Origin of the sequence: Edaphobacter sp. HDX4 (genome assembly GCF_036877565.1) — a bacterium.
Lineage (GTDB): Bacteria > Acidobacteriota > Terriglobia > Terriglobales > Acidobacteriaceae > Edaphobacter.
Map to the genome: position 1 here is coordinate 1 of NZ_JAEDXW010000026.1, position 57,671 is coordinate 57,671.

The following is a 57,671-nucleotide window of genomic DNA, read 5'->3' on the forward strand; positions in this document are numbered from 1 at the left end:
AGTATTGTTGGTAATACTCTCTGGGAGGGTTGAGGGCCGCAAGCGTCGTCGCTAACTTTTGACCTTCATTGTTCGGTTGAGCTGCGACTGACTTGTTATCCGCAATGTTGAATGGAAATGCCGGCGGGCCGGGAAAAGGTGCACTCATCAGAACCACTGAGGGAAAGACATCAGGTCGGGCTAGCGAGCAGTAGGCCGCTACGGGTGAGCCGAGGTCGTGTCCAACGAGCACTGCCGTACGCCGGTATCCCAACGCCGAAACCAACGCAAGGGCGTCACGCGTCATGTTCATGATGCTGAAGGGCTCTAGTTGGGTGTTATAGTCATTCACCCAACCGGTGCTGCGGCCAAAGCCTCGCTGATCGGGGGCTACAACATGGTAGCCAGCGTCAGCCAGAATTGGCATAACGCGTCGCCAGCCGTAGGCCAAGTCCGGAAACCCATGTAGAAGCAGTACTAGCGGCCGACCGGGGCTTTCATAACCGGCCTCAAGGATATGAACATCGAGGCCATTGACTCCATGAATCATGCGCGACCGAATTGCTTTGGGAAGTGTTCCATTGCCATACGTTGAAGTGTTCAAAACCGTTTCTCCTATGGGGTTTGCGCGTGCCATTCGAAATGAAGCCCCAATGAGGCTGGCTGCACCCATTGACAGAACGGTTCGCCGGGTAAGCGCTGTGAAGAGGGGCATCGTTACTAGCTCCTTGTATGGCAGTCGCCATACTATCCTGATCGCCATAGTATGGTGATTGCCCTAGAAAAGTCAAAGGAAACTTGGTATGTTCACGGAATGGCACGTAGGACTGAAGCTCGGGCTCACGCGATAGCTACAGCCGAGAGACTATTTCGCATTCAGGGCTATACCGCGACTGGGTTGACCCAGATCCTTACGGAAAGCGGTGCGCCCAAAGGTTCGTTCTATTTTCACTTCCCACGCGGTAAGGCGCAGCTTGCGGAAGAAACAATCGACCAATACGTCACAAGAAGAATTGCTGTCTTGAGCGAGATCTCGGCGAATACGGCGGGGGATGCTCCCAGTTTTGTCGAAAAGGTCTTCGCCACGTTCGCTGCCGAAATGGTCGCTTCTAATTTTGAATATGGCTGTCTCATGCAAAATCTTGCGAATGAGCTGCCCGCGCTTGACGCTGAGTTGACAAGACGAGTGGCACGCGGCTTTGTCGATTCGACTGAGGTTATCGCCAATCACTTTCGGGGCTGCGGCTTTACTCCTGCGCGAGCATCCTCTACCGCAGCGGCGTTGGTAGCCGCTCTGGAAGGGGCGCGAACGGTCGCCCGTCTGGAACGCACGCCAGCTATATTCGAGGCGCTAGCGGAGGTTAGTCTCCACAGGTGTGCTGCCTCCGAGGGGTAGTCCGGAGGCCAACATTCACCCGATTTCTAAGGTGCGCTCGATCTTATGAGGACGAAGGCGGCGACGAGGATGGGTTGACGGCGCCGGTCACTGGATCCAACAGGAGCAGCCGGTTCGGCTTAGCTCGCCTTCATCAAAGAGGCGGATCACTCCGGCGCTTTTCCGCGCGAAGGTGTCCGTTTTCCCCGCTATTTACTTGAGCCATGGCAGAAGGATTAGCATGAGCAATACGACCCATGCCGCTGGCCATAGCGGCCCAGCGGTTCTCCAGGCTCGCTAACTCATCGCCGTGAACTGGGGATTAGAGACCACTGAAATAGACCTCCTAGAGGAAGCACGCCACTACTCTCATCGTCCTACCTAGAGCGATTCTTGGTAAGACCCAGGAACCGATATCTCGTAAGTTCTATGGCTAACTTGAAACCAACAGCGAAGTCCGACACAGCGCTTAAGGTGAAGGCTCTCCGCATACGAAGAGCCTTCGTGCGATTAGTCTTTCTTATTGCTCAGCGCCGTTGCCACTGCCACAGAAAGCGCTGTTGTAGGTCTCCCAATCAAACGGGACAGGTCGTGGCTCGAACTGTTTAATGCGCCATTTCTGGCCTTCAAGTCGGCATCAATAACGACGTCCACGATCATCCGGGGCAGGCCGAAGCTCAGCAGTGCCGCCCCATATTCGGCGGTCGGTAAGTTCCGGTAAACCACCTGAGTGCCTGTCTGCTTCGTCACCTCAGCAGCCAGAACGCCGAGGGTAAAGGAAGAATCGCCAACCAGCTCATAGATTTTGTTTTCATGGCTCGGCTGCGTCAACACAGCCGCAGCGGCGTCAGCATAGTCGGCACGCGATGCGGACGCGAACCGCCCATCGCCCGCGCTACCGATGATCGCTCCATTTTGAAGTGCAGCAGGGAGGGCAGCGGTGTGATTCTCGAGATACCAGCCATTCCGAAGAAAGATGAAGTTCATGCCCGAATTCCTCAGGTAGTCTTCTGTCGCCTTATGCTCCTCGGCGAGCGCAAGATCGGAGGTATCCGCGCGAAGCAGGCTGGTGTACGCGACGACTCTTACGCCTGCCTGTTTTGCCGCATCGATGACGGCGCGATGCTGACGAAGCCGCTCGCCTAGTATCACAGCTGAGATCAACAGAAGCTTCTCTACACCACGGAACGCTTCGGTCAGGGTTTCCGGCTTGTCGTAGTCTGCTTGCCGTATCTGTACACCAAGACTCTTGAGGGCCTGCGTCTTTTCCGGGTTTCTCACTGCAGCGACGATCTGGTCTGCCCGAGTATTCTTTATAAGCGCTTTGATAACCAACTCACCCAGCTGTCCGTTGGCGCCTGTAATCGCAATCATTGTGTCTCCTCTTCTTCGCAACGCAGGCCACCATGAGTGGTTGGAATTACCTGCGTTATAGCGGTGATCGTGATAACAACTATCAGGGCCTAAGTTCACCTTGACTCGGCTCTGACATCTTCCAGCAGTTTGATGAGGGATTGCAGACCTGTTTTGCCGAGGCCGCCCATCATCCCGCGCATGGCTTCTTGCATCGGAAGACGGCTTTCGTCGAGTAGCTTCTGCCCCGTGTCTGCGATTCGCGCCAGCACAACCCGGCGGTCCTTCGGTTGCCTTGCCCGACTTATCAGGGAGCGGCGCTCCATTCGGTCAAGCAGGCGTGTGATGTCCGGATCGCGAGCTATCATCCGCTGAGCGAGTTCGGAACAGATCAATCCTTGATCGCCGGCCCCGCGCAAAATCCGAAGCACGTTGTACTGCGTGAACGTGAGGTCGAACGGCTTCAAAACGGTATTCAGTCTCTCCAGAATGAACTCAGACGTTCTCAGAACATTCAACGCGGCCTCCCCCTCAACCGACGCGAAGGGTTTACTTTGTCGAATCTCTTTGGAGAGCAAGCCAGCCACAACACCACAATAGTCGTTACAACGATGTTTGTCAGCACTACGAGTGACGACTGGAAGCGAGGTTACGGCTTCGGCGCGCCTTAGCGTACACAAGATTCCGTTTTCGTGAGGTGTCCCCAGGCTTCGGACACGCCGTTGTGGCCCAGTCGCCCAGCTCGTCGCCGATCACCTTCCCGCTCTTCGAGAGTGGTCGCAGCAGACGGCCTTTCTCAATTTTGGCCGCTACCATCCAGACGTCGATTGCTTGCTTAACCCATAGCGGAATCGCCACGGTACGAACCCGGCCGCCTGCCGCGCAGATCGGCCATGACCCAGCGCCCCTCACGCATCTGGATGCTCACAATGTCCAGGTGGTGACCTCCTGCCGCCGCAGGGCGCAGCCCAACAGTAAGGCCAAGATCGCATAGTCTCGCTCGCCTTTGATCTTGGAGCGGTCGGGGACGGTAAGCAGTTCCTTGGCCTGGTCCCGCGTCAGCCAGTTCCCCAGCCTGGTTTCCTCCTGGGAAAGATTGGGAACGCCGGCGAGGTTTGCGGCCTCTTCAGCGTCGATAATTCCATTGCGCTGCGCCTCGCCGACGAGCTTGCGCACGGCGGACAAGCGAACGTTTACGGTCGATGCGCCCAATTTCTTCTCCAGCATGGCGGCACGATATTCCATAAGGAGAGCGCGAGAGAGCCCCTGTGAGCGATTCGCGCACAGGGTAATGAATCAGTTTCCCTCCGAAGATCCTCGCAGCTTAGTCCCCCGGAGGAGCGCCTGGGATGTATGAGGTGGTTTTCGTTTTAAAGAGACCAGGCTTTCCACTCGTTGGTGAACGACAATTATCGTTTGCAAATGGATTGTTGGGAGATTCTCATCTCGCCATCTGCCGACCAGCGTTCACTCCGCCCGGCGGCGCAGACGTTGATCGCAGTTCCGGATTGAGTCCTGCCAGGCGGTCATCATACAATGCATCGTCGATGCCATTCGCATCTACGCGAATGACTAGAATTCTCGCTTTGGGCATATCCGGCGGAGGAACTGCCCCGTGTCTGTCAGCTCGTGGGATGACAGGCTGTTATTAAGAATCGTGACTTCACACCCTATAGCTCAATGAACACTTGGTTATGAACAGTACGCCGCCATCGATCGTTACATGGTGTCAGTACCCTTAAGCATTGAACCTGGATCGTTGAGCGATTCATCATGGAAGCTTGGCGCTGACCTGCCGTTCGGATGGGAGCTGCGCGATGCTCCATCCCCCGCCCAAAGCTTCGATCAGTTGCACACTACTCGCCATCTGCTGTACGCGCAGTGTAATCACAGCTTGCTGGTTTGTAAGCAAGGTCGATTGAGCTGTAAATAAGTCCAGGTAAGGGTCGAGCCCAGTCTTATATCTGGCAGTTGCTACCTCCAAATACCGCTGCGCGGAATTGACTCCTTCCTGTTGCTGCTCGATCTGCACTTTAAGCAAGCGGAGCGACGCCAAATAGTCCTCGGTCTGTTGGAATGCTGCCAAGACGATCTGCCTGTAATTGGCAACATCCCGGTTATAGAGAGCCGTATACTGCGCCACGGTGGATTTCCGCAAACCTCCATCGAAGATGGTCTCGGAGGCCGTTGGACCGACCGACCAGTAACGGCTAGGCGAGGTCATCCATTTAGAGAACTTCGGGCTCTCGTATCCTGCCGTGCCAGAGATACTCACAGTGGGATAGTAGGCTGCCTTTTCCACGCCGATCAGTGCGTTTGCCTCCGCCATCGTTCGTTCCGCAGCGGCGATATCAGGACGTCTCTCGAGAAGTTCAGAGGGTACTCCCACCGGAATGGCTGGAACCGGAGTAGACAGGGATTTCACCTGGATCGAAAAGGATGAGGCAGGCTCTCCTACCAGCAATGCAATGGCATGCTCATATTGAGCACGAGCGATGCCGGCGTTTGTCGCGGCAGCTTCGGCCGTTTTGAGAGTGATCTCAGCCTGTGCCACGGCTTCATCGTTACCCATGCCTGTTTTGTATAAGACATGAGTCAATGCGAGAGATTGTTGGTCCACCTCTACTGTTTTTCGATAGAGTTCTTCCAGTGCGTCCTGCCCACGTAACTCAAAATAGTAGACCGCCAGGTTTGCCTGTTCGGCCAACCTCTGATTCTCGAGGTCGGCGGCACTCACCTGCGCTGCGTAGGAAGATTGGTGCACTGTGTTGCGGATACGACCCCAGAGATCGGGTTCCCAAGAGACGTCAAAAGGAAGGCTGAATAAATTACTGTTCGGATTGCGATTCGAAGAACCAGATGTTGTCGTTTGTATCTGAGAAGACCGGTTGCGCGCGTAGGAAGGCCCCACACTGAGTATTGGGTAATAGTTGGAACGCGCTTGGCGGACCTGGGCTCGTGCAGCCATGAAGTTGTCAAACGCCTGAGCGATGTTCTGGTTCGAGATATTCAGTTTCTCTTCGAGGGCGTTCAGTTCCGGCTCTTGATAGATCTCCCACCACTTCCCTCGAAGCGCGCTTTCCCGCGGCAGCGCAGCCTTCCAGGTGGTGCCATCCGGTGCCTGCTGTGGGCCCTCCTCCTTGAACGCTGGCGGAGCGGGCATCACCGGCGGCCTGTATTTGGGACCGACATTGCATCCCTGTAGACCGCATATGGCAGAGAGGAAGGATAAGGCAGTCGCCAGGCGACGACGCTTGTAGAACTTCAAATTTGATCGGTGCAGAAAAAGATGCTGCAGGGACACTTTCATTAGATAACGCCTCCATGGGCGACAGACTCGGGGATATTGCGGTTGCGCCGGAAGTGGAGTCGAAGCCGGTCGAGAAATAGATAGATCACAGGAGTCGTGTAAAGCGTGAGTATCTGGCTGAGCACGAGGCCACCTGCAACCGCAATTCCCAACGGACGCCTTAGTTCCGATCCCGTGCCGTGACCGAACGCTAGCGGAAGCGCTCCGAAGAGAGCAGCCATCGTGGTCATCATGATGGGACGGAAACGAAGCAGACATGCCTCCAAGATGGCGTCTTCCGGGTCCTTCCCTTCGACGCGTTCTGCGAGAAGAGCAAAGTCGATCATCATGATTGCGTTCTTCTTCCCGATCCCGATCAGCAGCACAATGCCGATGATGGAGATCACGTCCAGTTCGCTCTTGAAGAGAATGAGGGCCAATACTGCTCCGACGCTGGCCGGGGGCAACGTCGAGAGAATTGTGATCGGGTGCATTAGGCTCTCGTACAGGATCCCCAGGACGATATAAACCGCAAATACGGCCATTATGATCAGCACGATCTGGTCCATGTTCGACTGTTTGAGGCCCGCAGCAGTGCCAGCAAAGCCACCCCGCACAGTCCGCGGCATAGCAAGCCTCTGTTGCAACTGTTCGATGGCCGTACCGGCCTGTCCGAGAGACACGCCTGTGGCCAGGTTGAACGACACGGTCACAGAAGGGAAGAGACCGTCATGATTGACCGAGAGAGGAGAGGTGGACCTTGTCGCTTGAGAGAATGCGTCCAGTGGGACCGGGTTCCCGTTCGAAGCATGAACATAAATGGATTTGAGTCCCAACGGGCTCTGGGTATATTGCGGTGCTGCCTCCATGACGACGTGATACTGGTTGAGCGAGGTGTAGATTGTGGAGACTTGCGCCTGCCCGAATGCTCCGTAGAGCGATTGGTCGATGAGCTGTGGTGTGAGGCCGAAGCGAGCTGCGGTCGGGCGGTCATAGTTGATCAGTGCCTGCAGCCCTCTATTTTGCTGATCGATACTGACATCCTTGATCACGGGCAGCTTTTTCATCTCCTGATATAAGATCGGCCCCCATTTGTTCAGATCACTCACATTCTCGGATGAAAGCTCATATTGGTAGTTGGCGTTGCTGTTCTTGCCCACGGAGGGAATGTCTTGGAACGGCTTAAGCTGTGTTGTCGCTTCCGGAATTGCGTCGAGTTTGGGGCGCAAACGATCGAGCACCCCGGCAGCGCTCAAGTCTCTCTGCTCCAGGGGCTTGAGAGTGACGAAAAGAAAGCCGGAATTGCTCCCATTATCGCTCCCCGGACCGGAGCTGCTTCCCGTAAACCCGGTAACTACATCCACCGCAGGGTCGGCCTGGATGACCTTCTCGATTGCTTTCAAGGAGTTTTGCATCGCGAGGAAAGAAGCATCCTGCGGCCCTTGAATCCCGCCGAGCAGAGAGCCGGTGTCTTGTATTGGAAACATTCCCTTGGGAACGCGCCGCATCACAAAGACATTGAGCGCAAGTGTTCCGAAGAATATGAAGAGGACGAGTGTGGGATGCCCCAAGACCCAGGTCAGGCTACGGCGGTAACCGTTCAACACGCCGTCGAATGCGCTCTCGCTTAGTCGATAGAGCCGGCTATGTGCAACGTCCCTTTCTGATCGAAGCATATGAGCGCACATCATCGGGGTCAGCGTGAGCGATACCACCATCGAGATCGCAATTGCGACCACGAGGGTGAAGGCGAACTCATGGAAGAGCCGCCCGGGGATCCCCCCCCATAAACAGGATGGGAATGAACACTGCGATGAGCGATGAACTCATCGACAGCACCGTCGGCCCGGTCTCTTCTGAGCCACTAAGAGCCGCTTCCATCGGAAGTACGCCCAGTTCCATGAGTCGAACCGTGTTTTCCATGACCACGATGGCATCATCCACGACGAACCCCGTAGAGATTGCCAAGGCCATCAATGACAGATTATCCAGCGTGTAGCCGCAGAGGTACATCACAACAAATGTGCCCATGACCGAGACCGTTACTGCGACTCCTGGGATCAGAGTAGCCCGTCCGTTGCGTAGAAACAGGAAAACGACAAAGACAACCAAAATTATCGACAGAACCAGCGTCCCTTCCACATCCCTTACGGAAGCACGGATTGTAGTCGTAAGATCGCCCGTCACCAGGAGTTGCTGATTGGTAGGAATCGAAGCACGTATTGCGGGCAGCTCACTCTTAATTTGATCGACTGTACTGATGACGTTCGCTCCAGGAGCACAGTAGACGAGAAGACTGACCGATTCTTTGCCGTTGACGTAGGCCACGGAGCGAATGTTCTCAACCGAGTCAGTGATGGTTGCGACATCCTGAAGCCGTACAACAGCACCGTCCCTGGATCCGACAACAAGCGGCGCATAATCACGAGCCTTCCTTATCTGATCATTGGCCGTGACATCGGCGACCGTATCTCCATCACTGATTTGCCCCTTTGGGCGGTTCGCATTTTGCGAACTGATTACGCTTGCGATGTTCTGCATGCCAAGGCCATAGTGGCTTACCTGCTGCGGGTTGAGTTCGATCCGGACAGCAGGCAACGAGCCGCCGAGAATCGATACCTGTCCTACTCCGCTAATTTGGGAGATTTTTTGCTGGATGATGGAGGACGCGGTGTCATAGAGAGCGCCTGAGTCAGCCGTCTTTGACGCAAGATTGAGGACAAGGACAGGCGCCCGTGCAGAATCGAGCTTGCGATACGTTGGATTCGCAGGGAGATTTGTGGGGAGATAACTCCGGGCCGCGTTAATTGCCGCTTCTACATCGCGTGCTGCCCCATCTACATCTCTGCCCATATCAAAGGTCAACTTGATCGACGTCACTCCGAGGGTGCTCGTCGAGCTCATCGCCGTGATGCCGGCGATATGACTGAATTGCTTTTCCAGTGGAGTCGCGACGGAAGACGCCATATTCTCGGGACTCGCACCCGGAAGCGCGGCTGTTACCGTGATCGCGGAAAGATCAACCAACGGTAAAGAGGCCACGGGCAAAAACTTGAACGCTATCATGCCCGCGAGGGCAATGCCCACGGCGAGCAGAGTAGTGGCGACAGGTCTCTTGATGAAGGGCGAGGAGATATTCATAGCTGCTCCGCCGTTTCCAAGACCTGAGCAGGCTTTCTACGGGCATACCGCTGTCCGAGCCGGTCGAAGAAGATGTAGATCACGGGGGTGGTAAAGAGCGTCAGGATCTGGCTGAGCAGCAGGCCGCCAACCATGGCAATGCCTAGCGGGCGCCGGAGTTCTGAGCCGATACCCGATCCTAAGGCGAGCGGTATGCCTGCAAAGAGTGCCGCCAGGGTGGTCATCATGATTGGCCGGAACCGCAGAAGAGAGGCTTCGTAGATCGCCTGGGTGGATGAGAGGCCGCGCGTCCTTTCGGCCTCCAGCGCGAAGTCAACAATCATGATGCCATTCTTCTTTACGATACCGATCAGCAGAATGATGCCGATGATGGCTACAATGCCCAGGTCCTGTTTGAAGAGCATGAGTGCCAGCAATGCTCCGACTCCAGCCGAAGGAAGTGTCGAGAGGATGGTGACCGGATGAATGAAGCTTTCATAGAGGACTCCGAGCACGATGTAGACGGCGACCAGAGCCGCAAGTATCAACAGTGCTTCATTGGACCCGATAGATTCGTAAGCTTTGGCTGTACCCTCGAAGCTTCCCTGGACACTGGCAGGCATATTCAATTGCTGCTTTACTGCATCGATCACGGAAACGGCTTGACTCAAGGAGGTATTGGGTCCCAGGTTGAAGGAGATGGTCACGACTGGGAACTGGCCTTGATGAGCGATGGTAAGGGGGCTGGATGTCTTCTCGACATGAGTGAACGCGGAGAGCGGTATCGGAGAAGACGCTGAGGTTGAGCTTGAAGCAGCGTTGGTTCCAGAAGAAGACTGGCTTGACGTCGCCGATAAGCCTGCGAAGCCGGTGCCCGATAGCGACGCGCTTGAGGAAGAGGAAAGTGCATTGAGACTGCTTGAAGACAGCGCAGAGCTCTTGATGGAACTCGATAGACTCGATTGCCGTGCTGTTCCGACTCCACTTGTAGAAGAGGAGGTCAACGTAGGCACCGCGGTGGTGACGCTATTGGAAGACGTTCCTCCAGAGGTAGACGTGGAAGTGGAACTGCCGCTTGTTTGAGACGAGGAGCTCTGCAGATAGATGTCGTCCAGCTTCTGCGGACTTCTCTGAAACTCAGGTGATGCTTCGAGGATGACGTGGTATTGGTTCGACTGCGTGTAGAGGGTGTTGATCTGTCGTTGGCCGAATGCGTCATACAGCGTGGAGTCGATTTGGTCCGCGGTGATATTCAGGCGTGACGCCGTCGCCCGGTCGAAGACAAACTTTTCTGCGAGACCATGGGGCTGCTGGTCGGTAGAGACGTCTTTCAGCTCCGGATGTTTCCGCAGTTCCGTGACCATTTTTGCAGTCCACGCGTCGAGCTCCGATTGATCGGCGTCTTCAAGCGTGTATTGATACTGGCTGCGGCTGGCCCGGTCATCAACTGTCAGATCCTGCACCGGCTGCATGTAGAGATGAATTCCTTCCACCGTCTGCAGCCTGGACTGCAGACGTTCAATCACTGTAGTCGCGTCGATGTGGCGTGCTGAGAAGGGCTTCAGGTTGATTTGAATGCGTCCACTGTTGAGCGTTGCATTCGTGCCGTCCACTCCGATGAACGAAGACAGGCTGGCGACTGCAGGATCCCGAAGAATGACTTTCCCCAGTTCCTGTTGCTTGATCGCCATAGCCTGGAAGGATATGGATTCGGGCGCCTGCGAGATTCCCTGGATGATGCCTACATCTTGTGTGGGAAACAGGCCTTTGGGAATGACAACGTAGAGATAGATGGCCAGCACTAAAGTTGCGGTGGCAACTAGAAGTGTTGAGACTTCGTGGCGAAGGACCCATCGCAGCGCTCGGCCATATCGTTCTATTAGACTCTCAAACATGCGCTCGAACCAGTGATAAAAGCGGCCCTGCTCCGATGACAGCTTGTGACGTAGCAGACGAGCACTCATCATAGGGGTCAAAGTAAGTGAAACCACGGCGGAGATAAGAATCGTCACCGCGAGCGTAATCGCAAATTCGCGGAACAGCCTTCCCACAATGTCTCCCATAAGAAGGAGAGGAATCAGCACGGCGATGAGAGAGATGGTGAGGGAGATGATAGTGAAGCCTATTTGCTCGGCTCCCTTGAGTGCAGCTTCGAGAGGCCCATACCCTTCTTCGAGATAGCGGGATATGTTTTCGATCATCACAATCGCGTCGTCTACGACGAAGCCTGTGGAGATCGTCAGTGACATCAACGTCAGGCTGTATCCCAACAAGTACATCACCGCGAGTGTTCCAATGAGAGAGATGGGAATGGCGATGGCGGGAATGATGGTTGCGGCAAAATTGCGCAAAAAGACGAAGATGACCATGACGACCAGGCCGATCGTAAGAACGAGTTCTAATTCGACATCGTTCACTGATGCTTGGATTGTGGTGGTCCTGTCGGTGAGTACCGTCAGCTTCACTGCCGCCGGAAGGCTCGCCTGCAACTGAGGGAGTAGATCCTCAATGCTCTTGACGACGGCAATGGTGTTTGCTCCGGGCTGACGCTGGATATTCAGAATCACCGCGGGGGTCTGGTTCATCCATCCTGCAAGCCGGGTGTTTTCGACCCCGTCACTGATTTTGGCCACATCTGAAAGTATTACCGGGGCACCGTTTTTATAGGCAATCAGGACATCCCGATAGTCCTTGCTGGCAAGAAGCTGATCGTTTGAATTAATTTGGTAGTTCTGCGCTGCTCCATCGAATGTCCCTTTCGCAGCATTAACGCTTGTGCTGGCAAGTGCTGTCCGCAAATCCTCGAGATTGATCCCGTAGGCAGACAAGGCTGTTGGATTGACCTGAATACGTACAGCGGGTTTTTGTCCGCCGCTAATCGTGACCAATCCGACTCCACTGAGTTGGGAGATCTTCGGGGAGAGCCGTGAATCTGCCAGATCCTCTACCTTTGAGAGTGGGAGGATATTGGAAGTGAGTGCGAGGGTCAACACCGGAGCGTCAGCCGGATTCGACTTGCTATACACAGGAGGTACCGGAAGATCGGTCGGGAGATAGCTCTGCGCGGCATTGATGGCAGCCTGTACTTCCTGTTCGGCCACATCGATATTTAGACTCAACGCAAACTGCAGGACGATGGCAGAGCTACCGTCCGAGCTGGTGGACGTCATTTGCGTCAGGCCAGGAATCTCCCCGAATTGTCGCTCGAGAGGAGCCGTGACTGCGGACGACATAACGTCCGGGCTGGCGCCGGGATAGAAGGTCCGCACCTGGATCGTTGGATACTCGACCTCAGGCAATGCCGAGACTGGCAGCTTGAGATACGCGGCGGCTCCAACGACCAGGATCGCCACCATGAGCAGTGCGGTCGCTATAGGGCGAAGAATGAACGGGCGGGAGGGGCTCACAACGTAGCTCCCATCGTGGCAGCGCCCGGATTATCAGGTTGTCGGACGGCCGTGACCGGCGCTCCATCCTGCAGTTTATCGAAGCTTGAGAGCGCCACTGTCTCTCCTGCATGTAAACCATCCACCGCTGTCGAATTGCCATCAGTGCCTTGTTCGGTAACATTCCGGACGGATATCGTATCGTTGCTGGCAATGAACACATACGCCTGCGTTCCGTTACGCTGGATTGCGGCGCTTGGGATAAGGACTACATCCTTCAAGGTTCGAACTAACAACCGTGCGTTGACGAACTGGTTTGGGAATAATGCCAGGTCTCGATTGTCAAATTCGCCACGGAATCGAACCGTGCCAGTCGAGGTATCAATCTGGTTGTCGAACGTTAGGAGAGTTCCCGTTGCGATCTTACCCTGTGCCGCGCGATCATAAGCATCCACGACCAGGCGCGTGTGTTGACGTAGCCGCACCTGAACCTCTCTGAGATGGTCTTCCGCCACGTTGAACACCACAGTGATCGGCTGCAGTTCGGTGATCACGACGAGCGGGTTCGAACCTCCCGCAAACACGGTATTGCCTGAGTCAACGAGGCGCAGACCGGCCCTGCCTGAGATGGGAGACGTAATGTGACAATAGCCCAGTTGCACCTCTGCACTCTGAACCTGTCCCAGATCGTACTTGACGGTCCCTTGATATTGGGCTACAGCCTGTTCCTGATCGTCGAGAATCTGTTTGGCAATCGCGTGCTCAGCGAACGCCTCCTTGTAGCGGGCAAGATCAATCTGTGCCTGCTTGAGAACTCCACGATCGTGATCGAGTAAACCTTCGGCCTGCTGCAATTGGGCGCGATAAGGCCGCGGATCGATGTCGATGAGTGTGTCGCCCTTGCGCACCGTCTGCCCTTCGCTGTAATGGACCGCAAGCACTTGGCCGCTCACCTGGCTGTAGATGTTCACCGTAGCTATTGGTGTCACAGTGCCGAGCGCATCGATATAAATACCGATATCGCCTCGTCGCGCCACTCCGACGTGAACAATGACGGACTGGCTTGCTTCTTTGGCAGTTGCAGAAACTGTCTTGCGCTTCGTAGAATGCAGCGCGAATGCGATACCGGCTGCCAGGATGACAAGCAGTAGAAAGAAAAGTTTTGTTTTTGACTTTGAAACTCGTCCTTCCGTTACGGCTTGTTGCTGTAGAACATGAAACGTGTCGATCTTCTTGCTGCTCCCCGCGGGATGTTCTGTCACTTGCCCTCTCCTCTATAAATCCTCCGCCGAACCTGCAAGCGGACTCCCGCTATTCGAAACGGGAAGAGACACGGACAGGACTTATAGGACAACCATCGCTTGACCATGAGTCCTCCGAAGGCTCTATTGTGCGGATTGAAAGGGATGAGCGCGGTAAGGAACGGTCAGTTGAGTGTAAAGATTTGTATGGAGAGTGGTACTACGTAGACTTGGATCACTGAATTACAGACGAGGGAGTGGACAAGCCAGGACGGATGTCAAACGTGTGTCGACCTTCAGCCTCGCTTAGAGGTGATCCATGGTCCTGACACCTAAGGCAACCCAGCTGAACAGCATCAGCCCCGCCTCCCAGAAAGAAACCGGGCATGTGCACATTCGGATTATGGAAGTCGAAAATGTCTCTTCGTGAGCGCAACGGCATAGCTGACGCCAACAAAGCGGGGTTGACATCTTCACCGGAAAGTCCATCGCCGTATATGAACTCGACTTGCAACGTCTTACCTTAAGTGTCTAGCCCCACTTCTCTTCTCGGACCGACTATCCTCTCACTCTGCGTTTCCGTCTCCAATTGGCAACTGAAGCTTGACTTCAAGACCTGTGGTGTGAAGATTGACCGCGTGGAGTGTCCCGCCGTGCAAACGAACCGCTTCAAAAGCAATAGCAAGACCTAATCCGTTGCCACCGATTGAATTTGCATCGCCGGGTATTCGAAAAAACGGTTCAAAGATTGCCTGGAGAGATTCTTCCGGGACCCCAGGACCATGGTCCCGGACGGTGAGCAGCGCCTGAACGCCCGAAGTGTCCCGATCGAGACCCAAGACAATCTGAACCTCGCTCCCTGGTTTCGTGAAGCGGATCGAATTGCGGATGATGTTCTCGCAGGCGCTTCTCAGCGCGTGCGGATCGGCATGTCTGAGAATGATTGGATCTGGTGCACGAAGACTCACAGATTTGTTTACCATATGAGCTTCGAAGTTGCCATCGGCCACAACCTCCTCGACGAGTTGAACCAGGTCCACGTCTTGCCTCTGGGCAGACGACAACCCGGATTCGAGACGCGAAAGTGTCAAGAGCTGTTCCAACAGCAGGTCGATCCTGGCAACATCGCGGTCTAGACGCTGGAACGTACCTTCTTCGTCCGCCGACGAGCTCTTCTTCAAAAGAGCGAGACAGAGATTGATGCGAGTCAGAGGAGAACGCAATTCATGCGACACGGAATTCAGGAGGTTTTTTTGGGTTTGAATCAGTAAATCAAGACGACCTACCATGGAGTCGAAATCTTTTGCCAAGGCTGCCAGTTCATCATAGCGCTTCGAAACAGAAGCCGGGACCCTTGCCTTAAGATCTCCCTGTGCCACTTTTCTCGCCGTAGTTTGAATGCTGTTGATGGGGGAGACAATATGATACGCAAGCAAAAAGCAGAATATCGTTACCAGCAGGGACATGGATATAGCGAAAGGAAGACCATGACCTAATAGGAAGTGCTTTAGCTCCCCCAGTCCGGATCTTATGTACAGCACGAGGATGTAGGGGTGTCCGGCGGGCGAGATTAGCTTATAGGCTGCAATATGGCCGCGAAAGACGATGAGCTTCCCAATTTTTGCGGCTCTGGCAGTACGAAGGCCGTCGTCGCTCACGGAGCGCGAGAGCACATCCTTGTAGAACCCATCCAACAAGTAAAGCCGCCTCTCCGCGTGGTCATCCGATAAGAGGTGGTTCTCTGGGTTGTTCATGTTGCTCTGCGAAAAGCGAGCAAACTCCTGAGGACCTCCCGACTCATATGCGTGCACAGCCTCCGCAGCCAGAATAGGAGCGACCGTCGCATACATGTTTGGAGCTGTGATCTCCTTCAGGCCAGTAAAAAGAAAGCCGACCCAAATGAGCAGGAGCATGCCCAGAGCTGTCGACCAAAACCAAAGAAAGATCGTCAGGAAGAGCCGGTACATGGGCACCTTGGCCTTCAATTTGCGCAGGCTTGATTGAAGCTTGAGCATCACATTGTTGTCCTTTTTCCTTGCTGTCCTTTCCGGCGAGTGAGTGGCTTATTTGATGTATACGATACAACTGCCTTCTCAAGCAGCAGCTTCCTCGGAAATATACAAATCCTTACAAGAACCATACGTTTCCTGACAGGTAACTCGTCATCTAACCTGACATCGGCCAGCGCTTCGATGACCTTCGCCGAACTCCACCTCCGTTCCGGCCGGATCGCCAGGCACTCTCTGCTGTGTTCGTCGATCAGGTCCAGCATCCTCACCGTCCTTCCGTCGTGCGTCCTTGCGCTCACGAAGTCGTAAGACCATACATGTTGGCGTGCTCCGGCCGCAGCCGTACGCACGATCCGTCGTTGAACCACAGCCGCCCCCGCGGCTTCTGCTTCTGCGGAACCTTCGGCCCTTCGCGACGCCAGATACGCTCCACCCGGTCCTTGCCAACCTGCCAGCCATCCCGCCTGAGCAACGCCGTGATGCGGCGGTAGCCGTAGCGTCCATACTGGCTGGCCAACTCCACAATGGTTGCGGTGAGTCGATCCTCGCGCTGTGTCGGGGTGTAGGGCTGCGTGCCGCGTGGCTGGTTCACCAGTCGGCACGCCCGTCGCTCACTCATGCCTTGTTCCTGAGCCTGATCCACCGCACAGCGCCGTCGTTCAGGGCTTAGAAATTTCCCGAGGCGATGTCCTTCAGCACCAGGTTATCCAGACTCAGGTTCGCTACCAGACGCTTCAGCTTCGCGTTCTCCTGCTCCAGTTCCTTCAGTCGCCGCGCCTGGTCCACCTGCAAGCCACCGTACTCTTTCCACCAGCGATAGTACGTCTGCTCGGTGATCCCGTTTTCCTTCGACGCTTATGCCGTTGTATTCCCGTTCGCTATCGCCCACATCGATCTGCCGCAGCAGATTCAGCACCTGCTCAGGCGTATGCTTCTTCCCCTTCGCCATCTTCGCGCTCCTTTTCCTACAGTCTCTCTCACGAGAACTGGTACGAAAAAGACCAGGCACTCCAGAACACGGCACAAACTCTCACAAGCATTGTCCTGCACGAAGACCCTCGCTACCTGCGTTCAACCCGCACTAATGCGTTCGGCCGAACATTTCATGCGCTTGCCTTCACTGTTGTCGATAAGACGGAGTCCGGAAAAAACACCTTCGCCGCCGCGAGTAATTTCGCTGCCGCTGCCGCCGGTGGGTTCGTAGGCATGGGTATCCTTCCGGATGGCTATAACGATGTCACACACGCGGAACAACGTATGGCGAGTGAGTTCTTGGCAATAGGTATTGGGAACGTGATTACGGAGTTCGAACCCGAATGGGGACCGTGGGCCAAGAGATACACCTTCCGAAGATCCTTCCCGCGTGGTGGGTTCCGCAACATCGTCCATAGGACGATTCATTTCCAAGTGCCTGTGTCCCGTGCAAACCGCTCAACCTTGCATCCAAGCGTTACGGCGCGCCCGATCAACTGTACAAATCCTTACAAGCCGCTAACGTTTCCTGACGGTGTACCCGCGGTGGGTTCCTACACTGTCAATGGGAACCCCTTCCTAGCAGGAGCAAGATGAAACACAAGCGTATTGTTTACTGGCGTTCATATGGCATCGTAGCGGTCCTATCTGCCATCTTTGCCGGTTATCCGACATATTTTCATGCCCAGGATGTCCAAGCTGTGGCAGCGTCTGGCACCGTCGCACACGCAAGTTTTTCGAGCAGCACTGACACAGATACAGCGGCCCTTCCCGATACACCAATGCTGGCAGCAGTGAGCAGCAGCCTCCCGGAAGCGCCCGAACCCCAGTCAGATGCACAGGGTTCAAACGCCCAGACACTCCCGGCTGACGGGTCGGCCAGCATCTCCGGCGTCGTTCAGGATGTAAGCGAAGCTCTTGTTGCCGGAGCACAGGTGACTCTGATGAACAGGGATGGATCGCAGCGCCGCACACTGATGTCCGGAGCAAACGGCGAATTTACTTTTACCCGCATTCCTGCGGGATCCTATTTGGTCCTCATCACTGTCAAGGGGCTTGAGCCCTTTGAATCTGCGGAGATCGCCGTCACGGCACAACAGTTCTATGAGATGCCTAAGATCCTGATGGGGATCGCGTCGACAAGCACCGAGGTGACAGTGCTTCCTACTGACGTAATCGCTGCTCAACAAATAAAAGCGGAAGAAAAGCAGCGTCTCCTTGGCGTCGTCCCAAACTTCTATGTGAGCTACGTTCATGACGCAGCTCCGCTCACCGCGAAACAGAAATTCTCCCTCGCCACACATGACACACTCGATTGGACCTCGTACGTGGGCATCACCGTATCAGCAGGAATCGAACAGGCAAAAAATGCTTATGCGGGGTACGGACAAGGGGCCGCAGGATACGGCAAGCGTTGGGCAGCAAAGTTTGGCGATGGGCGCTCAAGTGATTATCTGAGTCATGCCGTCTTCGCCTCGCTCTTTCACCAGGATCCACGCTACTTCTACCAGGGAACCGGAACTAATAAGTCGCGCCTCGAGCATGCACTAAGTAGCGCATTCGTTGCGCGCAGTGACAGCGGCAAAACCATGCCCAATTATTCCTATCTTCTCGGGACTATGGTTTCCGGCGCACTCTCCAATGCGTACTATCCCCATGCGGATCGGGGGGCGAGCCTGGTCTTTACCAATGCCTTCATTGGCATCGGCGGACGAGCGGGTCAGGCGGTCCTCCAGGAGTTTCTTGGGAAGCACCTGACGAAGAACGTGCCGGCGAGCGGTCAACCATGAAACAGGGCATAACTCTATCCAGAGTCTGCCATCGCTGCGGGATGATATTCCGATCTCTTGCGGCGAGTGGAACCAAAGGAATCGCTGCATGGAGTCGATACGTACCAGAGAAACATGCGATCAGGAATGAGTCGAACAACGGTGTGTGCCCTGTCTCCGAAGCAAAACAATACAGACGTAGCGATCATCGGCGGCGGGCCCGCCGGCCTGGCAGCGGCGATCGCTTTGCAGAAGAAAGGTATCGAGTGCACGGTGGTAGAGGCACTCGAACCGCCCATTGACAAAGGCTGTGGAGAGGGATTGATGCCGGACGCTCTCCACTCGCTCAAAGAGCTTGGAATTGAGATCACTGAAGAGGAAGGTTATCCCTTTCAGGGGATTCGGTTTGCGACCAGCGCGGATCGTGTCGACGCGGAATTTCCGAACGGAACAGGAATTGGAGTCCGCCGTACCCATCTGCATCAGAGGATGAGCCATCGAGCTCGCGAGGTCGGAGTGACGTTGGCATGGCGCAGCCACGCAACACTGTCGAGCGGCGGAAGGCTCCTGATCAATGGAGCGGAGATGCGCTACCGATGGCTGATTGGCGCGGATGGTACAGCGTCACAGGTTCGCAAGTGGGCCGGCCTCGACGAAGAGAGGTTCTACAGCCAGCGCTTTGGATTTCGGCGTCACTATCAAATCGCGCCCTGGGGCAAGTATGTCGAAGTGCATTGGGGCCGACTGGTCAGCTATACATCACCCCTGTCGCGCGTGACCGCGTGTGCGTCGTACTGATCGCACGTAGTGGTAGAGTGGACCGCGACGATTTCTTGAACGGTTTCCCCGACATCGCAAGGAGACTCCAGAGAGCGCCGATTGTGACTCAGCAGCGAGGTGCCGTCTCAGCGACTAGAAGGCTGAAGCGGGTCTCGAACGAGTCGGTTGCCTTGATCGGCGATGCGTCGGGTTCTGTGGATTCGATCACGGGCGAAGGACTGGCGCTTTCGTTCCGGCAGGCGATCGTCCTCGCTGGATCGATTGAGCGACGCGATCTCAGCGAATACCGCAAAGCGCATCGCTCAATTGGGAAATTGCCTCATACCATGGCGAAGCTGATGCTCACCCTGGACCGATGGCCTGTCCTTAGAGATGCGGAATGAGGGCTTTGGCCTCAGACACGCTGTTCTTCCAGGAGCTTTTGTCGGTGCATATGGGCGTCTTGAAATTGCCCTCCTTTGTGCTTCGCCGCGGGGCTAAGTTCGGATGGCGGCTCCTTTCCAGCTACAACCAGACAACCAGGAGATCAGGTGCATGAACAGAGGCGGGAGTGAACAGAAGTCTTTCGGCATCCTCCATAGGAGGTTCTTCACGAGGAGCCAGAGTCCATGCGCAATCGCACGATCTTGTATCTAAAAGTTTTCGCATGGCTTGGCTGCCTATCCCCCTGGGCGGCTTGCTTTACCAAGCGGGGACTCGGACTCTTGGTCCCGATCCAACTCATACCATCACCGCCGCTACAGGCAAGGCTGCCATCTGGCTCCTTATTCTTCGTTGGCGATTACTCCCATTCGGAAGCTGCTCCCGTCACTCTCCTGGTCCATTCGCTTCCGTCGCCTCGCAGGACTCTTTTGCTTTTTTCTATGCATCCCTGCACTTGATCGCTTCCATAGGCTCTATTGCCATTTCGATCTTGAGATCATAGCGAGTACATCATGGAGCACCATTATGTACTCGCTGGCCTCGCGGCCTGGCTCCTACTGCTCCCTTTGGCGCTGACATCTACAAGCTGGTCAATCCGCAAATTGGGAGGAAGATCCTGGCAGGCGATTCATCGGCTTGTCTACCCTGCGGCGGTACTAGGGGTTGTACATTACTGGTGGCTTGTGGAGCCAGGGGTGTTAAAGCCCCTGAAACAGACCGTTGTGGTAGCTATCCTACTCGCTGCGCGACCGCTGATCGGATGGTTGCAGGGAAGAATCCAAATCAGCGACCGCCTGTGGTGCTAGATGAATGATGGATTGACTCAGTCCGGGACACTGTCCGAAGCTGAGGGTTCATTCTTGCGAGGGCCATGCGTAAAGATAGCCGATTCCACGCACACTGCGAATTCTCTCGTCGCCATCGCTCTGCGGACCGAGCTTCCGGCGAAGGTTGCTGATGTGAAGGTCGATGCTCCGGTCGAAGGGAGAAAATTTTCGATCGAGAACGTTCTCAACCAGAGATTCGCGAGTGAGGACCTGCCCGGGCGATTCGAAGAAGGCGCGCAGTAAATCGAATTCTGCGGAAGTCAATCTCAACAGCTCGCCCGCCCTTACTACCGTGCGTGCCGCCAAATCGAGTTCGATATCCCTGGAGCGGATCACAGGAGGGCGTGACACGGCATTGCTTTCGGAATGCCATATGGATCTGCGAAGGATAGCTGAGATTCGTGCGATCAGCTCACGAGGGCTAAATGGCTTTGGTAGATAGTCATCCGCGCCGAGCTCAAGACCAAGTATCCGGTCGAATTCGTCCCCCTTGGCTGTGAGCATGAGAACTGGAATTCTGACGCGCGCCCTGATATCTCGCAATACGTCGAACCCCTTCTTGTCCGGCAACATTACATCTAAGACGATCAATTCGTGACCGCCTTCTATTCCCTCCCGCGTTCCCTCACCCCCTGTATGGACGACGGAAACTGCAAAACCCTCCGGCTCTAAATGCTGCCTGATGAGATGGCATAGCTCGCGATCATCGTCCACAATCAGCAAGCGTGGCTTTGGCTTGGGTGAAGTTCCATTCGGACTAGGCATACTCTCCGATCTCCGCGAGCTTGGAAGGACGTTCTTGTCATGATACCTCTGACTCGTTCTCTGATGAGTTGTCAACGCCAGGTACTCGATCATGGCAATCGATCGGACACCCGCGGGTGCCTACAAATCTTGACACTTCGCAGAACTTTCCTGACAGCACTGTCCGAGACGCCACCTGACAATGGGCATCAAGGGGGAAAGTATGAAACGCAGCATCTTGCTCAACTTCAACCAAATTGCATGGACTGTGTCATTTTTTGCGATTCGTGTAGTCATTCTCCTTGCATGAGATGGCGTTCCCGCTAGCTGGGCGGTTTCCGCGCAGTCCGTCTTCCCGGAAATCCATGCTTCGACATCTTTGTGGATACATGATCTCTATCATGACATTACAAGTTCTACATTCACGAGCCACACGATGCTTCTTGGCTATGCTAGTTCCTTTGATTTGTCTCTCAGGGCCAAGTGCATTGCCGGCGCAAACAGGAAAAGAGCTGGTAGCTGATGCCTGCTACAACGCCCGGCATCAGCTTGAACACAAAACCCTATGGCAGAGCCAAATAGAACGCCGAACTGCCGGACATGTATATCTTGAGGAGGAGATCGAGACGGTAGATGGTCCGATCCGACGCCTGATTTCGGTCGATGGTCATAAACCCTCGCCGTCCGAACGAAAACAAGACGACGACAAACTCCGCGATCCGGTGCAAAACCCGAAGGCGCAACAAGCCCTTAAAAAGGACAGTACAGCAGATGAAAGAAAATTTGACGATCTTCTTCGGGTGATCCCTGAGGCATTTCTCTTCGAAGATCAAGGCAATCAGGGAGGCCTGGAAAAGATCGCGTTTCGTCCGAATCCTGCGTACATCCCCAAAACGTATGAGGAGAGGGCACTGCACGCGATGAGCGGCATCATTCTGATCTATCTTCAGGAGAAGCGGCTAGTCCAACTTTCCGCAACTCTAGCGCAGCAGGTGGATTTTGGTTGCGGAGTACTCGGTCACCTGAACAAAGGCGGCACCATCAACCTGACCAGGGTTCGGGTATCTCCAGGTATATGGAAAACAAGTTCATCCAAGATCGACATCGGCGGTCGCGTCGTTCTCTTCAAGACGATTAGCAAACAGTGCGAGGAGACCCATAGTGGCTTCAAATTGGTAGCGTCCGATACAGACATCGCGCAGGCCCTGCAACAGCTTGGCGGCGCCAGTCTGTACTTTCAGTGAACCAATTCGCATGAACCGATTCATGGATGCTCGTTGGAAGCGACTCTTGAATACGCAAAATAGTTTTAAAACTTCACAACAGTGCTTGCTGAATTCTGGCAGCGTTGGTCCGACAACTTAGGAGGGGCAAGTGAACCTAATCGTAAAAAGAGGACTTAGAATTACTGCCGCGCTTGCAATCGCAGTCGTCGTATGTTCAGGAGTAGCACTGGCCTATCTTGTCTACCCAGGGTCGCCCAGTCACTCCAGGTTCATGAAATTTGAAGGATATATTGAGCTTCCGCGCGGTGGAAGGCTCAACATTCTCGATTACCTGACACTACGCGATCGCACTTTGTTCGTTGCAGGTGAGTCTTCGGGAGCCGTGTTCAAGGTCGATTTAGATCCGAGTCATCCGGCGACCGGTACAGTATCGGAGATGCCTGGGGGCGGTGGTACCCACGGCGTCGCGCTGCTGCCCGAACCGAACGCTGCCTTCGTCACACGAAGTGAAGAGAACACGGTGGATGTCTTCGATCCAAAATCTCTTCAGCAACTTGGACGCATACCAGTCGCGGAGGATGCGGACGCCATTCTCTACGACGCGCCAACCAACCTCATCTATGTTGCGCACGGAGACGCGAAGCTAGCAACTCTGATCGATCCTGATAAACGTGCGACTGTCGGAACGATATCTCTTGCGGGAAAGCCCGAATTCCCAGCTTTGGATTTGAAGACTGGATTGCTCTATCAGAATCTTGAAGACATTAGCTCGGTAGCTGCAATCGATCTTGGCAAACGATCGGTAGTAGGACAATGGCCACTTGCTCCTTGCGAAGGACCGACGGGCATGGCCATTGATTCCGAGCAACGAAGGCTGTTTGCGGTTTGCTCCGGAAATGCCATGCTGGTCGTGTTGGACCTCGATACGCATCGGGTCATCACATCGCTGAAGATCGGTGGCGGCCCCGATTCTGTCGCGCTCGATCAAGCTCTTCACCGAATTTACTCTGCCGGGAAAGCCGGACAATTGACGGTGATCGAGCAAGACGGTCCTGACTCCTATCGTGTCGTGGACGAGATCCATACCCACTATGGGGCTCATACCTTGGCGGTAGATCCTGTCTCGCACAGAGTGTATGTAGGTTACGCAAGTCTGTTTGCACGCCCCAGGATTGCTGTCTTCACCCCAACGCTGTGAAGCGAAGTGGAGGATGTGGGGCGAATCGCGCTCTCGGTCATCATCAGGTGGGGTATGGAGGTGTTGGAATCAAGATGGAGAAGGCTGAGGTGATTCGTCATGAGGGTCACAAACGGTGGTGATTCCAACACCTACGCGAGATCCATATCATCTGGGGATGGGCGACCCCGGCTTTCGGATCGTTCCCTCGTTGGCGGCGGCGGGAATGTCAACCAACTATCGTCGGAGCAGGCGGTCTCGCCAAAGCAGTGCTGCCCACCGTTGTGCTTACAAATCTTTACATGTCGATAACTTTTCCTGACGGAGCTGAACAGAGCGTTCACCGAGAATCAAGTTACGGCGCTGCTCGGTGCTCCGAAGAGTGTCGCGCTGCCCGGGCTTGCAGTGTTGTTGCCGGAAGGCTCGGTAACTGTTCAGAGGCAAATGATGATGCATGCTGATTTGACGGGCAAATGGAACCTTAAGACCCAAACGGAAAAGGGCAAGGAGGATATCTCAACGCTTGACCTAACGGGGAAGGGATCCTTGGTGAGAGGCACACTCACACCTTCCACCGGAAAGACAATGACTATTAGTGATGGTTACCGCGTCGGGGACGCTATCAAACTGTCGGCAACCGGACCACGAGGCCTGTTTTCAAGAGCGGTGCTGATGTCCGGACATATCGAAGGAGACAAAATGATCTTGTACGTGACTAGAGGAAACGGGGGCACATTTCGTGGCATTGCAGAGCGCGTTCCTTTAGGTCAACAAACATAGATCATCTTGGGGCCATCGGTGTTCGCGGGAGTCGAGGGTGAACAGATGATCGGAGCTGCCATAGTGAATGGTGCAATCTGCCTGTTACGAAGGGGGTTCTACTCCAATTCTAGGCTCCTGGAAGCAAGCGAGCAAATGATCGCTTCTGTGTTGCGCTAGAGATCTGTTGCTGCGCTTACTGATCGCGCCAATTGTCGCCGGTCGGCCTCTGGCCAATTCAGCCATTAGTTTCCCACCCCGCGCATACAACCGTGACGGACCAGCAGGGAGGTTGTTGCCTTAGAAGGGGTATTCTTATGTCGCGAATTGTCGCTCTGTCAAACAGCCTTCGACTATTCTCAGGCGTCACGCGCTATGGGATAGCAATCGTATCGGTCGCTGGAGCCTCCGCGGTTGCGTCCCTCCTGCAGCATTTCGGCGTGCGTGATCCGCTCGCTTCGATCTTTCTGGCTGCGCTCGCAGTAAGTTTTTGGTACGGGCGAACTGGACCCGGTGTTCTCGGGATGGTGCTCGCTACATGGGGGCTGAACGTTTCCTCCATTCTCCGCGTGGGTGGTTTCATATCGCTCCTTATGATCGTAACGACTGGAACGTGACGATCGATTCCGAGATTTGCCTTGCGCTCTTGCCACTCCAGGTGGAACGGCAAGAGCAGAAGGGGGTCAGCGCATTGCCGTGACGTTCTCACGGTCGATCATCTTTTCAGCCTTGGGCTGATTCGGCCACGGCCTGCCATGGTTCCCATGTCGCCAACCGGGCGTCATAGGCTGCTCTCACAGAAGGCAGGTTGTGGCTACCGAGGAACAAACGTAGAGGCGGGTTCTCTGCGTCAACCAGCTTCAGCATGGCATCGACAGTGGCGTTAGGGTTCCCTCGTTGCATGGTCTTCATACCGTCGAAGACCTGTGCTTTCAGGTCCGCATACACGTCAAGCCCCTCGGCGAACTTAGCCGATGACGGTCCTCCAAACTCCGTCGCGTAGGCGCCTGGCTCTACGAGCGTCACGTTGATCCCAAAAGGTGCTACTTCCATGGCTAAGCTTTCGTGAATTGCCTCAAACGCCCACTTGAAGAACAGTAGTACCCGATCAGCGGCATCGTCACGTGGCCAAGTGTGCTCGAGACCCCGAGGATGTGACCACTGCCCTGGGTACGAAGCAATGGAAGAGCCGCCTGAATTACCGCTAGAGTGCCGAAGATGTTGGTTTCATAGAGTGCGCGCACGTCGTCTGCGCTCGCTTCCTCAATCGTGCCGATGAGAGGATAGCCCGCGTTGTTGACGACAACGCCGAGACGTCCGAAGTGACCATGGGCCTGCAGGATGGCAGCCTTTGCCTGTTCGGCGCGGGTTACGTCGAGTTCAATCGTTAGAACATTTGAGCCGTACTTCTCGCCAAGATCGGCGATGCTTTCCATCGCACGAGCTGTGGCTGCAACCTTGTCGCCGCGCTTAAGTGCTGCTTCCGCCCATACGCGTCCGAAGCCACGCGAAGCGCCCGTGATGAACCAAACTTTATCTGACATGCCACTCTCCATTGCTGTTATTTAGATCCGAGTTTGCCCGGCTCGCTGATATGCTGGAGAAGCCGGAACGATGTTCCACATCACAACCGGAACCGTGTTCCGCTTACAAGTGGTGCTCATGAAAAGTAAGGACAAACTGCGCGGGGAGAAGGAGACACCCGCTGCCAAACCTCGTGCGATGCGCGCCGATGGGCAACGCAAAATGCAGTCGCTGCTTCACGCAGCGATGGAGGTCTTTCGCAAATCTGGAGTAGACGCGCCGGTTCGTGAAATTGCGGAGAGTGCGAACGTTGGGCTTGGAACGGTCTATCGCCACTTCCCGCAGCGATCCGATCTCATCAAGGCGGTCTTCGAGGAGCAGGTGAATGCCTGCGCGAATGCGGCGCCGGAGCTCGCCAGTAAGTATGAGCCTGGCGATGCCTTGGCGCACTGGATCCAGCGCTACGTGGACTTCATTGCGACAAAGCGAGGTCTTGCCGCTGCACTCCAATCCGGCGACCCGGCCTACAGTGCCTTGCCTGGCCACTTCAATTCGAAGCTTGTTCCGGCATTGAACATGTTGCTGGATCGGGCCATCGCGGTAGGGGCGGTACGCTCCGGCATCGATGCAGAGGAGCTCCTACACGCGGTCGCAAATCTCTGCCGGGTTTCACACCAAAAGGAACCTGCTTACGCGCGAAAGATGGTCGACTTGCTTGTCGATGGCCTGCGCTATAGGAATAGAAGCACAAGTTGAAGCCCTTCTCAATTGAGAGAAGAGCAAGCCGTCAGCAGCTACGGCGATTGTGGTGCAGGAAATTTCTGTTTCTGGTGTTTAAGATGCGTTCGTCTTTCGAAGAAAGCCGGCAAGGCATTGATTGACCAAGTCGGGACTCTCTATCGGAAGCATATGTGCACCTCCTGGCAATATGTGGAACTCAGCACCGGGGATAAGTTTGGCGATCCGGGCAGATGATTCGGGAGGTGTACTCACGTCCTGGTCACCGACAAGGACCAATGTGGGACACGTGATTCTATGCAACTCGGACTCCAGATCGAAGGCTGCTACCATCCGCCACATAGCCGCGTGAATTTGGGGCGCATTCTGCAAGAGCGTCTTCGCGGCCCGATCCAGGATGTCGGGACGTCGCGCCCGGGTAGCCTCTGAAAACCAATAAGGCATCGAGCCGTCCACGATGGCCCTCATTCCCTCGGAGGATGCAAGCTCGGCGATGTCGCTCAGGTAACGGCGGGACTGTACCGAAAAGCTGGCGGCCGATCCAATCAGGGTTAGAGAACGCGTCGCGTGGGGCATCCTTAAGGCAAACGACTGAGCGATCATGCTCCCGATGGAGATGCCTACGAGGTGCGCGTCGGCAGTTCCCAGGTCTCGGACTACCTGAGCGAGAACTTCCGTGACTCTCTCGAGCTCCCAGTCTCCTGCCTCTCCGGAACTGAGACCGTTTCCCGGTAGATCGAAGGAGACCAGGTCAAACTCGTCGCACAAGTAATCGATCTGTCGATCCCAGAAAGTCAGATCGAGGCCGAGTGGATGAATCAGAACCACGGGTGCGTTGCCCCGAGGACCGGTCCGGACTTGGTGGATCGTGGGAATGATTCGAGCGTTTTGTTCCATTACGGCCTTCTCCATCGCGCAAAGGGATTTGTTTTGCAACGACCACTGCAAAACTAACCCTAGCTTAGCAGATGCGGGCCGCCGGACCAGACGATATGGAACGTGTGCTTCAATACTTCTAGGAGGTGACTGTGGGATACGGTGGGCGGCCAAGAAAGTTTGAGAGAGATGGCGCACTTGAGACGGCTATGCTGCTCTTCTGGGAGCACGGGTTCGAGCAGACCGGAATCGACGATCTTGCGAAAGCGATGAGGATTAGCACATCGAGCCTCTACTCTACGTTCGGAGACAAGAGGCAACTCTTCCTGGAGGCGCTCGATCTCTATCGTTCGGGCAGGGGTGGCTATACCAAGACGACACTCGAGGTTGGAGGATCAGCTCTGGATTCGTTTCGAAGGTTATTCGAAACTGCCGCTCGAGAACTCACTCGCGGCGATCAGCCTCGCGGTTGTATGCTCACGCTCTCCTTGCCGACATTCTCGCAAGGACTCGAAGAACTGCAGGTCGAGGTAAGCCGGCGACGAGCCGAGTCGCTGGATGGATTTCGCAAGCGGCTTGCAAGAGCCAAGCGAGAGAAGGACCTTCCACCATTCGTCGATGTAAATCTACTCGCGTCGTTTCTCATGACCACTCTTATGGGAATGTCTTTGCAGGCACGATCAGGCGCCTCAAGGTCGCATCTTCTCAAGATCGGCGAGCTAGCTCTTCAGGCTTGGCCTGGGGCGCGGCCGTGAGTGGACATTTTGGCACAAAGCTCGCTGCCCACCCCCACGTCATCTAAAATTAACTTATGGCATCGGATGTGAGAAACACGGAGGATACGGAAGAAGTCGTCCCGTCACGGCGCATCAGTGTAGACGGCGGCGGCCGCCACTTCGCGCTCGTTCCGCATCTGCCGCTACTCTCCAGTGCATCCCAGCAGTGGGAAGGCTTCCTGCTGGAGCGCCACGTATCAGACGGCTTCGAGGTCCCGAAGCATAGCCACTCTTCAATCCTCCTCAGCATGCAGCTCAACGCGAGTCTGCGCCTCGAGTGGAAATCAGCATTCGGAGGGCACAATGCTGTTGTGGACGCCGGCACCCTGACGCTGCACGGCGCCGCTAGTTGCAACGGCTCCACCTGGAACGGAGCCTACAACCGTATTCTCTTCGAACTCGACGAAAGACATCTTGAACACCTGACAGAGGGGAAATTCCCAGGGGCGAAAGTCGAGATCGCAGAACACTGGTCCTTCAAAGATCCGCGTCTTGAGTATCTGCTCAAAGTGCTCCATGACGAATTGCAGCAAGGAGCTCCTGCAGGACGGCTGTTCGGAGAGCAGGTGGGTAATGCCGTTGCCATGCTTCTGGCCAAGCAATACTCAGTCGTGCGCCCATATGTATATCGAGGTGGCGGACGAATCCCTACATCGCGCATCAGGAAGGTCTTTGACTACATTGAGGCTCACCTTCACCAGGACATACATCTTTCCGATCTCGCCTCCACAGCAGCGATGAGCCCCTACTACTTCGCGCGTCTTTTCAAGACTTCGATCGGAGTCACCCCTCATCAGTACGTCATTCAGCGCAGGATCGATCGGGCTAAGGAGATGCTGCGCAATTCGCAAATGAGCATCTTTGAAATTGGAGTGCGCGTGGGATATGCGGACCCGAAGCATTTCCGAACCCTGTTTCGACGCGAAGTCGGCGTTGCACCCAATGCATTCCGTGCAGCGCACAGTTAATCCTGCCTACATATACCTTCTAGTTGTATCCTCTCGTCCTCTGCTTGCCGACGAAATCCGCTTTCGTAGTGGCTGCGAGTTTAAGACTCACCTCTGTCTTCGGCAATTGAGCACGATTACCCCCGCTCCAGCGCAACAATGCCCCCGTAACGCGTAATAGAAGAGCCGTCCAATCTAGGTGGACGACCTAGCTGGTATCTCAGCCAAGCGATCCAATGAGAAAGGACGCAGGTTTTCCGATGGTCAATACATTATTTCGTGCACTCTTTCCGGCTATTTTCGCTGCCGCCTTGGGGTGGGTGGCTGCGCGAGCCGGGTATGTGAAGCGCGATCAGGCACAGGCATTCGGCGGGTTTGTGATGCGATTTGCGCTGCCCTGTGCACTTCTGGCGGCAATCCTCAATATGTCCGTTTCGCAAATGCCGACGGTTGGCTACATGCTATGCATGCTGGCGGGATTCCTTGGAACATACATCATCGCGGTTCTGGTAGGGCGGTCTCTCTTCCGAAACGACCTATCGACCAGCGCGCTGCAGGGCCTGCTCTGCGCGTTTCCGAGCATGGCGTTCTCCGGAGTGCCGATCCTTACCAGTCTGGAAGGGCCGCGCGGACTCATTCCGATCATCGTCGGAAACCTGATCTCCAGTTTCGTACTGATACCTGTCACGCTGATCCTGGTTGAAGTCGGCCTGAGATCGAATGCTGGAACAAGTGCCCGCCCCTTCGAACTTCTGCAAAAGAGCATTGTCCACTCCGCAAAGGAGCCAATCGTGTGGCTGCCCTTATTGGGCGGCGCCCTCAAACTGTGCAACATTCACTTGCCAGCGGGCGTTTTGCAGGCAGTAAATCTGGTCGGCAATGCCTCTGCCGGGACGGGCCTATTCGTGGTTGGAATCATGCTGTATGGTGCAAAGCTCACGTTTTCCCGGGAACTGGTTACAAATACTGTGCTCAAGAATATTGCCCAGCCCGTCCTGTTTGCCGCAGTCATTCCTTTTTTCGGGATTGCGGCCATTTCGCACTCCCGCGAACTCATCCTGACGGGCGCAATTCCTGCGGCCACAACGTCTTCGATCATTGCGCTGCGCTATCAGAAGTACGTCACGGAGGCGACGGCCACTATTGTGGCGAGCACCCTCTTTTCAGTCGTTACGATCGCAGCCGCCATCATCATGACGCATTGAATAGCCTGCCAATCCTCCTCCCAGACGTCCGGTTCATCGGACCGTCTTTTTTTTTCCGGAAATCTTCAGAATTGCGCAAGAAGTCCCCCCCTCGGTGGCAAAGACGACCCCGCATGGTGCTCGCTCCGATGAGTCTATTGCTCTGTAAGGCGAGAAATTGAAGGGAGAAAATCCGAGATGCCGCAACTGAATATCAATCTCCCCCCTGAGCTTTGGAGCGTTCTGGAGCTTCACGGCAGCGAGAGAGGCGATAGCCCCGACGCAATTGTTATCAGCGCGCTATCGGAGTACTTCCATAACAACAGAGACAGACTTTATCAGGTATCGACATCGGGCGCTCTGGTTGAGGGCGTCTGCGATGGCGCTTTGGAAGTTGGCACGCTGCGCAAGTATGGCGACCTCGGGATCGGCACCTTTGAACACCTGGACGGTGAGATGGTGGTCGTGGACGGTCGCGTATTTCAGGTGCGCAGCGATGGGTCAGTGAGCGAGGTTGCTGATGATGTTCTGACACCCTATGCAACCGTCGCTCGATTTCAGCCTGATGTAGAGGTTCTTCTCAAGCAATGTCCAGATTTCGCCAGGCTGAGCGAGGCATTCGATCGGCTCAGGCCAACTGAGAACATGTTTTTCTCGCTTCGGGTCGACGGATATTTCGATTACGTGCGCACCCGTGCTTTGTGCCGCATGAAGCCCGGCACGAGATTGATTGACGCGGCCACAGTTCAGCCTGACTTCGAATACCGCAATGTGTACGGCACGTTGGTGGGCTTCTGGTCTCCGCAGTACAGCAAGGCACTCAGCATTCCGGGATATCACCTGCACTTTCTGAGTGAGGACTGCAAGGGTGGCGGGCACCTGCTTGAATGCCGTGGCGCGGAGCTGACACTGCGGCTCCAGCGTGGCACCCAGTTCAACCTGGTGCTGCCCGAGACAAGTTCGTTTCTCGTCGCCGATCTGACACGGGACCCGTCCGAGGACTTGGAAAAGGCTGAGAGCTACCATCCGGAAAAGGTGAAGTAATCATGAGCAACGTATTAAGCAAGACCCCACAGAACGAACAGGCGGCAGCGACTCAATCCGGATCGGAACTGCTGGTGAAGAATCTCGAAGCACAAGGAGTCGAGTACATCTTCGGCATCCCGGGCGCGAAGATCGATAGGGTATTCGACACGCTAGTGGACTCGAAGATCAAGACCGTCTTATGCCGGCATGAGCAGAACGCGGCCTTCATTGCTGCCGGAATCGGACGCATGACGGGGAGGGCGGGTGTCTGCATCGGCACTTCCGGGCCTGGCTGCTCGAACCTTGTGACAGGACTGGCAACCGCGACCTCTGAGGGTGATCCGGTTGTAGCGCTGGGCGGCGCAACCACGGTGGCCAATCGCCTGAAACGCGTTCACCAGGCCATGGACACGGTATCGATCATGAAGCCCGTCACCAAGTACAGCGCCGAAGTGAACTCGGGTGATGCCATCTCCGAAGTGGTGGCGGAGGCGTTTCGCGCCGCGGAATCAGGCCGCCCTGGAGCTTCTTTCATCAGCCTGCCAATGGACATCATGGCGGCCAGCGCAAGCGGAGACGTGCTCACGCCGGTGATGCCGGACCAGCTGGGAGCCGCCGATGCGCTCTATATCGATTTGGCCGCAGCGGCTATCAACAGGGCGAAGAACCCGGTTGTGCTGCTCGGGATGCTGGCCAGTCAGGTGGAAACAGCCGATGCAGTCCGGGTCTTCCTCAAGAAGACAGGCCTGCCTGTCGTGAATACGTATCAGGCCGCAGGCGTCGTCTCGCAGGATCTCTTCTCGCAATTCGGCGGACGCGTCGGCCTCTTTCACAATCAGCCCGGAGATAGGCTCCTCCATGTTGCGGACCTGGTGATTACGGTGGGCTACGATCCGATCGAATACGACGCGGTTCTGTGGAACAAGGAAAGGAGCGGCCGCATCATCCACATCGACGTGGTCCGTCCTGATGCGGACAAGCACTACAAACCGGAAGTGGAGTTGATCGGAAATGTCCCGGCCACCCTTGTGCGCCTCACCGAGCGGGTGAACCCGATCGTGCAGGGCGGCAATCTCGAGATCCTGAGCGAAATCGCGATGGAGCGGGGCATATTCGCTGGGCGCGCCCGGCTGATGAACGGCACGCCGATTCACCCCATGCGGTTCGTGCATGAATTGCAGGGGCTGATGAGCGACGACATGACCGTCTGCCTGGATATGGGCTCATTCCACATCTGGCTCGCCCGCTATCTGTACAGCTTCCGTTCGCGGCAGGTGCTGATCACTAATGGACAACAGACGATGGGCGTAGGCCTGCCTTGGGCGATTGCGGCGTCGCTGGTGCGACCGAGCGAGAAGGTGATCTCGATTTCCGGCGACGGCGGATTCATGTTCTCGTCGATGGAACTGGAAACTGCGGTCAGGCTCAACTGCAACCTCGTTCATCTGGTGTGGATGGATGGCGCCTATGACATGGTCCGGTTCCAGCAGGTGGCGAAGTACGGACGCGAAGCCGCTGTGGAGTTTGGCCCGATCGATGTTGCCGGGATCGCAAGAGCATGCGGCGCGCACGGCATGATGATTCAAACCCCGGAAGAGATCACACCCTCGATCAAGAAGGCACTGGAGATGCAGGGGCCGGTGGTGATCGGTGTTCCTGTCGATTACCGCGACAACCACAAGCTGATGGAAATCATGCATCCCGGATCGCTCAACTAACGATGGATCGAGAGGAAGGATCAAAACTCATGTCAAGCAAGGAAGTCAATCTCACGAAGGGAACTTGGGGTATCGCGCTGATTGCTACGCCGACTCTCAACAAGGGAACTGCATTCAGTTACGAGGAACGAACCAGTCTGCATCTGCATGGACTTCTGCCGCCTCGTATCGAGACTCTCGATGAGCAGGTTGGGCGGGCGTACGAGGCATTCATCCGCAAGTCGGATGACCTTGAGAAGCACATCTATCTGCGCCAGCTTCAGGACACGAACGAGGTGCTGTATTACAGGTTACTTCTCGATCACATCACAGAGATGCTGCCGCTCGTGTATACGCCTACGGTAGCTCAGGGATGCCAACTCTTCAGCAAGATTTACCGTCGGCCTCGCGGCCTGTTCATCTCGTATCCCCTGCGTCATCAGATTCCGGCGATTCTGCGCAGCCGTGCCAACAAGGATGTCGACGTGATCGTCGTGACGGATGGAGAGCGCATCCTGGGAATCGGAGATCAGGGCGTCGGCGGTCTGGGAATTCCGATCGGCAAATTATCACTCTATACGCTGCTCGGCGGAATCCATCCTGCGCGCACGCTGCCGATCGTTCTAGATGTGGGAACTAACAATAAGGAGTTGCTGAACGATCCCGAATACCTGGGCTGGCGGCACGAGCGCGTCACCGGCAAAGAATACGATGACTTCATCGAGCAGTTTGTCGAGGCCGTCAAGCAGGAGTTGCCGCGGACGTGCCTGCAGTGGGAGGATTTTGCGACCCCACATGCCCGGCCCATTCTCGAGCGCTACAGCAACGACTTGCTCACCTTCAACGACGATATTCAGGGGACCGCATCCGTTGCGCTGGGCGCGATATTAAGTGCGCTGCGCGTTTCGGGCGGAAACCTGAAAGACCAGAAGTTTGTCTTCCTAGGCGCGGGTTCTGCGAGTATCGGCGTGGCCGATTATCTGCGGGGGGCGGCCATCGAGGCAGGCATCTCCGATGAGCAGGCACGCCGGCAATTCTGGATCGTCGATAAAGACGTCTGTTGCACAGCAAGCGGACCGACCTGAGCCCGGAACAGGCAGTCTACGCCCAGGACGCGGAGTCGGTTGCGGGCTGGCCGAAGACCTTCAACGGAAATATCGGCTTGGCAGATGTGATTGGGCAGATCGATGCCACTGTGCTGGTGGGGCTCTCTACCGTGTTTGGCGCATTCACTGAGCCGATCGTCCGCGAGATGGCCCGCAAAGTGGGTCGCCCGATCATCTTCCCGTTGTCCAATCCCACAAGCCATGCGGAAGCCGCAGCGGAAGATCTCATCCAGTGGACGAATGGAAAGGCGCTGGTCGCAACCGGTTCTCCCTTCGCTCCGGTCAAGTACGGCAACGCGGAGATTGCGATCTCGCAATGCAACAACGTTTATATCTTCCCCGCGGTTGGGCTCGGCGTCGTCGCCTCGCGCGCGCTCCGCGTTACGGATCGCATGTTGCTGGCCGCTGCACATGCGCTGGCTGAGAATTCTCCGGCCCTGCACAATCCTTCCGCCCCGCTACTGCCTGTCCTGAATGACGTCAGAAGAGTGACGGCCGAGATGGCCTTCGCCATTGGCCTGGCTGCACAGCAGGGGGGCGTTGCACCAAAGACCACGCCGGAAGAGCTGCGCGAGCGCGTACAGAGGAGCCAGTGGGCTCCTCAATATCCCCCTGTCGCCAGCCTGGAGACAGAACAGCTCCAGGTATCGCGATGAAAAACAAGACCAACGACGGCATTGTCCAATGTCGCCCCGCCCGCACGTGATCATCGTCGGTGGCGGTTTCGGGGGACTGGCCGCGGCCAGGGCCCTCCGCAACGCCTCGGCGCGCACCACACTGATCGACCGGCGTAACGAAGGGACAAAGAGGAGAAGCGATGGATGCAATCACTAGGTTGAAAGAGGAAGGCGTTCGGAAGGAAACCAATAGCCTATCGCGAGGGGATGTGCCTAGCGCTCGATTTGGAGGGCAAATGAGTTTGTCTCACTTCGTCACTATTAACCCGACAACCGACGAGCAGATGGAAGAGTTTGCTTACTTTACTTCACAAGAGACGGAAGCCGTCATAGCTCGAGGTGATAAGGCCTTCAGGTCGTACAGCCGCCTCCCGATATTCGAGAGAGCAAAGCTGTTGTCCAATCTTGCGACTGTGCTGCGGAGGAACAAAGCTCAACTCGCCGACGTCGTTACCAGGGAGATGGGGAAGATTCTATCCGAGGCCGAAGCCGAAGTCGAAAAGTGCGCTTGGGAAGCGGACTGGTATGCCGAGCACGGTCCTCAGATATTGGCGAACACTCCTGCTCCAACAGGCGGGGTCGAAGCTTATGTCTCCTTTCATCCGCTTGGCCTCATCCTGGGCATTATGCCGTGGAATTCCCGCTGTGGCAGACGACGCGGATGGGCATTCCGACTCTGTTAGCCGGTAACGTGATTCTCGTCAAACACTCACGGAACACCCAGCGGAGTTCACTCGAACTGGAACGCGTAATGCTCGAAGCCGGATATCCGGAAGGAGTACTCCAGAATTTGATCCTCAAAAGGGAGGACATAGTCAACGTTATCAATGACGGTCGCGTTCAGGGTGCTTCACTAACTGGAAGCGTCAGGGCTGGCTCCGCTGTCGCTTCTGAAGCCGGTAAAGTCATCAAGAAAACAGTGATGGAACTCGGCGGTTCGGACGCCTTCATTGTGCTTGATGACGCCGACATTCCGAGAGCTGTTGCGGCGGGAATTCAAAGGTCGCTTTACCAACGCCGGCCAAATCTGCCTGGCGGCAAAGCGCTTCATCTTGACGGAGAATATCGCTGATGCTTTCGAGGAGCAATTCGTCGAAGCAGCGCAAACGATAAAGGTTGGTGACCCAACGAATGAGGCCACGCAGATGGGGCCCGTGGCGCGCACCGACTTGCGCGATACGCTGCACAAGCAAGTGCAAGATAGCGTTTCGGCGGGTGCGGTTCTGCTGTGCGGCGGGAAACCTGTTCCGGGCAAGGGGGCTTTTTACACACCCACTGTGCTCAGTCAGGTGAAGCCTGGAATGCGCGCCTTTGACGAGGAAACATTTGGCCCTGTCGCGGCCATCATGCGAGCGCCGGATGCCGGTGCGGCAGTCAAAGCAGCAAACGCAAGCGAGTTCGGCTTGAGCGGCAATATCTGGACACGCAATGTCGAGCTCGCCCGCAGGATGGCTCGCGAGATGTATACGGGAGGCGTGTTCATCAATGGTGTGAGTGCATCAGATCCTCGTGTGCCGGTCGGCGGCGTAAAGAAGAGCGGTTACGGCCGCGAACTCTCGAGCTTTGGTCCACATGCCTTCGTGAATGCGCAGACTGTTTGGATCCAGAACTCCTGAAGTTACTCCCACCTAAATTCACGATCAAAGTTGAGAGGAACAAACCATGAAGACTGTCCGAGACGTTACGTATCAATTGCTTCGCGAGTTCGGCCTGACGACGATTTTCGGCAATGTCGGCTCGACGGAGGAGACCTTCCTCAAAAATTTCCCCTCAGACTTCCGGTATGTGCTCGGCCTCCATGAGGCGTCCGTTATCGGGATGGCCGACGGCTTTGCTCAGGCCAGGCGCCGGCCAGCTTTGGTGAACATCCACACCGGAGCGGGATTGGGGAATGCGATGGGGAACCTCCTCACGGCGTTTCAGAACAAGACGCCACTTATCGTTACTGCCGCCCAGCAAACACGCGAGATGCTGTTGATGGAACCTTGGCTCACCAACGTCGAAGCCACGATGCTCCCGCGTCCCCTGGGTGAAATGGGCCTATGAGCCCGTGCGAGCAGAAGATATACCCGCCGCATTCATGCGTGCGATTGCCACGGCCCTTCAGCCGCCTTCAGGCCCCGTGTTTCTTTCGCTCCCGCTCGATGATTGGGAAAAGCCGTGCGACGGGCCGGCGGTGGTGAGGGCGGTGAGTCAACGTTTTGCGCCCGATCACGCCCGTTTGGGCGAGTTTGCGAAAGCCTTGTCGGAAGCGTCGTCGCCCGTGCTTATCTATGGCGCAGCCATCGCGCGAGGGAACGGCTGGAGTGAGGCGGTCGCCTTTGCCGAGGCGATCGGCGCGCCTGTCTGGGCTGCGCCCGCTTCCGAGCGCGCGCCCTTTCCGGAAAAACATCCGCTCTACTCCGGCGGATTACCATTCGCCATCGGACCGCTCAGCAAGAAACTCGAAGGCCACGACGTAGCATTGGTAATCGGCGCTCCCGTTTTCCGCTACTATCCTTACGTACCCGGCGCGTACTTACCAACGGGACTGCGGCTGCTGCATATCTCCGATGATGCTGCAGAGACTGCAAGAGCCCCGGTTGGTGATAGCTTGCTCGGGGATCCGGCCCTGTCTCTGATCGCGCTCAAAGAGTTGCTCGGAGATTACAAACGGAAGACCTTCAGGGAACGGGAAACGGTCGCGCATCGCACCGCCCCCACGCATCCGGTGCAACGAAGGTATCGAATGACGGCCGCCTGACCGCTGCGCAAGTGTTCCATGCGCTGAACGAAGTCCGGCCGGCCAATACTGTTTTGGTTGAGGAGAGCCCGTCGAACCTTGCCGATCTCCACGCAGAATGGCCGATCACCGAGCCCGACACCTTCTACACCTTCGCGAGTGGAGGACTCGGCTGGAATCTCCCAGCGTCTGTGGGCATCGCGCTGGCCGAGCGTGATACAGGGCGCAACCGCCCCGTGATTATGGTCGTCGGCGACGGCTCGTTCCAATATCCGGTTCAATCCATTTGGACGGCCGCGCAGCTGAATCTGCCCATTCCGATTGTCGTTTTGAACAATGAGGAATACTGCATTCTCAAATCGTTTGCGGTATTAGAAGACGCACCGGGGGTCCCTGGTTTCGACCTCCCCGGTATTGACATTGTTTCCCTCGCAAAGGGCTACGGCTGCGATGCTGCACGGCTCGACAATCTTGACGCCATTAAAAAAGCTGCAACAGAGGCTTGGACAAAGTCGAAACCTACGGTGCTGGAAATTCCAATCTCGCCCCAGGTTCCGCCCCTGATTTGAGACGGCGCACGTCGCTCGCAACATCCAAATTCTGCTACTCATTTGCCACGGATGTATGGATGTGTCGATGTGTCGCTCATGCGAAGGGCGGGTGCCTGGCGGGCGACGCTCGATCTGACTGTTGCCGGTATGGGGCGCAGACCGAGCGGTCGCTCCATCATTTTGCGATCGGAGATGATCGCATGCCCATACGAAGCTGGGGAACTCCGTTCTTTATTGCGGGCGCAAGTCTCTTGACAGGCGGTTTTTTCGGACTTTTGTTCGGATATCCATCTGGAGTTGCCCAGCAAATGTCAATTTAGAATGATCCTACGAAGTCCGGTGCCGTGCAAGCTCCCATCCAGAACAAGAATCTATTGGCCGAATCGGCGTCGACGCTGGGGAAAGTTCTAACGGGGTTCGCACTCGCAAAAGCACAAGGCATAGTTCCGTGGTTGACGGGAGTCTGTAATTCACTGGGCCCCGCGTTCGCTTCCGACCGCAGTCAAGGGAAACTGATTGCAGCAGGTGTACTAGCATACTTTTTTGCCACAGGGTTTCTCTCTGGTTTGTTCCTCCCGTCATACTTTATGTCCGGCAAGTTTGGAGGGGAGTAGGCTGTTCGCTGCTGTCCAATCGGGGGGTATTAGATGGCACGCGTACCGCGTACGTGTTCTAACGCGAAAATGGATTTTTTCGATTTAGGAATGAACCGCTAAAGCAACGTAGAAACGTCTCCGGTGCTCAATGAGTGCATTGGCGATTTGTCACTCAGGGCACGTAATGGGCGACGAAGAAACGCTCTTCTCTACCAACTGATTGTGCATGTTAGTTCGTCTTCAATAATCGTTACCGCTACATCGTTGACTATGCTGCAAATAAAATTAATTCCCAGTAAAATGCGCTTTACAACTCAATCTCTCGGTGGCGTATGAAACAAACATCTCGCCCGCTGAAACCGAAGAAACATACTTCAAAGGCTACCGACTCTGCCGTAGTGGCCGAATCGATCCGGCCGTATGCAATTGCCGATAAGCTTCGCACACTCCGTCTGCGTCGCAGTATGGGCCTTACGCAGCTCGCCGAGCACACTGGATTCTCCCCAGCTATGCTGTCGCGCCTTGAGAATGGCCGCCTGATACCAACTTTGCCGACGCTAACGCGCATTGCATTGGTCTTCGGGGTTGGTCTCGACTATTTTTTTTCTGATCCACGGAAGCGTCACGTCGTGGCGATCTCACGGCGGGATGAACGCAAGGTTTTTCCATCCGATCCGAAAGCAACCTCTATCTCGTGGTCTTTCGAAAGCCTCGACTTCCGTGCTAATGAGCGGAAGCTGAATGGCTACCTGGCGCATTTTCATCCCCTCCCCGAGGGGAAACCTACGCCGCATTTTCATCCGGGCGTGGAGTTGTTGTACCTCATAGAGGGGAAACTCGAGATGACGATCGGCGTCGATACCTTCCAGCTCTCTGCCGGAGATTCGGTCTACTTCGATTCACTGCAGAAACATACCTATCTCAGTCTGGTCAAAAGGCCCTGCACCGCGATCGTGATCACGACGGCATCTTCCATGTAGAAAGGCACACCCCCGCAGCATAGACGGTGTGCTCCACTCACCGAATTGCCACGTTTTACGGAAAATCAAACGAAGCTCACTTCTTTGCTTGTGAAGCAAATGATTGCACTGGGAGGCTTCAATACTGGTCTTCACCTCACCTGAAACTCCTAAGGTTGAGGTATGAGCTTCAATTTCAACGGTAGAACGAAACACATTGCAATCGTAGGCGCCGGACCTGGCGGACTCGCCACTGCGATGCTTCTTGCGAAGCGCGGCTTCCGGGTCCAAGTATTCGAAAAGCAGGATGTCATCGGAGGCCGAAATGCAGAGCTCCGCCTTGGTGAATATAGCTTTGATCTTGGGCCGACGTTCCTAATGATGAAATTCCTACTCGATGAGCTCTTTATTGAAGGAGGGCGCCGCTCGAGCGACTACCTGAAGTTCCACCGGCTCGATCCGATGTATTCGTTGAATTTTCCGGATAAGACGATGCTGGCGCGCTCTAATCCTGATGCGATGAAGGCGGAGATTGAGAAGCATTTCCCCGGAGAGAGCGCTGGCTTTGACCGCTTCTGCAAGCGCGAGAGTCGTCGCTTTGAAAAGCTCTATCCTTGCCTGCAGCAACCCTACGGAACGCTCGCCAGTCTCATCAGTCCAACGCTCTTCGCGGCCGCGCCCCATATCGCCGCAGGACGTTCGTTGCATAACGTGCTCGCCGATTATTTCCGCTCGGAAGAGCTCCGCTTAGCGTTTACGTTCCAATCGAAATATCTTGGGATGTCGCCATGGGATTGCCCCGGTCTATTCACTATGATTCCCTACACAGAGCACGCTCATGGCGTGTATCACGTGATGGGTGGGCTCTGCCGGATCAGCCACGCCTTTGCCGAAATCGCTCGCGAAGAAGGTGCTGAGATCCACACCTCCACGCCGGTTGCTCGCATCCTTCACGAGGGCCGCCGCGCCTGCGGGGTCCAGCTTGCGAGTGGCGAAAAGATCTTCTGCGATGATGTCGTAATCAATGCGGACTTCGGGCACGCCATGAGCATGCTCTTCGATGAGAAGGACCTTCGTCGCCATAATCCGACTAATCTTCGCAAGCGGAAGTTCTCGTGCTCAACGTTCATGATGTACCTCGGCCTCGATCGCGAGTACGATGTCGAGCACCACACGATCGTTTTCGCTAACAATTACAAGAGGAACATTGAAGACATCACGCAGGGCCGCGCAACCTCGGAAGACATGTCGCTTTACGTCCGGAACTCGGGTAAAACAGACCCGTCCAGTGCACCCGCCGGTCACTCTGCGCTATACATTTTGGCTCCGGTATCCAACAACACCAGTGGCATCAATTGGGGTGAATACAAGCACCAATGTCGTGACTACATACTACGCATTCTGCGTGAACGTACTCCTTATGGTGATGTCACGCCGCATATCCAACGTGAACTGATTATTACGCCTGAGGATTGGGAGAAACAGCACTCCGTCTTTTTGGGCGCCACCTTCAACATGTCGCATAGCTGGGACCAGATGCTCTATCTGCGCCCTCACAACAGGTTTGAAGAGTTTTCCCATTGTTATCTAGTAGGCGGCGGCACACATCCCGGAAGCGGATTGCCCACCATCTTTGAGTCAGCACGTATCTCCGCCAACCTTATCTGCCAGCAATATGCGGTCCCGTATCCCACAGTAAAACCGCTGGAGCCGGCTCTCGTATGACTGAAGCTACCCCACTCCAAATTCTTGCGCGCGCGCGCGCCGCACAAACTGCATGGGCGGGGCTCCACGTCTCTCGCCGGGCTGCCGTCCTGGGCGACTTGCGCCGCGAGATTGCCGTTCATTGCGAACTCATCGCAGATACGATCGCGCGTGAGACCTCTAAGCCGCTGCTGGATGCTCTTTCGGGAGATGTGCTTGTTACACTCGAACATCTGCGCTACTGTGAATCCTATGCCGCGCGCGTCTTGCGTCCGCATCGAGTCAGCAAGCCGTTCTTTCTCTTCCGCGGTGCGCGCTTCGAAAGCTACTTCGAGCCACACGGCGTAGCCCTGATCTTCGGCCCATCGAATTATCCTTTCCAACTATCGGTAGTTCCCCTCATCACTGCTCTCGCCGCTGGCAACGCGGTAGTGCTCAAGTGCTCCGAGCTTATACCCCAAACCGCTGCTCTCATAGCGCGGCTCTGCGCAAGAGCGAATCTTCCGGTCGATACCGTCCAGGTCTTGTGTGATGATCCGGAACAATCGACAGCACTCATCAATGCTCGGCCAGACTTCATCTTTTTCACCGGCAGCAGTCGTCATGGGAAGCAGATCTCACAACACGCGGCAAAGCTCCTCATCCCTACAATTCTTGAATTGGGCGGCAAAGACGCTGGCCTCGTTTTTGCGGACTGCAATATGGATCGGACAGTTGAAGGCATCGTCTATGGCGCCTTCTCCAATAGCGGACGCGTGTGCGTCGCCGTGAAGCGTACCTATATCGAAGCTTCCATCTATGGCGAATTCCTTCTTCGTCTCAAGCAGCGCGTCGCGAAGCTTCGCGTCGACACGGATGCAGATGCAGACCTCAGTCCGTTATCGCAGAATGCCCAATCAGATCTTCGCGAGCAGATTGAAGACGCACTCGCCCGTGGAGCCACCCTGCACTGGCCACCAGATCGCGCCGCGATCGGACATGAGCCGACGCTTCTTACTGACGTTCCCTCTGACGCTCGTCTCCTTACCGAAGAGTCCTTCGGTCCCGTGCTGTGTGTAGGTTGTTTCCACGATGAGGCGGAAGCGCTTTCACTTGCGAATGCAAGCCGCTTCGCTCTCAGCAGCAGCATCTGGACCGCCAACCAGAAGCGCGCTCGGCGCATAGCCTCGCGGCTTTCTGCTGGGAGCTGCAGTGTCAACGACGTCATTCGGATTGCTGCAAATCCCTATGCCGGATTTGGCGGGAACCGCGATAGCGGACACGGGCGCTATCACGGCCCCGAAGGCTTACGTGCCTTCTCGTGTGTAAGGACTCTTCTGCTCGCCAGCCATCGACGCACTCGCGAGATCAACTGGTTCCCATTCCAAAGCCGTACCAGGCGTCAACTCGCCAGCCTAATCCGATTCCGACATACAGCTACCGGTCGCTTGGGGCGTCTTAGCCGCATGCTTCTACCGCTTCTGCTCAGCACAATTCTCCCAGGCACCTTCGCCGCACAATCGACGCCGAAACCCATCTTTCTATCAATGTTCGACTGACGCAAAAGGCACACGGCGAGTTGGCTTATCTCGTCTTCGCATCGCCTTCCGGATTTCCGGGCGACCGGAATAAGGCGCTCCGCCATGGCTTTGTTCCGATCCCTCCTGGATCGACGGAGCTACACATCGAACCCGAACTGCCGACTGCAACCTATGCAGTCAGCATTTATGAAGACCTCAACAGCAATCACAAGCTCGATCACAATCTGATCGGAATCCCGCGGGAGCCCGTCGGGGCCTCCAACAATCCGTCGTCTCGTTTCGGTCCCCCACATTTCGAGGAGTGCTCGTTCCACCTTGGAGATACCGCTCAAACCATCGCGATAAACCTGGTGCACACTTTATGAGCGATTCGGAAAAGAACAAACGCGTCATCGTCATTGGAGCCGGGCTTGGCGGCATGTCAGCGGCCATCATGCTCGCGCGCCGCGGTTTCAAGGTGACAATCCTCGAGAAGAATGCCCAGGTCGGCGGCAAGCTTAATCAGCTGCAAACCAAAGGATTTAGCTTCGATCTCGGACCTTCGATCGTTACGCTTCCTGATATTTTCCGTCCCATCTTCGAAGGGGACGGCAAGAAGCTCGAAGACTACATCAATCTCCAACGTGTCGATCCGCAGTGGCGCAACTTCTTCGAAGACGGTGTCGTTGTCGATCTATGGGAAAAACCCGAACGAATGCGTTCGGAGCTTGACCGTTTCGGCCCGGAGGTCTTTGGTGAGTACAAAGACTTCCTCGCTTACTCTCGGCGCCAATACGACATCGTTGAAGCCGGTTATCTCCGCCACGGCCTCGATACCTTGTTGCAGTTCTTCCGTTTTTATGGCTGGAAGGAAGCGCGCGACCTCGACTATCTGCGTTCCATGTCAGGCAGTATCTACAAGCGTCTGAGCAATCGCTATCTTCGCGATATCTTTGAATACTTCATCAAGTATGTCGGATCGAGCGCCCTTGATTCACCTGCTTTCATGAACCTGATGCCGACTATCCAGATGGATTTCGGCCTTTGGTATGTTGCTGGCGGTCTCTATCAGCTCGGACACGCATTCCGCAGGCGTCTTGAAGAGACCGGAGTCACCCTTTGTCTCGAACACGAAGTTCTAGAGATCGATCGTTCTGCTAGCACCGTCACCGGCGTCCAGGTTCGCGACAGTAGCGGTGATCTTCGCACCTTACCGGCCGATTACGTCGTGTCCAACATGGAAGTCATTCCAGCGATGCAGCGACTCCTGCGCTCACCCAATTCGGTTATGAAGAAGTTGCGTCGCTTCGAGCCGTCGTGCTCCGGTATCGTTCTGCATCTTGGACTGGATCGGGTCTATCCGCAACTCGCTCATCATAACTTCTTCTACTCGGCTAACCTGCACGAGCACTTCCGTCGCGTCTTTCGTGACAAGAAGTTACCGGACGATCCTACGATCTACCTCGTTGCTCCCACTCGCACCGATCCATCGCAGGCGCCGTCCGGCTGCGACAACATCAAGATTCTGCCGCACATTCCACCCATCGATCCACAGAATCCCTACAGCCCAGAAGATTACATAGCTCTCAAGGAAGTCTGCCTCGACAAACTCGAGCGTATGGGCCTGACGGATCTTCGGAAGCACATCATCGTCGAAGATTTCTGGACGCCATTCGATATTGAGGCACGCTATGCCTCCAATCGAGGATCTATTTACGGCGTCGCCTGTGATCGCCGCAGGAACTTCGCGTTCAAAGCGCCAAAGCAAAGCTCTCGTTTTCACAACCTGTTCTTCGTCGGTGGCAGCGTCAACCCAGGAGCGGGGATGCCCATGGTCACGCTTAGCGGGCAACACGTCGCTCGGATGATTGTCGAGCAGGCGGCCAAAGGAAGGCCATGATCCTGCCAGCGCTTCTCTGCGCAGTCGGTCTCCCCGCCGGCTTCCTGCTGATCCGGAGGATTCCCGCCTGCGAGCTATCTCAACCACAAGGGACGGTTCGTCTCTCCATCATCATCCCCGCACGCAACGAAGAAGAGAATCTTCCTCGACTTCTGCGATCGATCTCGGAGTCTGTACTACGACCAGCAGAGATCCTGGTTGTGGACGATGGCTCCATCGATAACACCGCGCTGCTTGCACAGAGTCTCGGCGCAACCGTTGCTACCTCGTTCCCGCTGGAAGCCGGGTGGACGGGTAAGGCTTGGGCATGTCATCAAGGAGCCCAGCTCGCAGTTGGGGATACTTTGCTTTTTATGGATGCGGACACTTTCTTCGTCAAAGGAGGACTGGACCGTATCGTTGCACGCTGGCTTCGCGAACGGGATCGGAAATTGGCGCTCTCACTGCTGCCGTACCATGCCATGAGCGACGCGTACGAACAGTTGTCTCTCTTCTTTAATATCCTCATGGCTGCCGGCGCCGGTGGGTTTGGCTTCGTCTCGGAGCCGCGACTCTTTGGTCAGTCTCTTCTTGTTGCCAAAGAAACCTACCTCGCTGCTGGCGGTCACGCTGCCGTCCGCGGCTTTGTCCTTGAGAACTTGAATCTTGCCCAGCTCTTCCGCTCTGCGGGGGGCCGCATCCTCTGTATGGGTGGATACGGCAGTCTTCATATGCGAATGTTTCCAGAGGGCCTTAGACAGATGTCCGATAGCTGGACAAAAGCCTTTATACACGGAGCCGCAGTCTCAGGCGGCATGGTTCTCGCGTCCGCGATCATATGGATATCCGTCCTCTGTTCCACAGTGCTGCTCTTGGTCGCTCCCCATGACTACGGCCGTCTCAGCCTGGCTGTCGTCTATCTCCTGTTCAGCGTGCAGCTCCTCTGGATTGCGCGCCAGCTCGGCAGTTATTGGCTTATCGCTTGCTTGCTGTATCCGTTGCCTCTCGCATACTACTGTGCAGTGTTCGCTCGTTCCGCTGCGCGGCGCTTGTTCGATCGCAAAACAGTCTGGCGTGGGCGTGAAGTATGACTGCCTTGATTTGGGCGGCGAACGTCCTCGGATGGCCCGTCATCCACATGACCATCGGTTTCGCCGTTCTCCGCGTCCCCTCACAAGCATTCGCATGCGATACATGGCTCACCACGCCTCGCTCCTGGGAACGAGAGGGGAATATGTATCGGGACTGGTTCGCCATTCGCAAGTGGAAGTCTCTTCTCCCGGATGGAGCACCCTGGCTGGGTGGGCATGCTAAGAAGAAGCTTCTCAGTCGCAATCTTGCTTGCATTTCATACTTCCTTATCGAGACCCGTCGCGCCGAAATCGCGCATTGGTGCATGCTCGTATGTCTTCCCCTGTTCTTTCTGTGGAACCCACCATGGGCGCGTTTGGTGGTGACCACCTACGCTGTCGCTGCCAATCTGCCGTGCATATTGGCGCAGCGCTATAACCGCTTCATACTTCGCCGCATAGCCCGCGCCCTGCGCCCCAGTACGGTCTACCTATGAGTCGATCGAAAGAGAAACTCAATTCAGAGCCTCGCAAACGACGCTACCTTGTTCATCTGTACTGCATGCACGAGCAAGATAGTCTCACCTGCCGCTATATAGCTGACATTCGTCTCTGGACGGTCGGCAATTCCGGTCATTCGAAAACTCAAAAATATACCTTTGTGGACGAATGCGAGCTGATTGAAACAATCAACGCTCTGCTCCCTCACGGCTCCGATGTCCGTGATGTTCTGAGCCACATAGAAAGTTCAGAGGGTTTTCTCTACCTCCTGTACCTTAGCTCCGAAGAAGCGAGCAGCCTGGGATGGCGGAAATGATCAACAGCATCCGACACTACGCTCCAGGACGAACATAGAACTAAGCTCGAGTATTCAGAAGACCGGTCTCTAACTGGAGATTGCCTCGTCCTTACCGATCCCTGGTAATGCGACCGCCGGCTTGTTGATAACAGGCCAAACCGCGTTTCCAGAACTGCGACGGGTGGAAACGCGCATTGGCGATGATGCACTTATTGAGTTCAGGCGAAAAATCACTTATTCGATATGCCGACTTCGCGGACACGTGAAACTACAGCCGCTGGTGTCGCACGCACGATTCAGAGGTGCGCTCGCTCGGAACTAGTGTGTAAGGTCTATGGCGCATGTCACGCAGCGCCCAGTTGAATAGGTAACCCCCAAACCCGCTACCGCAGGTGTAATGAGCTGTATCGAAAGAATAATTAATGCCACCCCCGCCATAGGTGCGGCAGACTACCATTTCTGGTTGGTGAAACTCCCCCTTGCAATTTGGGAGACGCCCTGGGCGTGCATGGACTCGCTGCACTCAAGAGCACAACGAGCCCGAGCATTTGCGTATGCCTTTTCCTATTGACGCTCGTCGTTGCGTTCCTCCTCTTCGGCCACTCCGAAAACTGTTCCTTCAAACTTCCCCTTATTCGTTAGAAGCGCGGGATTGCCAGCGGCGTCGAACAACACCGGGGCTATCGTCGACGTGCGCGTCAGGGTGCCGGACGCACCCTTGAAACGGCCGGTTCCACCTGTGACCTGATAAATCCCAACAAGGTGGGCCAGCCCAGCCGTGAGATCCACGCAGCCGCTCCCGGTCCCTTCCTTGAGCGTGACCGTCAATAGACTTCCATCCTGGAAGCGAAATACGCCCCCACCGGTCACAGTTAGAAAATAAATCTGCGTTGGGCCAGAGCAACTGATGGGAGGCTGGGGAGGAGAAGAAAGTGTGTCAGCGTGTAGTTCACGATAGGTGAATGGCCCTAGCGTACCAGTACCGGCGAGAATCTCTTCGTCGGTAACTGTGCCGTTCTGTAGATTGATCGTAGTGGCCACATTACTTCCCGAAAACCTGATGTTTACCGGCTTCTGTTGAGCGTAGATGCCTGCGACACCGAGATTGAGCAACAGTGCCATGGGTTGCTATATTTTTCATTGGTACCCCTCCTGGAACAAGATTTTAGAAATGGGCCACGTCGAAACGTCGGAATGGTACTCAGAGAAGGTTCCGTGTGCAACGTCCGCCCGTTCCGATCTAGCGAAACGGTGGCTTTCGCTGCATTTGGCGACGGTACAGGATGTATCGCCATCGGTAAGTTTTGCCACACGTCCCTACTCCGCTGAAATCAGAGCGTCTGCTAAGCGTTTCAAGCAGAACAAAATATCCGGAGTCACATTGATCACTGAGATTGGTCATATTGATAACCTCGCTACCTCAGAGCCCAAAAGTTGAATTTGAGTGCGAAGGCTTGGCGTGTCTCAAAAGTCAGTCTCGCGGTGGAGATAAGCGTCGGGACAGTACGGATTCGGCACATCCCACGCCGATTGCGGTCAATCCGGAAGCAATCCATATCGACGGCAAACGGGCATCTCGGATAACTGCCCTCATTCTCAAATGCGAATTCAGGGCAATGCACTCATTGAAGTTGGTTCGAAGACGTTGAAAGTTGTGGCCCTTCGAGGTGGTCTTCGAAAGGCCACAGTTGAGTTCAGCTATATGGGTACAGAATTCAGACTTATGGGTACGGGATTCAGCTACATGGGGTATGAATTCGGACTCATGGTGCAAACCACAACCTTTCCAGATCCGGAGGAATACCCTCACGCTTTCGTTCTCATAGGTTACTCAAATCCAGATTCCACATGGCTTCTCAATCCCCTCGTGGTCATCGCTCGCTGTTCTCATTGGGCGGCGAAGGCGCAGAATCTCCACCAGCGCTTGTTTCTCTCTCATCAAAGGCAATCAGCCCGTTGAGGGGTGGGCTCTACTTCGAGGATGACGAGGTTATGTATGACTCGCTGGAAGACTTCGCTCGCATCTGGAATCCATCATGGACAAATTGTGGCCAGCGCTCTGCGGTCGAAAACGTTCAACAAGTACCTTTGTCATGCACGAGGCCAATACTACACAGCACAATTCGATCTACCGCAAGGAATTTCTCGACTATTTAGAGAACTTGGCGCAATCCGCTGACGTGCAAGTCGAGGTAGGTCAGGTACCAGATTTTCAATATCGGATGGCAAGAATTTCAGCTTTGTTCCGTCACCTGCGTAGGGATGATCAACAGCCAGATTGCCAATGAAACTCGAGGAAGTGTGCGGCGAATGGGCTCCGGCACCGTTAAGGTACCTAAGTCTGCATCTCCAGATCGACACCGAAAGGAAAGTATGAGTCACAAGCATTACTGTGAGGTAGCCGGACACAAATGGGTGTGTGAGTCCAAAGATTGCGTATGTATCTGCGATATTCAACTGGAGGCCGAAGATCACAGCCAGTGTCCTATCGCGCGTTACGCGCCTGCCCTGTACATCCATATGGACTCGCCGTCGAAGCGCACAATGATGGTCTTCGAATGGAGATTCCCTCTGACATCGACGAAATGATGCTCCGATGGGCAAACTCCACCGAGGACAACATTGGGTGGTGTCTGCTGTGCGACAGCGCTATCCGGGAAGATGACATGATCAAGGAAACCAGCACGCATAACTGCGCAGCTGGCCGAGCCCTGCACGCTGGACATCCGCCATCGCGAGGTCGTTGAGGCGCTTACCTAGGTCAGGGTGGAGTGGGTGTTGGCTAGAAACTGCACACTTGCGCGACCGAACGCCTCGCATTCCACCTTGATCGATTCCAAGCTTAGGACTTGAGAGATCCCGTAGTCGATCTTTTGCAGGCACCTTAAAATGTCCTGCTTTAAGCTACCGTGAGAACCGACCATGTCCGGCGCTGAACTGCCATAGCGCAAGATACGGGAATCTTGTAGTGCAGACCAATCGAGTCTACTTGATTGGTCTGCACTACACCTGCAGACGAAACAAAAAGTCCCACGTCGCCCGTGATCCGGAAGAACTGGCCGCGCTCGTCAGCATCTGGGGTTATCACAATCTTCTCAATCCGCTTCTGGAAATCCATCTTCAGAGCTTGGGCGGAGCCGAGTAACAACTGTTCCAGCGTGTCCATCTGGCCGTTGACAAAGTCCCTTACCTCCTCGAACTTCACTTCTGGCAATGGCGGGCGATTCAGTTCTGCCAGTTTCTCGTCAATTCGCTCAATGGACCTTTCCACCAGTTCCAGATCCTCATACAGGGCCCTCGAACCGCCGCTCTCTCGCACGGCCTTGACCAGGTTCTCCTTATACCTAGCCTGTGTCGCGCGGCTCGATTCCAGGTCCTTGCGTCGTTGTCCGGCGGACAATTCTGCTTCCATGCGTTCGTTCTTTGCCGATCGAATCTGCTCAAACACCATCTGTATCAGATCGTCACGAAGGGATTCATCGCGGAGTTTCTGACTCAGCGCATAGATGAATTGCCGCTCTAGTAACTCCTGGGAGATGGTGGAGCTGTTCGTACACAAGCCCCGCCTCCGAATACTCGACACACCCATAGCGCGTCGGTTTGGTCGTCCTGACATTTAGTTTCCCTCCGCACAATCCACATCTCAGCAGTCCGCTGAACAGGTACTTCCGGCTTGCCTCAGTACGAGTCATGCCTCCCAGCTGCTGCACGCCGATATCGCCGGATTTATGCTTTCGCATTTCTTGGACACGCTCGAACAGGTCATCTGGAACGATCTGGAGGTCCAGATTTCTTTCGCCAATCCGCCATTCGCTTTGTGGGAGATCAATCCGCTCTTTCTTCCCGGTATCAGGATTACGGATTTCCTTCGTTTTCCCATAAACTCGAATCCCAAGGTACCGCTGATTGGTCAGGATAGTACGGACCGCGCCTTTCGACCAGGACGGCTGTGCCCTCTTGTGGGTCGGCTGCGGAGGACTGATGCCAAGCTCCTTTAGCATCAGGCAAATCTCCCGGTCGCTCTTACCTTCGTCGGCGGCATGGAACATCCGAAGTACAACCTGGCTTTCTTCGGTATCGATAACCTCTTTCATGCCCTTCAGGCCAGGTTCACCGTAGGGCCCCTTCTTCGTGTAATCGAATTCCTTTACGTTGCGGTACCCAAAGCAGATTCCGCCGGGATTGTACCCGGCGTTAAATCGTCCGATTCGACCTCGGCGCACGCGCTTGCCCAGCTTCCTGGAGAACTGTTCGTCGGCGGACGCCTTGGCGATGAATGCCTCCCGAAAGGATTCGTTCCCTGACATTAGTTCATCGGTTACGAAATAGAGTTTCACGCCCGCATAGTCGAACTTGTCGACCAGCTTGCAGACATCGCCTACATTCCTTCCCAGGCGTGATGTGTCGTCGATCAGGATAATGTCAAAAGGCCGCGGCTTTTGATTGGCAACGGCAACCAACTCCTGGATTCCACTACGATCCAATAGAGTGACCCCGGTTTTCGCCTCGTCAGCGGGATCATATTCCGGCAGGCGCCGCCAGCCCTTTTCGTCTGCCGCTTCCTGGCAGTTGCGATTCTGGTCTTCAATGGACGCTCGCCGCTGGCGCGGGTTGCTATAGCGGGCATAGAAGACACAGCGCTCTCTCCCGTCCATTAAGTCATCCACTGGTGCCTGAAGGCTTTTCGTCATGAACCTAAATGGCCGCTAACGACCACTCCTCCTACTGGAGGGCTCGAAAGTCGAAACCTGGTCATTCACTTCAGAAGTGGGTGCCGGGATGGCGGCATTGCCATTCGTCAACAATCAAGGTGTACGTATTCATTACGAAACAGTTGGCAGCGGGTCCGCCCTCGTTCTTCATCACGGAACATTCGGAAGCGGCGCCGATTGGGCTGATGTTGGATACGTTGACGCCCTGAAGGAGGACCATCACTTGATCCTTCTGGATTCAAGAGGACATGGCGAAAGCGACAAGCCTCACGATCCCGCCGCTTATGGCCTCGCTCATCGTACCTCGGACGTCTTGGCTGTGCTGGATGATTTGAGCATTCGGGAAGCAGACTATTTCGGTTATTCGTTGGGTGGCTGGATCGGGTTTGGACTCGCGAAACATGCGCCACACCGCTTCAATTCGTTCATTCTTGGCGCCGCACATCCATACGCGGAAGATATGCAGCCGTTTCGTGACTATATGCCCCGCAGTCCTGAAGCGGTTCCAACGATGGTGGATCAGGTCTTCGGCAGTCGCATCACGCCAACAATGCGGTCACGTCTTCTGGCCAACGATCTCAAGGCGTTGCGGGCGTTGACTCAAGATCGGGAGTCCAACGCTGACGTCCTGCCGTCCATGACAATGCCTTGTCTCCTTTTCGTGGGAGAGCTTGATCCGCGCTTGGCCAAAGTGAAGGAATGTGTGTCCGAGCTTCCGAACGCGACATTTTTCACTTTGCCCGAAAGCGATCACATCGGTGCGCTACTCCGTAGCGATGTGGTGATCCCTCACATCAAGGCTTTTTTGTCGAAAGTCCGCCGATAATCGGCGCGCTTGATGTCGCCTACTGGCCCAACTCGGACCTTCCGCAATACCCGCTTATCGGTCGTTGTCGGGTGCAAACCGGACATTGAAAGTGCCCGTATTCAACACGGTCGATTTATGAGTAAATGCCCTAGTGCTCCATCCCGATTCGCACAGCCCGCGGGGCGGCCACTGGAATGCGGTAGAACAAGGGCATCAGTTCACGGCGACCGGCCGGGCCAACAGAGGGTGAAATTTTTTTGGTTGCACGGTGGTTGCAGATTTTCCCAAGGATTTGGGCGACATAATCCTTGGTGGCGGCCAAGGATTATGGAAAAATCCTTGGTTAAACAGAGGGTTGTCTGGTGCCGGGTGAGGGATTTGAACCCCCGACCTCGGTTTATGAAATCAAAGGCCGCACCCTCACGGCATGGCCCAATGCGCCGGTCGTCGTCGATTGGGAGCGGATGGGGTAAGGCTGGCTTGGCATTGCGGGGACAAAAAAGAGCTGGCTGTAGTTCATCGAACTCCATTGTGGAAGGTCTGCGTTTGGCAAGTTTTTTTTGGGCTCTTCCTCACTTTTGGTGAAGAATGGGCCAAAAGTCCGGAAAAACAGCGAGGTCCAGTACGCGCCGCCTGTCAAGGGCGGCCGTAAAACCAGGCCAGCACCCTAATGGTGTCGAAGAACCCGATACAGCTTTTTGCCAAATGGGGTAGGAGCAGTCTTGCCGAACCCTTTCCACCCTGCCGACCTTGATTGATCTCCTGTCTCATACCCAGGGAACCGGTCCAGCAACTTTGCTCTACATCTATATAGATAGAACGGGCGCGATGCTTCTCGCCATCAATATCGCCGTCCGGCCTCAGCAACGCTGGTTTGTGAATAACGCTGTCGAGTAACGCTATTTAGCGCGCCCTTGACACGCCGCATCCAGAAGACTCTTGGTCTGCTCAAGACCGAACAGTCCGGTCTTGAAGATATAACTCAGAGGAGACTGATCGCCGAATAAGGGATCTCTGTTTGGTTTTGTTATCCAGGTATCCGCCACATGATCGGGAAGAAGAATATTCAATGCTTTATAGATTCCCATAACGTAGGAAATTCTCATGAGCCCATCCTGGCTCAAGGTGTCGACTCCTGTCTCTGTCAGCCTTTTTCCGAGTAGTTGATCCGCTTGTTCAGAGGAGAGACCCCACTTGTCGACTATCGCGGCGAAACCGAGGCGTGCTGAGCGACTCAAACGCTCTCTCTTGCATCTGAATTACTGAAATCGTGGATTCGGATTGCCTCGGGCTGCTCAGGATTGGAATTAGCCACGATTAAGTTCTCCTATGGCGTGACGGTCCGTATGGAGATCTCATTGTAGCTCTCTCCCAACCTCGCGATCCCGGTGCTAGCATCCATGCCTCAACGAACCGAGGTGCTCCGACTTCGCCGCCGTGGCTGTATGGCCGCATTGATTGAGATCCCCCTGAACAGTTTCATCTACCGGCAGAGGCCGTCCTCCACCCCGCAAGGCACGAAGACTCCCGCCGGGGTCCTGCTCGCGCACGCGCTGCACGATGTATCCGGCCTCCCTATCGCTGCGGTCGCAGACGCAACACGCCTGATTCAGCTAATCCCCGCGCACTTGGAACGTTTCGGAACGTAATCGCTGATTGTAGGGTTTGTAAGTATTGATTTTGTGGTGGCCAGAGACGGGATCGAACCGCCGACGCCGGCCTTTTCAGGGCCCCTATCAATGGACCTAAGTGGCTTAGAATCAGCGGACGCGGTTGATAGGAAAGACGTTAGAACAGCAGCCATTTAGGATCGTGTGGGATAGTTTCCTCCCCAGGTTGTTCCCGTATTGTTCCCGCCCGTAACTCCAGGCGGTTTTCGGCTTTTAGAGCAGAAAGAGATTCTCGCTACACGCGATTCATGTTGCCACAGAGGCCGAACGACAGCAACGGGCACATTCCAGCATTTCCTCCGTAGGGAAAATTGTTTGAGAACGTGACCAGCTCGAGGGGCTGGGTCGCGGATCAGAGCCTGCTCTCGCACATCGGGTGGCTCGACAGGATTGATAAACAGAAGCCCACAGTCCCGTACCAATCATCCAGGGTGGGTGGAAAGCCAGGTCCTACATCTCGGACTTTACGCAGCGGCGAGTCGCAATACGTGTCTGAAAAGATCCGTTGTGACGACAGAAGCGGTAACGCCAGGCACGTTTTCTTTCGCCAGGTCCGTCAAGGCGTGGCCCGGCGGCATTTCAAGGAAGAGGTTACAGCCCAATTCCTCCGCGACAATCGTCGCATCACGCCAGCGAACTCCATGGGCGATGTTGTCCGCCAGATCCGTTGCTACTGCAGACGCGGAGCGCACCGCTCGTGCATTCACATTCGCAATGTAAGGATATTTTGGCGCCTTTAGCTGCATAGAATTTAGCTGGAGCCGAAGTGAGTCAGCAACGGATGCAAGCAGAGGACAATGGGATGGAACTGAAACGTGCAGGAGTTCAGCCTTTCTGGCACCGTGCCGGCACGCCTCTTCCAAAACCTTCTGCATCCCTTCTATGGAACCTGCAATGACGATCTGCCTCGGTGCGTTAATATTTCCTACGAATACCGGAGTCGTGGCCGTGTGTAGTGAGTCAACAATAGCCGTAATCTGTCGCTCGTTGAGACCGACGATGGCAGCCAATCCGTATCCGACTGGATATAGCTTTTCCATTTTCTCTGCGCGGGAACAAACCAGAATGACCGCATCCTTCAACGTGATCGCCTCGGCAACGACGGCTGCTGCGAAGGCGCCCACAGATAAACCTGCAACTGCACAACAAATAACGCCACGTCTCTGCAAAGCTCTAGCCGTAGCGACTCCGGAAGTTAGAAGAGCCAGTTGAACCGATACTGTGGAATTCAATGCCCCAGGTGAGTCCAACAGACGAACATCGGATTTCAATATGTCGCTGATCTCCTCGAGCGTCAAGTCGACAGCGGGATCATCAACGAGTTCATGAAGCATTCCAGGTCTCTGTGCTCCTTGTCCCGGGAACAAAAATGCAGTATTCACTTTAGCTATCCTCGCCGTTCGAGAGATTCCAAGGATTGGAGCCGAGAATGCGGCCGACACTCGTGCGAAGCAGAATATTACGACGCGAGGTTGTCGCGAATTCCTCTAAAGAAAACCCGCAGAAGGGTGTCTCTACCACTGCATCGACCTTTCCCGTAGCACTGCTGATCATTCGCCACAAATCCTGTGCTTCTGTAATCTCGAGTTTTCTGGGCGCGAAAAGTATGAAGTCTAAATCACTGCCTGCGCGGACAGCCGGTATTCCCGAGGCCAGTTCATAACCCACACTCCCGCCAGGACCCCAGCTCATATCCAGTCCCGCGAGGCGGCTTTCGAGATAGGACAAGGTGCGGAACGCCTGTAGTGCCCGGCGTGAATCCTCTGCGAGCAGCAGCCGTAGCTGATCTGGCCGCCGAGTCTCCATTACTTCACTCAATCTTGTGAATCCGGCGCAGCGTTCGTGCCTCTGCGACCCACGCACCCCCACGGGGATCAATCCATCTGAGATGCGGCTTCTCCGCACAACTACCCAAGGACGCCGGTTTGGATTGAGGTATGGGCACGCTGGATCCCTTTGAGTTGAGATGACCGCCGACTCTGTTCGCAGGAGAATGAGATCGTGGACATGCAGGGTGCCGACCATTGGATTCCCTCAAAAATACTTCGTGAATACGAGCATCCAGCCAGCAATAGAAAATGCCCCTACGCAATACGAAGCAATCAGCGCTGAGCTGGCGGTTTCAGGAGTTGAATTGAAGCTCTTTCCGAAAACGAGACCGAAGAACCCACCCGGTATCGCGCTGATGAGAGTGATGTCACGGATTTCAGCGTGACTCATATGAAAGAGCTCAGTAATGCCAAGAGCAAACAAGGGCTGAATCAGGACGATTGCAGCGGTTGTCCAGGCGACTTTCCCGTCAAAGCTAAATGTCTGGGAGGAGACAACAACCCCGGTAAGGATCAAAGCCGATCCTGATGCTGCGCTTCCGAGAATCGCTAACGACCGATCAAGATAGGATGGCAGATGTAAACCGAAGTAGACACTCGCCAAAGCCAACATGGGGGCCCACACTACAGGACGAGTGAATGCCTGAAGAAATTTGATCATAACCGCTTGAATAGAGGTGCCCTTTCCATCGGACAGTTTGTCGGACTCGAGCAACGCAATGGTGAAAGGGGAGATCGTGATAGCTCCGACTGCGATTGAGAGGGCCGCTGTAACCCTTGAACTGGGGCCATACGCGGTGGTTAGCAACGGCAAAGCTACGGCCGCAGAATTTGGAAAACCCACGGTCAGTGCAAGTACAGAAGCATCAGAGATAGACATTTTGAGACTTTTTCTCGCCCAGATATAGCTGGCAGCATACAAGGCCGCAAATACCACGGCGATCATCACTGCGGATTCCGATTCTTCTCGAAGCACAGGCCAGGATGTGCTGCTGATCGTGGAAAACAGCGCACATGGGATGGCGAAGTCCATCACGAGCACGATTAGATTTCGAACATTCAGGTTATCCATGGCTCCGCGCCGGCCTGCTATGTATCCCAAAAGCAGGCCGACGAAGATCGGGAGCAACGCATTGAGAAGAATCAGAGTCATTCCCGGCCTCTCAGTCGTTGAACCACTGCGCTTCAAGAGCAGCTCGCACCGCAAGGGTGCCTTTCCGGGTTTTTTTTGCGGCGTCTGACTCCCACCTGTTGCTCAGATCGAGCTTGCCTTTACGTGCATCGGCAATCGCTTCCGTGATTGCTTTCCTCACTTCGGCAACCTCATTCGAGGTCGGGTGTTGTGGGTCGTCGGCATGCAACAGCTTGAACAGGAGACCGAGTTTCGCATAGTCCCGGACGTCATACGACATGGGAGCGATCTCGTGTCCCAGTTTTTCGAGTTCCGCAACGGATCTTCTCGTAATCCTGGCTGCCGCCTCTTTATGCATTGCATGGATCGTAATCCCAGCATCATCGAACGCCAGAATGCGATTGGCCTGGTAGCCGTGAGTGAGAAATCCGCCACTGAATGCGTGGCCGGCTACCAACGAAATAACGGGATGTCCCGCCATCCTTGCCGATGCGTATGCATCTGCCGACGAAGCCGCCGCGAAGAAGATACCGGCCGTCTCCTCACGACGCCCGTAAGCCTGGCTCTTGACGTCAACGATTGCGATGATGGGACGCTTCGCTTCACGAGGCCTATCTCGATCTTCGGAGATAACCGCTCGAACGTGGGTTGCGAGAGCGAATGCTTCTTCGAGTCCAACCTGCCCCTCGCGGACACAAGGAAAACGGCTGTTCTTGTCAGGTACAAGGCTGAGGAAAAGGGCTGACTCATTTCCAGCAGCC

General features: G+C 55.3%; 54 protein-coding genes and 2 pseudogenes (1 of these 56 running past the window's edge). 31 read left to right on the forward strand and 25 right to left on the reverse strand.

Annotated elements, in window-relative coordinates; genetic code table 11:
- Positions 1-583, reverse strand: a 583-nt coding sequence (locus JAO29_RS19620; protein ID WP_334269967.1) for an alpha/beta fold hydrolase, incomplete at its 3' end; no start/stop codon positions are given.
- A gap of 210 nt (positions 584-793) precedes the next feature.
- On the opposite strand from JAO29_RS19620, the gene JAO29_RS19625 reads away from it, so the two are divergent.
- Positions 794-1,375 (forward strand): TetR/AcrR family transcriptional regulator, encoded by a 582-nt coding sequence (locus JAO29_RS19625; RefSeq protein ID WP_334269968.1) that lies wholly within the window; start codon positions 794-796, stop codon positions 1,373-1,375.
- A 489-nt stretch (positions 1,376-1,864) separates the two neighbouring features.
- On the opposite strand, the gene JAO29_RS19630 is transcribed toward JAO29_RS19625, so the two are convergent.
- The 11 genes and pseudogenes from JAO29_RS19630 to JAO29_RS19680 all read right to left on the reverse strand — a co-directional run bounded on the left by JAO29_RS19630 (position 1,865) and on the right by JAO29_RS19680 (position 17,141).
- Positions 1,865-2,728 (reverse strand): SDR family oxidoreductase, encoded by an 864-nt coding sequence (locus JAO29_RS19630; protein ID WP_334269969.1) that lies wholly within the window; start codon positions 2,726-2,728, stop codon positions 1,865-1,867.
- A 95-nt stretch (positions 2,729-2,823) separates the two neighbouring features.
- Complete coding sequence (locus tag JAO29_RS19635) at positions 2,824-3,225, reverse strand: MarR family winged helix-turn-helix transcriptional regulator (RefSeq protein WP_334269970.1); 402 nt, start codon at positions 3,223-3,225, stop codon at positions 2,824-2,826.
- Positions 3,226-3,631: 406 nt separating this feature from the next.
- On the reverse strand, positions 3,632-3,934 hold the full coding sequence (locus tag JAO29_RS19640) for a hypothetical protein (protein WP_334269971.1): 303 nt from the start codon (positions 3,932-3,934) through the stop codon (positions 3,632-3,634).
- A 544-nt stretch (positions 3,935-4,478) separates the two neighbouring features.
- The gene (locus JAO29_RS19645; protein ID WP_334269972.1) at positions 4,479-6,017 is read right to left on the reverse strand and encodes an efflux transporter outer membrane subunit; all 1,539 of its coding nucleotides are present in this window, start codon (positions 6,015-6,017) and stop codon (positions 4,479-4,481) included.
- A complete protein-coding gene (locus JAO29_RS19650; RefSeq protein WP_442886448.1) occupies positions 6,017-7,714 on the reverse strand; it encodes an efflux RND transporter permease subunit in 1,698 nt (565 codons plus the stop codon). Before JAO29_RS19650 ends, JAO29_RS19645 begins: the two co-directional genes overlap by 1 nt.
- Before the next feature lie 37 nt (positions 7,715-7,751).
- Entirely contained in the window at positions 7,752-9,137 is a 1,386-nt protein-coding gene (locus JAO29_RS19655; RefSeq protein WP_334269974.1) for an efflux RND transporter permease subunit, read from the reverse strand.
- Positions 9,134-12,523, reverse strand: coding sequence for an efflux RND transporter permease subunit (locus JAO29_RS19660; RefSeq protein ID WP_334269975.1), 3,390 nt, complete (start codon positions 12,521-12,523; stop codon positions 9,134-9,136). Before JAO29_RS19660 ends, JAO29_RS19655 begins: the two co-directional genes overlap by 4 nt.
- Positions 12,520-13,764: an efflux RND transporter periplasmic adaptor subunit gene (locus tag JAO29_RS19665; protein WP_334269976.1), complete on the reverse strand. Its 1,245-nt coding sequence runs from the start codon at positions 13,762-13,764 to the stop codon at positions 12,520-12,522. The genes JAO29_RS19660 and JAO29_RS19665 overlap by 4 nt, the downstream gene beginning before the upstream one ends.
- Positions 13,765-14,309: 545 nt before the next feature.
- Positions 14,310-15,497 carry a sensor histidine kinase gene (locus JAO29_RS19670; protein ID WP_334269977.1) on the reverse strand — a complete coding sequence of 396 codons (1,188 nt, stop codon included), beginning with the start codon at positions 15,495-15,497 and terminating at the stop codon, positions 14,310-14,312.
- 422 nt (positions 15,498-15,919) lie between these two features.
- A pseudogene (locus JAO29_RS19675) lies at positions 15,920-16,701 on the reverse strand (IS3 family transposase); the annotation flags it as partial.
- A 122-nt stretch (positions 16,702-16,823) separates the two neighbouring features.
- Positions 16,824-17,141: a hypothetical protein gene (locus JAO29_RS19680; protein WP_334269978.1), complete on the reverse strand. Its 318-nt coding sequence runs from the start codon at positions 17,139-17,141 to the stop codon at positions 16,824-16,826.
- A gap of 176 nt (positions 17,142-17,317) precedes the next feature.
- Between JAO29_RS19680 and JAO29_RS19685 the strand changes: the two genes are divergently transcribed.
- The 4 genes from JAO29_RS19685 (at position 17,318) to JAO29_RS23650 (ending at position 20,502) form a co-directional block, all read left to right on the forward strand.
- On the forward strand, positions 17,318-18,514 hold the full coding sequence (locus JAO29_RS19685) for a carboxypeptidase-like regulatory domain-containing protein (protein WP_334269979.1): 1,197 nt from the start codon (positions 17,318-17,320) through the stop codon (positions 18,512-18,514).
- 126 nt (positions 18,515-18,640) lie between these two features.
- Positions 18,641-19,291, forward strand: coding sequence for an NAD(P)/FAD-dependent oxidoreductase (locus tag JAO29_RS19690; protein ID WP_334269980.1), 651 nt, complete (start codon positions 18,641-18,643; stop codon positions 19,289-19,291).
- An 83-nt stretch (positions 19,292-19,374) separates the two neighbouring features.
- On the forward strand, positions 19,375-19,656 hold the full coding sequence (locus JAO29_RS19695) for an NAD(P)/FAD-dependent oxidoreductase (RefSeq protein ID WP_334269981.1): 282 nt from the start codon (positions 19,375-19,377) through the stop codon (positions 19,654-19,656).
- A gap of 552 nt (positions 19,657-20,208) precedes the next feature.
- Positions 20,209-20,502 carry a ferric reductase-like transmembrane domain-containing protein gene (locus JAO29_RS23650; protein ID WP_442886445.1) on the forward strand — a complete coding sequence of 98 codons (294 nt, stop codon included), beginning with the start codon at positions 20,209-20,211 and terminating at the stop codon, positions 20,500-20,502.
- A gap of 48 nt (positions 20,503-20,550) precedes the next feature.
- Here the strand turns inward: JAO29_RS23650 and JAO29_RS19700 are convergent, their stop codons facing one another.
- Positions 20,551-21,288 carry a response regulator transcription factor gene (locus JAO29_RS19700; RefSeq protein ID WP_334269982.1) on the reverse strand — a complete coding sequence of 246 codons (738 nt, stop codon included), beginning with the start codon at positions 21,286-21,288 and terminating at the stop codon, positions 20,551-20,553.
- 380 nt (positions 21,289-21,668) lie between these two features.
- On the opposite strand from JAO29_RS19700, the gene JAO29_RS19705 reads away from it, so the two are divergent.
- From JAO29_RS19705 to JAO29_RS19715, 3 genes are all read left to right on the forward strand, one after another.
- Complete coding sequence (locus tag JAO29_RS19705; RefSeq protein WP_334269983.1) at positions 21,669-22,511, forward strand: hypothetical protein; 843 nt, start codon at positions 21,669-21,671, stop codon at positions 22,509-22,511.
- 253 nt (positions 22,512-22,764) lie between these two features.
- Complete coding sequence (locus tag JAO29_RS19710) at positions 22,765-23,691, forward strand: YncE family protein (protein WP_334269984.1); 927 nt, start codon at positions 22,765-22,767, stop codon at positions 23,689-23,691.
- Positions 23,692-24,746: 1,055 nt separating this feature from the next.
- The gene (locus JAO29_RS19715; protein ID WP_334269985.1) at positions 24,747-25,046 is read left to right on the forward strand and encodes a hypothetical protein; all 300 of its coding nucleotides are present in this window, start codon (positions 24,747-24,749) and stop codon (positions 25,044-25,046) included.
- Positions 25,047-25,152: 106 nt separating this feature from the next.
- On the opposite strand, the gene JAO29_RS19720 is transcribed toward JAO29_RS19715, so the two are convergent.
- Positions 25,153-25,482 carry a hypothetical protein gene (locus JAO29_RS19720; protein WP_334269986.1) on the reverse strand — a complete coding sequence of 110 codons (330 nt, stop codon included), beginning with the start codon at positions 25,480-25,482 and terminating at the stop codon, positions 25,153-25,155.
- A gap of 2 nt (positions 25,483-25,484) precedes the next feature.
- Positions 25,485-25,973 (reverse strand): SDR family NAD(P)-dependent oxidoreductase, encoded by a 489-nt coding sequence (locus JAO29_RS19725; RefSeq protein WP_334269987.1) that lies wholly within the window; start codon positions 25,971-25,973, stop codon positions 25,485-25,487.
- A gap of 70 nt (positions 25,974-26,043) precedes the next feature.
- Between JAO29_RS19725 and JAO29_RS19730 the strand changes: the two genes are divergently transcribed.
- A complete protein-coding gene (locus tag JAO29_RS19730; RefSeq protein WP_334269988.1) occupies positions 26,044-26,709 on the forward strand; it encodes a TetR/AcrR family transcriptional regulator in 666 nt (221 codons plus the stop codon).
- Positions 26,710-26,787: 78 nt separating this feature from the next.
- On the opposite strand, the gene JAO29_RS19735 is transcribed toward JAO29_RS19730, so the two are convergent.
- Entirely contained in the window at positions 26,788-27,588 is an 801-nt protein-coding gene (locus JAO29_RS19735) for an alpha/beta fold hydrolase (protein ID WP_334269989.1), read from the reverse strand.
- Positions 27,589-27,719: 131 nt separating this feature from the next.
- On the opposite strand from JAO29_RS19735, the gene JAO29_RS19740 reads away from it, so the two are divergent.
- The 20 genes and pseudogenes from JAO29_RS19740 (at position 27,720) to JAO29_RS19835 (ending at position 46,457) form a co-directional block, all read left to right on the forward strand.
- Entirely contained in the window at positions 27,720-28,322 is a 603-nt protein-coding gene (locus tag JAO29_RS19740) for a TetR/AcrR family transcriptional regulator (RefSeq protein WP_334269990.1), read from the forward strand.
- 56 nt (positions 28,323-28,378) lie between these two features.
- Entirely contained in the window at positions 28,379-29,311 is a 933-nt protein-coding gene (locus JAO29_RS19745) for an AraC family transcriptional regulator (protein WP_334269991.1), read from the forward strand.
- A 239-nt stretch (positions 29,312-29,550) separates the two neighbouring features.
- Positions 29,551-30,495, forward strand: a complete 945-nt coding sequence (locus JAO29_RS19750; protein WP_334269992.1) for an AEC family transporter — start codon at positions 29,551-29,553, stop codon at positions 30,493-30,495.
- Positions 30,496-30,672: 177 nt separating this feature from the next.
- Positions 30,673-31,518: an acetolactate decarboxylase gene (budA, locus tag JAO29_RS19755; protein ID WP_334269993.1), complete on the forward strand. Its 846-nt coding sequence runs from the start codon at positions 30,673-30,675 to the stop codon at positions 31,516-31,518.
- A 2-nt stretch (positions 31,519-31,520) separates the two neighbouring features.
- Positions 31,521-33,218: an acetolactate synthase AlsS gene (alsS, locus tag JAO29_RS19760; protein ID WP_334269994.1), complete on the forward strand. Its 1,698-nt coding sequence runs from the start codon at positions 31,521-31,523 to the stop codon at positions 33,216-33,218.
- A gap of 29 nt (positions 33,219-33,247) precedes the next feature.
- Entirely contained in the window at positions 33,248-34,282 is a 1,035-nt protein-coding gene (gene maeA, locus JAO29_RS19765; RefSeq protein ID WP_334269995.1) for an oxaloacetate-decarboxylating malate dehydrogenase, read from the forward strand.
- Positions 34,258-34,959, forward strand: coding sequence for a malic enzyme-like NAD(P)-binding protein (locus tag JAO29_RS19770; RefSeq protein WP_334269996.1), 702 nt, complete (start codon positions 34,258-34,260; stop codon positions 34,957-34,959). Before maeA ends, JAO29_RS19770 begins: the two co-directional genes overlap by 25 nt.
- 28 nt (positions 34,960-34,987) lie before the next feature.
- Positions 34,988-35,137, forward strand: coding sequence for an FAD-dependent oxidoreductase (locus JAO29_RS19775; RefSeq protein WP_334269997.1), 150 nt, complete (start codon positions 34,988-34,990; stop codon positions 35,135-35,137).
- Between the two features lie 127 nt (positions 35,138-35,264).
- Positions 35,265-36,052 (forward strand): annotated as a pseudogene (locus tag JAO29_RS23655) (aldehyde dehydrogenase family protein).
- Positions 35,940-36,596, forward strand: coding sequence for an aldehyde dehydrogenase family protein (locus JAO29_RS19785; RefSeq protein ID WP_334270024.1), 657 nt, complete (start codon positions 35,940-35,942; stop codon positions 36,594-36,596). The pseudogene JAO29_RS23655 and the gene JAO29_RS19785 overlap by 113 nt, the downstream one beginning before the upstream one ends.
- Positions 36,597-36,642: 46 nt before the next feature.
- Positions 36,643-37,026, forward strand: a complete 384-nt coding sequence (locus JAO29_RS19790; protein WP_334269999.1) for a thiamine pyrophosphate-binding protein — start codon at positions 36,643-36,645, stop codon at positions 37,024-37,026.
- Positions 37,027-37,060: 34 nt separating this feature from the next.
- Positions 37,061-37,723 (forward strand): hypothetical protein, encoded by a 663-nt coding sequence (locus JAO29_RS19795; protein ID WP_334270000.1) that lies wholly within the window; start codon positions 37,061-37,063, stop codon positions 37,721-37,723.
- A gap of 11 nt (positions 37,724-37,734) precedes the next feature.
- Positions 37,735-38,271 (forward strand): thiamine pyrophosphate-dependent enzyme, encoded by a 537-nt coding sequence (locus JAO29_RS19800; RefSeq protein ID WP_334270001.1) that lies wholly within the window; start codon positions 37,735-37,737, stop codon positions 38,269-38,271.
- A gap of 910 nt (positions 38,272-39,181) precedes the next feature.
- A complete protein-coding gene (locus tag JAO29_RS19805; protein ID WP_334270002.1) occupies positions 39,182-39,829 on the forward strand; it encodes a helix-turn-helix domain-containing protein in 648 nt (215 codons plus the stop codon).
- Positions 39,830-39,991: 162 nt separating this feature from the next.
- Positions 39,992-41,533 (forward strand): phytoene desaturase family protein, encoded by a 1,542-nt coding sequence (locus JAO29_RS19810; RefSeq protein WP_334270003.1) that lies wholly within the window; start codon positions 39,992-39,994, stop codon positions 41,531-41,533.
- Positions 41,530-43,050, forward strand: a complete 1,521-nt coding sequence (locus tag JAO29_RS19815; protein WP_334270004.1) for an aldehyde dehydrogenase family protein — start codon at positions 41,530-41,532, stop codon at positions 43,048-43,050. The genes JAO29_RS19810 and JAO29_RS19815 overlap by 4 nt, the downstream gene beginning before the upstream one ends.
- 20 nt (positions 43,051-43,070) lie before the next feature.
- Positions 43,071-43,397, forward strand: coding sequence for a DUF2141 domain-containing protein (locus JAO29_RS19820; RefSeq protein ID WP_334270005.1), 327 nt, complete (start codon positions 43,071-43,073; stop codon positions 43,395-43,397).
- Positions 43,394-44,911, forward strand: a complete 1,518-nt coding sequence (locus JAO29_RS19825; RefSeq protein ID WP_334270006.1) for a phytoene desaturase family protein — start codon at positions 43,394-43,396, stop codon at positions 44,909-44,911. Before JAO29_RS19820 ends, JAO29_RS19825 begins: the two co-directional genes overlap by 4 nt.
- Positions 44,908-45,981 (forward strand): glycosyltransferase, encoded by a 1,074-nt coding sequence (locus JAO29_RS19830; RefSeq protein WP_334270007.1) that lies wholly within the window; start codon positions 44,908-44,910, stop codon positions 45,979-45,981. Before JAO29_RS19825 ends, JAO29_RS19830 begins: the two co-directional genes overlap by 4 nt.
- On the forward strand, positions 45,978-46,457 hold the full coding sequence (locus JAO29_RS19835; RefSeq protein ID WP_334270008.1) for a hypothetical protein: 480 nt from the start codon (positions 45,978-45,980) through the stop codon (positions 46,455-46,457). The genes JAO29_RS19830 and JAO29_RS19835 overlap by 4 nt, the downstream gene beginning before the upstream one ends.
- Positions 46,458-47,323: 866 nt before the next feature.
- Here JAO29_RS19835 and JAO29_RS19840 read toward each other — a convergent pair.
- From JAO29_RS19840 to JAO29_RS19855, 4 genes are all read right to left on the reverse strand, one after another.
- Complete coding sequence (locus tag JAO29_RS19840) at positions 47,324-47,881, reverse strand: hypothetical protein (protein ID WP_334270009.1); 558 nt, start codon at positions 47,879-47,881, stop codon at positions 47,324-47,326.
- 1,373 nt (positions 47,882-49,254) lie between these two features.
- The gene (locus JAO29_RS19845; protein WP_334270010.1) at positions 49,255-49,449 is read right to left on the reverse strand and encodes a hypothetical protein; all 195 of its coding nucleotides are present in this window, start codon (positions 49,447-49,449) and stop codon (positions 49,255-49,257) included.
- A gap of 209 nt (positions 49,450-49,658) precedes the next feature.
- Positions 49,659-50,210, reverse strand: a complete 552-nt coding sequence (locus JAO29_RS19850) for a hypothetical protein (RefSeq protein WP_334270011.1) — start codon at positions 50,208-50,210, stop codon at positions 49,659-49,661.
- Positions 50,211-50,235: 25 nt separating this feature from the next.
- The gene (locus tag JAO29_RS19855) at positions 50,236-51,414 is read right to left on the reverse strand and encodes a recombinase family protein (RefSeq protein WP_334270012.1); all 1,179 of its coding nucleotides are present in this window, start codon (positions 51,412-51,414) and stop codon (positions 50,236-50,238) included.
- A 124-nt stretch (positions 51,415-51,538) separates the two neighbouring features.
- Here JAO29_RS19855 and JAO29_RS19860 point away from each other — a divergent pair, with 124 nt between their 5' ends.
- Positions 51,539-52,297, forward strand: coding sequence for an alpha/beta fold hydrolase (locus JAO29_RS19860; RefSeq protein WP_334270013.1), 759 nt, complete (start codon positions 51,539-51,541; stop codon positions 52,295-52,297).
- 881 nt (positions 52,298-53,178) lie between these two features.
- Here JAO29_RS19860 and JAO29_RS19865 read toward each other — a convergent pair.
- A complete protein-coding gene (locus tag JAO29_RS19865; protein ID WP_334270014.1) occupies positions 53,179-53,385 on the reverse strand; it encodes a hypothetical protein in 207 nt (68 codons plus the stop codon).
- Between the two features lie 294 nt (positions 53,386-53,679).
- Here JAO29_RS19865 and JAO29_RS19870 point away from each other — a divergent pair, with 294 nt between their 5' ends.
- On the forward strand, positions 53,680-53,928 hold the full coding sequence (locus JAO29_RS19870) for a hypothetical protein (RefSeq protein WP_334270015.1): 249 nt from the start codon (positions 53,680-53,682) through the stop codon (positions 53,926-53,928).
- 485 nt (positions 53,929-54,413) lie between these two features.
- Here the strand turns inward: JAO29_RS19870 and mdcH are convergent, their stop codons facing one another.
- The 4 genes in view from mdcH to mdcE are tightly spaced (at most 10 nt apart) and all read right to left on the reverse strand, a layout consistent with a single transcriptional unit that may run on beyond the window.
- Positions 54,414-55,391, reverse strand: coding sequence for a malonate decarboxylase subunit epsilon (gene mdcH, locus JAO29_RS19875; RefSeq protein ID WP_334270016.1), 978 nt, complete (start codon positions 55,389-55,391; stop codon positions 54,414-54,416).
- Positions 55,333-55,974 (reverse strand): malonate decarboxylase holo-ACP synthase, encoded by a 642-nt coding sequence (locus tag JAO29_RS23660; protein ID WP_442886447.1) that lies wholly within the window; start codon positions 55,972-55,974, stop codon positions 55,333-55,335. The genes mdcH and JAO29_RS23660 overlap by 59 nt, the downstream gene beginning before the upstream one ends.
- Positions 55,975-55,983: 9 nt before the next feature.
- Positions 55,984-56,931, reverse strand: a complete 948-nt coding sequence (locus JAO29_RS19880) for an AEC family transporter (RefSeq protein WP_334270017.1) — start codon at positions 56,929-56,931, stop codon at positions 55,984-55,986.
- Positions 56,932-56,941: 10 nt separating this feature from the next.
- Positions 56,942-57,671, reverse strand: partial view of a biotin-independent malonate decarboxylase subunit gamma gene (gene mdcE / locus JAO29_RS19885; RefSeq protein WP_334270018.1) — the 3' portion only. It continues 104 nt past the right edge of the window; 730 of the gene's 834 nt are visible here — the last part of the coding sequence; the start codon falls outside the window, past its right edge; it ends in the stop codon at positions 56,942-56,944.

Bases quoted from the DNA above. Each gene is read 5' to 3' on its own strand.
- JAO29_RS19625 (WP_334269968.1), top strand. From the start codon at position 794: ATGGCACGTAGGACTGAAGCTCGGGCTCACGCGATAGCTACAGCCGAG.
- JAO29_RS19630 (WP_334269969.1), bottom strand. From the start codon at position 2,728: ATGATTGCGATTACAGGCGCCAACGGACAGCTGGGTGAGTTGGTTATC.
- JAO29_RS19640 (WP_334269971.1), bottom strand. From the start codon at position 3,934: ATGCTGGAGAAGAAATTGGGCGCATCGACCGTAAACGTTCGCTTGTCC.
- JAO29_RS19645 (WP_334269972.1), bottom strand. From the start codon at position 6,017: ATGAAAGTGTCCCTGCAGCATCTTTTTCTGCACCGATCAAATTTGAAG.
- JAO29_RS19650 (WP_442886448.1), bottom strand. From the start codon at position 7,714: ATGGTGGTATCGCTCACGCTGACCCCGATGATGTGCGCTCATATGCTT.
- JAO29_RS19655 (WP_334269974.1), bottom strand. From the start codon at position 9,137: ATGAATATCTCCTCGCCCTTCATCAAGAGACCTGTCGCCACTACTCTG.
- JAO29_RS19670 (WP_334269977.1), bottom strand. From the start codon at position 15,497: ATGAACAACCCAGAGAACCACCTCTTATCGGATGACCACGCGGAGAGG.
- JAO29_RS19680 (WP_334269978.1), bottom strand. From the start codon at position 17,141: ATGGACGATGTTGCGGAACCCACCACGCGGGAAGGATCTTCGGAAGGT.
- JAO29_RS19685 (WP_334269979.1), top strand. From the start codon at position 17,318: ATGAAACACAAGCGTATTGTTTACTGGCGTTCATATGGCATCGTAGCG.
- JAO29_RS19690 (WP_334269980.1), top strand. From the start codon at position 18,641: ATGAGTCGAACAACGGTGTGTGCCCTGTCTCCGAAGCAAAACAATACA.
- JAO29_RS23650 (WP_442886445.1), top strand. From the start codon at position 20,209: ATGGAGCACCATTATGTACTCGCTGGCCTCGCGGCCTGGCTCCTACTG.
- JAO29_RS19700 (WP_334269982.1), bottom strand. From the start codon at position 21,288: ATGCCTAGTCCGAATGGAACTTCACCCAAGCCAAAGCCACGCTTGCTG.
- JAO29_RS19705 (WP_334269983.1), top strand. From the start codon at position 21,669: ATGACATTACAAGTTCTACATTCACGAGCCACACGATGCTTCTTGGCT.
- JAO29_RS19710 (WP_334269984.1), top strand. From the start codon at position 22,765: ATGAAATTTGAAGGATATATTGAGCTTCCGCGCGGTGGAAGGCTCAAC.
- JAO29_RS19715 (WP_334269985.1), top strand. From the start codon at position 24,747: ATGTCGCGAATTGTCGCTCTGTCAAACAGCCTTCGACTATTCTCAGGC.
- JAO29_RS19720 (WP_334269986.1), bottom strand. From the start codon at position 25,482: ATGGAAGTAGCACCTTTTGGGATCAACGTGACGCTCGTAGAGCCAGGC.
- JAO29_RS19725 (WP_334269987.1), bottom strand. From the start codon at position 25,973: ATGTCAGATAAAGTTTGGTTCATCACGGGCGCTTCGCGTGGCTTCGGA.
- JAO29_RS19730 (WP_334269988.1), top strand. From the start codon at position 26,044: ATGTTCCACATCACAACCGGAACCGTGTTCCGCTTACAAGTGGTGCTC.
- JAO29_RS19735 (WP_334269989.1), bottom strand. From the start codon at position 27,588: ATGGAACAAAACGCTCGAATCATTCCCACGATCCACCAAGTCCGGACC.
- JAO29_RS19745 (WP_334269991.1), top strand. From the start codon at position 28,379: ATGGCATCGGATGTGAGAAACACGGAGGATACGGAAGAAGTCGTCCCG.
- JAO29_RS19750 (WP_334269992.1), top strand. From the start codon at position 29,551: ATGGTCAATACATTATTTCGTGCACTCTTTCCGGCTATTTTCGCTGCC.
- budA (WP_334269993.1), top strand. From the start codon at position 30,673: ATGCCGCAACTGAATATCAATCTCCCCCCTGAGCTTTGGAGCGTTCTG.
- alsS (WP_334269994.1), top strand. From the start codon at position 31,521: ATGAGCAACGTATTAAGCAAGACCCCACAGAACGAACAGGCGGCAGCG.
- maeA (WP_334269995.1), top strand. From the start codon at position 33,248: ATGTCAAGCAAGGAAGTCAATCTCACGAAGGGAACTTGGGGTATCGCG.
- JAO29_RS19775 (WP_334269997.1), top strand. From the start codon at position 34,988: ATGTCGCCCCGCCCGCACGTGATCATCGTCGGTGGCGGTTTCGGGGGA.
- JAO29_RS19785 (WP_334270024.1), top strand. From the start codon at position 35,940: ATGACGCCGACATTCCGAGAGCTGTTGCGGCGGGAATTCAAAGGTCGC.
- JAO29_RS19790 (WP_334269999.1), top strand. From the start codon at position 36,643: ATGAAGACTGTCCGAGACGTTACGTATCAATTGCTTCGCGAGTTCGGC.
- JAO29_RS19795 (WP_334270000.1), top strand. From the start codon at position 37,061: ATGCGTGCGATTGCCACGGCCCTTCAGCCGCCTTCAGGCCCCGTGTTT.
- JAO29_RS19805 (WP_334270002.1), top strand. From the start codon at position 39,182: ATGAAACAAACATCTCGCCCGCTGAAACCGAAGAAACATACTTCAAAG.
- JAO29_RS19810 (WP_334270003.1), top strand. From the start codon at position 39,992: ATGAGCTTCAATTTCAACGGTAGAACGAAACACATTGCAATCGTAGGC.
- JAO29_RS19815 (WP_334270004.1), top strand. From the start codon at position 41,530: ATGACTGAAGCTACCCCACTCCAAATTCTTGCGCGCGCGCGCGCCGCA.
- JAO29_RS19825 (WP_334270006.1), top strand. From the start codon at position 43,394: ATGAGCGATTCGGAAAAGAACAAACGCGTCATCGTCATTGGAGCCGGG.
- JAO29_RS19830 (WP_334270007.1), top strand. From the start codon at position 44,908: ATGATCCTGCCAGCGCTTCTCTGCGCAGTCGGTCTCCCCGCCGGCTTC.
- JAO29_RS19835 (WP_334270008.1), top strand. From the start codon at position 45,978: ATGACTGCCTTGATTTGGGCGGCGAACGTCCTCGGATGGCCCGTCATC.
- JAO29_RS19840 (WP_334270009.1), bottom strand. From the start codon at position 47,881: ATGGCACTGTTGCTCAATCTCGGTGTCGCAGGCATCTACGCTCAACAG.
- JAO29_RS19845 (WP_334270010.1), bottom strand. From the start codon at position 49,449: ATGCGTGCTGGTTTCCTTGATCATGTCATCTTCCCGGATAGCGCTGTC.
- JAO29_RS19850 (WP_334270011.1), bottom strand. From the start codon at position 50,210: ATGGTGTTTGAGCAGATTCGATCGGCAAAGAACGAACGCATGGAAGCA.
- JAO29_RS19855 (WP_334270012.1), bottom strand. From the start codon at position 51,414: ATGGACGGGAGAGAGCGCTGTGTCTTCTATGCCCGCTATAGCAACCCG.
- JAO29_RS19860 (WP_334270013.1), top strand. From the start codon at position 51,539: ATGGCGGCATTGCCATTCGTCAACAATCAAGGTGTACGTATTCATTAC.
- JAO29_RS19865 (WP_334270014.1), bottom strand. From the start codon at position 53,385: ATGAGAATTTCCTACGTTATGGGAATCTATAAAGCATTGAATATTCTT.
- JAO29_RS19870 (WP_334270015.1), top strand. From the start codon at position 53,680: ATGCCTCAACGAACCGAGGTGCTCCGACTTCGCCGCCGTGGCTGTATG.
- JAO29_RS23660 (WP_442886447.1), bottom strand. From the start codon at position 55,974: ATGGTCGGCACCCTGCATGTCCACGATCTCATTCTCCTGCGAACAGAG.
- JAO29_RS19880 (WP_334270017.1), bottom strand. From the start codon at position 56,931: ATGACTCTGATTCTTCTCAATGCGTTGCTCCCGATCTTCGTCGGCCTG.